This window comes from Pseudomonas sp. NFACC16-2, from assembly GCF_900119205.1.
In the GTDB taxonomy this organism is placed as follows: Bacteria; Pseudomonadota; Gammaproteobacteria; order Pseudomonadales; family Pseudomonadaceae; genus Aquipseudomonas; species Aquipseudomonas fluorescens_Q.
Genome location: NZ_FPIX01000044.1, coordinates 1 through 46,676 on the forward strand (window position 1 = coordinate 1; position 46,676 = coordinate 46,676).

Annotated in this window: 30 protein-coding genes and 3 pseudogenes; 13 read left to right on the forward strand and 20 right to left on the reverse strand. The window is 59.0% G+C overall.

The genetic code is table 11. The annotated features are described in order from the left end of the window. A pseudogene (locus BT116_RS31260) lies at positions 1–218 on the reverse strand (IS4 family transposase); the annotation flags it as partial. A gap of 528 nt (positions 219–746) precedes the next feature. Between BT116_RS31260 and BT116_RS25225 the strand changes: the two are divergent. Together BT116_RS25225 and BT116_RS25230 are read left to right on the forward strand one after the other, a co-directional pair. Continuing rightward, positions 747–1,106 (forward strand): DUF6124 family protein, encoded by a 360-nt coding sequence (locus tag BT116_RS25225; RefSeq protein WP_072348041.1) that lies wholly within the window; start codon positions 747–749, stop codon positions 1,104–1,106. 517 nt (positions 1,107–1,623) lie between these two features. Next, positions 1,624–1,970: pseudogene (locus tag BT116_RS25230) on the forward strand (DUF6124 family protein). Positions 1,971–2,339: 369 nt separating this feature from the next. Here the strand turns inward: BT116_RS25230 and BT116_RS25235 are convergent. From BT116_RS25235 to tssA, 17 genes and pseudogenes are all read right to left on the reverse strand, one after another. Continuing rightward, positions 2,340–2,792, reverse strand: coding sequence for a PBECR2 nuclease fold domain-containing protein (locus BT116_RS25235; protein WP_072348043.1), 453 nt, complete (start codon positions 2,790–2,792; stop codon positions 2,340–2,342). Between the two features lie 469 nt (positions 2,793–3,261). Next, positions 3,262–4,194 carry a serine/threonine-protein kinase gene (locus tag BT116_RS25240; protein WP_072348045.1) on the reverse strand — a complete coding sequence of 311 codons (933 nt, stop codon included), beginning with the start codon at positions 4,192–4,194 and terminating at the stop codon, positions 3,262–3,264. Beyond that, positions 4,191–4,916 (reverse strand): PP2C family protein-serine/threonine phosphatase, encoded by a 726-nt coding sequence (locus tag BT116_RS25245; RefSeq protein ID WP_072348047.1) that lies wholly within the window; start codon positions 4,914–4,916, stop codon positions 4,191–4,193. The genes BT116_RS25240 and BT116_RS25245 overlap by 4 nt, the downstream gene beginning before the upstream one ends. After that, a complete protein-coding gene (tssM, locus tag BT116_RS25250) occupies positions 4,913–8,356 on the reverse strand; it encodes a type VI secretion system membrane subunit TssM (protein ID WP_072348049.1) in 3,444 nt (1,147 codons plus the stop codon). The genes BT116_RS25245 and tssM overlap by 4 nt, the downstream gene beginning before the upstream one ends. A 13-nt stretch (positions 8,357–8,369) precedes the next feature. After that, positions 8,370–9,233 carry a type IVB secretion system protein IcmH/DotU gene (icmH, locus tag BT116_RS25255; protein WP_072348051.1) on the reverse strand — a complete coding sequence of 288 codons (864 nt, stop codon included), beginning with the start codon at positions 9,231–9,233 and terminating at the stop codon, positions 8,370–8,372. A gap of 5 nt (positions 9,234–9,238) precedes the next feature. Next, positions 9,239–10,570, reverse strand: a complete 1,332-nt coding sequence (gene tssK / locus BT116_RS25260) for a type VI secretion system baseplate subunit TssK (protein ID WP_072348053.1) — start codon at positions 10,568–10,570, stop codon at positions 9,239–9,241. Then, on the reverse strand, positions 10,567–11,070 hold the full coding sequence (gene tssJ, locus BT116_RS25265) for a type VI secretion system lipoprotein TssJ (protein ID WP_072348055.1): 504 nt from the start codon (positions 11,068–11,070) through the stop codon (positions 10,567–10,569). The genes tssK and tssJ overlap by 4 nt, the downstream gene beginning before the upstream one ends. Before the next feature lie 59 nt (positions 11,071–11,129). Beyond that, a pseudogene (gene tagH, locus BT116_RS25270) lies at positions 11,130–11,921 on the reverse strand (type VI secretion system-associated FHA domain protein TagH); the annotation flags it as partial. A 19-nt stretch (positions 11,922–11,940) separates the two neighbouring features. Further along, complete coding sequence (locus tag BT116_RS25275) at positions 11,941–12,081, reverse strand: type VI secretion protein (RefSeq protein ID WP_072348059.1); 141 nt, start codon at positions 12,079–12,081, stop codon at positions 11,941–11,943. A 57-nt stretch (positions 12,082–12,138) separates the two neighbouring features. After that, positions 12,139–13,656, reverse strand: a complete 1,518-nt coding sequence (locus BT116_RS25280) for a sigma-54 interaction domain-containing protein (RefSeq protein WP_072348061.1) — start codon at positions 13,654–13,656, stop codon at positions 12,139–12,141. Positions 13,657–13,666: 10 nt separating this feature from the next. Beyond that, positions 13,667–16,252 carry a type VI secretion system ATPase TssH gene (gene tssH / locus BT116_RS25285; RefSeq protein ID WP_072348101.1) on the reverse strand — a complete coding sequence of 862 codons (2,586 nt, stop codon included), beginning with the start codon at positions 16,250–16,252 and terminating at the stop codon, positions 13,667–13,669. Between the two features lie 11 nt (positions 16,253–16,263). After that, positions 16,264–17,268, reverse strand: coding sequence for a type VI secretion system baseplate subunit TssG (tssG, locus tag BT116_RS25290; RefSeq protein WP_072348063.1), 1,005 nt, complete (start codon positions 17,266–17,268; stop codon positions 16,264–16,266). Further along, positions 17,232–19,019, reverse strand: a complete 1,788-nt coding sequence (gene tssF / locus BT116_RS25295) for a type VI secretion system baseplate subunit TssF (RefSeq protein WP_072348065.1) — start codon at positions 19,017–19,019, stop codon at positions 17,232–17,234. Before tssF ends, tssG begins: the two co-directional genes overlap by 37 nt. 6 nt (positions 19,020–19,025) lie before the next feature. Then, complete coding sequence (tssE, locus tag BT116_RS25300) at positions 19,026–19,436, reverse strand: type VI secretion system baseplate subunit TssE (protein WP_072348067.1); 411 nt, start codon at positions 19,434–19,436, stop codon at positions 19,026–19,028. A gap of 8 nt (positions 19,437–19,444) precedes the next feature. Continuing rightward, positions 19,445–20,920: a type VI secretion system contractile sheath large subunit gene (gene tssC / locus BT116_RS25305; RefSeq protein ID WP_072348069.1), complete on the reverse strand. Its 1,476-nt coding sequence runs from the start codon at positions 20,918–20,920 to the stop codon at positions 19,445–19,447. A gap of 25 nt (positions 20,921–20,945) precedes the next feature. Then, positions 20,946–21,449 carry a type VI secretion system contractile sheath small subunit gene (gene tssB / locus BT116_RS25310; RefSeq protein ID WP_072348072.1) on the reverse strand — a complete coding sequence of 168 codons (504 nt, stop codon included), beginning with the start codon at positions 21,447–21,449 and terminating at the stop codon, positions 20,946–20,948. A gap of 32 nt (positions 21,450–21,481) precedes the next feature. Then, entirely contained in the window at positions 21,482–23,038 is a 1,557-nt protein-coding gene (gene tssA / locus BT116_RS25315) for a type VI secretion system protein TssA (RefSeq protein WP_072348074.1), read from the reverse strand. Between the two features lie 429 nt (positions 23,039–23,467). On the opposite strand from tssA, the gene BT116_RS25320 reads away from it, so the two are divergent. From BT116_RS25320 to BT116_RS25355, 8 genes are all read left to right on the forward strand, one after another. Continuing rightward, the gene (locus tag BT116_RS25320) at positions 23,468–25,531 is read left to right on the forward strand and encodes a type VI secretion system Vgr family protein (protein ID WP_072348076.1); all 2,064 of its coding nucleotides are present in this window, start codon (positions 23,468–23,470) and stop codon (positions 25,529–25,531) included. Then, on the forward strand, positions 25,528–26,382 hold the full coding sequence (locus BT116_RS25325; protein ID WP_072348078.1) for a DUF4123 domain-containing protein: 855 nt from the start codon (positions 25,528–25,530) through the stop codon (positions 26,380–26,382). Before BT116_RS25320 ends, BT116_RS25325 begins: the two co-directional genes overlap by 4 nt. Continuing rightward, a complete protein-coding gene (locus BT116_RS25330) occupies positions 26,379–27,149 on the forward strand; it encodes a hypothetical protein (protein ID WP_072348080.1) in 771 nt (256 codons plus the stop codon). Before BT116_RS25325 ends, BT116_RS25330 begins: the two co-directional genes overlap by 4 nt. Before the next feature lie 12 nt (positions 27,150–27,161). Next, entirely contained in the window at positions 27,162–29,342 is a 2,181-nt protein-coding gene (locus tag BT116_RS25335) for a lipase family protein (RefSeq protein WP_072348082.1), read from the forward strand. Between the two features lie 351 nt (positions 29,343–29,693). After that, the gene (locus BT116_RS25340; protein WP_072348084.1) at positions 29,694–30,260 is read left to right on the forward strand and encodes a hypothetical protein; all 567 of its coding nucleotides are present in this window, start codon (positions 29,694–29,696) and stop codon (positions 30,258–30,260) included. 280 nt (positions 30,261–30,540) lie between these two features. Then, positions 30,541–31,572, forward strand: coding sequence for a histone deacetylase family protein (locus tag BT116_RS25345; RefSeq protein ID WP_072348086.1), 1,032 nt, complete (start codon positions 30,541–30,543; stop codon positions 31,570–31,572). An 11-nt stretch (positions 31,573–31,583) separates the two neighbouring features. Then, a complete protein-coding gene (locus tag BT116_RS25350) occupies positions 31,584–32,684 on the forward strand; it encodes a polyamine ABC transporter substrate-binding protein (protein WP_072348088.1) in 1,101 nt (366 codons plus the stop codon). A gap of 171 nt (positions 32,685–32,855) precedes the next feature. Beyond that, complete coding sequence (locus BT116_RS25355; RefSeq protein WP_072348090.1) at positions 32,856–37,457, forward strand: dermonecrotic toxin domain-containing protein; 4,602 nt, start codon at positions 32,856–32,858, stop codon at positions 37,455–37,457. 34 nt (positions 37,458–37,491) lie between these two features. Here BT116_RS25355 and BT116_RS25360 read toward each other — a convergent pair whose 3' ends face one another. Further along, complete coding sequence (locus tag BT116_RS25360; RefSeq protein WP_072348092.1) at positions 37,492–39,039, reverse strand: MocR-like pyridoxine biosynthesis transcription factor PdxR; 1,548 nt, start codon at positions 39,037–39,039, stop codon at positions 37,492–37,494. Positions 39,040–39,139: 100 nt separating this feature from the next. On the opposite strand from BT116_RS25360, the gene BT116_RS25365 reads away from it, so the two are divergent. From BT116_RS25365 to BT116_RS25375, 3 genes are read left to right on the forward strand one after another with little or no spacing between them, the layout of a single operon-like run. Next, positions 39,140–39,781 (forward strand): FMN-binding negative transcriptional regulator, encoded by a 642-nt coding sequence (locus BT116_RS25365; RefSeq protein WP_072348095.1) that lies wholly within the window; start codon positions 39,140–39,142, stop codon positions 39,779–39,781. 2 nt (positions 39,782–39,783) lie between these two features. Then, positions 39,784–40,230, forward strand: coding sequence for a GNAT family N-acetyltransferase (locus tag BT116_RS25370; RefSeq protein ID WP_072348097.1), 447 nt, complete (start codon positions 39,784–39,786; stop codon positions 40,228–40,230). Between the two features lie 10 nt (positions 40,231–40,240). Beyond that, on the forward strand, positions 40,241–40,927 hold the full coding sequence (locus BT116_RS25375) for a GNAT family N-acetyltransferase (protein ID WP_063323726.1): 687 nt from the start codon (positions 40,241–40,243) through the stop codon (positions 40,925–40,927). A 79-nt stretch (positions 40,928–41,006) separates the two neighbouring features. On the opposite strand, the gene BT116_RS25380 is transcribed toward BT116_RS25375, so the two are convergent. Continuing rightward, complete coding sequence (locus BT116_RS25380) at positions 41,007–46,373, reverse strand: OTU domain-containing protein (protein ID WP_072348099.1); 5,367 nt, start codon at positions 46,371–46,373, stop codon at positions 41,007–41,009. Between the last annotated feature and the right edge of the window lie 303 nt (positions 46,374–46,676).

Sequence of the window (46,676 nt, forward strand, 5' to 3'; positions counted from 1 at the left end):
TTGAGCAAGCCAACATCCGACAATTCTACGTCGGCTCGCGCCGCCGTTTCGCGCATCGAACAATCGCTGCTCAGATACAGCAATAGGGTGCGTAATAAAGTCTCTGGGGTGAAACGGCCCCCGAACTTCAACGCCCCCAATTCCCTGGCCTTGGCTTCCCATCCCGCAGGCAATAGCGCTAACAGCTTTGGCCAATCTTCATCTAGTCCTGGTGTCACACTTGCTTTCCTTGCAACTCATCTCAATTGCGGATCAGTTTACTATTTTTGGAGTTTGGTTAGCGCCTATGGGATTTATCCCCGCTGGGCTGCGCAGCAGCCCAAACGGCGGGCGCATTCCTACAGAAAAACCGCTGCGCCGCCGAGCGAGAGCAGGCTTCCTCGCCCCAAATCCTGGGCATTACGAAAGCTTGTTTATTCTCCCTCCGCAACGCCTCCACCAAGCTACGAATCCTTGCGCCATTGCCTACAACTACGCCAGAATCCGCCCGCTTGTGCGCCTTGCCCATGGGTTCTATCGTTTCCCTGCCACTGCCCATCAGTGGTCGGGTTTAGTAGCCCGGTAATGACAACGGTGCATGAGTCTCATCAGTCAGGCATAGCCTGCACTCGATGGCGGCTGTGCGCATGGCGCCTTCGGGCGCGCCGGGTTTCCGTTGTCCTTTACCGGTCTACTAACTTGCGCACAGCTGCCACCCCTTCGTTTAGTAGCGAGATGGTCGCGGCCTACTAACAAAGGACGTAAGAATGTTCAAGATAACTCCGAACCCTCCAGAAACTGACTCAACGTCTACCCATTCCGGTCGCAAAAACAAAAAGCACGACGAAACCACCAAACGCGTCTTGGATCACTACCTGTTACCCAAACCGGAAAACCCCGAAGATGCATCCAAACCGGGCCAGCTATTCACCGTGGCAAAAAAAGCCGATAACGAATGCCTGCTCGCCAACCTCAGCGAAAACCTCGCGTCAGCCGACGCGATGATCAGCAACCTAGCTTTCGACCTGGAAGGCCCCCGCTGCCACATCGCCCTTGGCATCCAGCAACTGATTGAACTGAGTTCGTTGCTGGCAAACCGAGTGCTCGATAACGTCGACCCACGCTAGCCGCTCCAGCATCAATCCCGTGGCGAGGGAGCTTGCTCCCGCTGGGTGGCGAAGCCGCCCCAAAACAGGCCTGCGCATTCCTACAGAAAAACCGCATCAGCCGATTTACGACGGCTGCGCCGCCGAGCGGGAGCAAGCTCCCTCGCCACGGATCCTGGGCATTACGAAAGCTTGTTTATTCTCCCTCCGCAACACTTCCACCAAGCTACGAATCCTTGCGCCATTGCCTACAACTACGCCAGAATCCGTCCGCTTGTGCGCCTTGCCTATGGGTTCTATCGTTTCCCTGCCACTGCCCAGGTCGGGCTTGGCGGCCCGGTACACGAAAGGCGCAACAGCCCCTCAATATGACTGCGATGCCTCTGGCATTGGCACTCCTATGTTATGGCGGGTTGCGCAAGGATCCCTTCGGGGATGCCGGGTTCCTTTCGTTCCGGTCCGCCAACCTTGTGTAATCCGTCACCCCATCTGCTTGGCGGCAGACGGTGATGGTTCCTCTTACGAAAGGAGCTCCACAATGTTCAAAATTACACCAAATCCCCCCGAAACAGATCGCAGCTCTGCGTCCACCAAATCCAAGACGAAGCAGAAAGGCGCACCTTGGATTTTTACCTGCTACCGAAACCGGAAAAGTCCGAAGATGCATCCAAACCGGGCCAGCTATTCACCGTGGTAAAAAACACCGACAGCGAATGCCTGCTCGCCAACCTCAGCGAAAACCTGGCATCCGCCGACGCGATGATCAGCAACTTGGCCTTCGACCTGGAAGGCCCCCGCCGCCACATCGCCCTCGGCGTCCAACAACTGATTGAACTGAGTTCATCGCTGGCGAACCGGGTACTGGACAACGTCGATCCACGCTAGTAACCAAGGCAAAGATCAATTCAATCGATATGCCTTTCTCTGTTCCTATCTCCTCTCCACCAAGGCCGTTCGCAATAGCTCGGTTTGAGCGTTTTAAAGGGGGCTCGCGAGTTAAGAAAAAATCCGCATAGCCCAGAAAAACACGGCCATTCATCAAGTTTGATTGACGGTACGCTCAAAGGCGAATAGCCTTATCCCTGAGCGCGAAACCAGTTGCCTCCCAGCGGCTATAACTGGCGTAGGAACCCCGTCGATGGTTGGGACATCAGCGTAGGGTGAGACCTCCACACCCCTGCTTGAGGGTGTGTATATGAATATCAAGCTTAAAATTCGAGGGCTACTGTCACCAGTAGCCCTTTTCTTTGCCTGTCACAAAAGCGTGTAGCGCTTGTACAGCAACTCGCCATGGCGGTGCTTGTTGAGCGACTTCGCGTCAGTGTGCATGAAGTTCCACAGCATCTGCCCCTCGAAGAGCACAACGCTTACTAACATCTGCCGCTTTGACTCATATGCGCCGATGAACGCCAGACGATCAGTGTCGTCAGTAAAGGCCACTTTCCATACTTCCAATGGCCCTGTGAGCGTATCCAGAGCAAGCCTCACGTAGCGCTCACGGGCATCCGACCGCTTTTCGACGATGTGATAAATGCTGCTGCGCAGAATGGTCACGTAGCCCACGGGCGTCTCGACGGTTAGGGACAAGATCGCTGGGTCAATAAATCCCAGGTACTGAGCCGTCACCTCGATGGCGTCCTCATGGCTGGTCGCCGCAATCACTTCCTCAAGGGCATGTGTACGCAACTCACGCGCCAGGGTACGCAAGTCGGGGAGATTGCTATCAACCCAAGTGGCCTTTTACTTCAGAAATTTTAGGTAGAAGAGTGTCCGTGCTCAAACGTCATCGCTCAATCTTGGCGGTGGTTAGGTCATCGTTGTGCCATGCCCAGAGAAAGGTGTTCGCAACAGTCCCGCGCCACCGATAAGGACCAGATGGGCCGGGTAGGTGATACGCGGCCACGCCGAGAGGAAACGCAAAACTGTCGCAACCTACACAGTTCATCGTCACATCGCCATGCGGGGCTGCGCCCGTAGGAGCTGTCGAGTGCAACGAGGCGGCGATCTTCTCCAGACACTTAAGTCGCAAGCGAAAGATCAAAAAATCGCAGGCTTCGCCAGTTCCTACAGAGCCGAGCGGGAGCAAGCTCCCTCGCCACGGACCGCGTACATCTTGGGGCCAGGCATGTAATATGCTGCTGCCTTCGCGAGCAAGCTCGCTCCCACAGAGAAAATGTCACCACCAGGACGACACCCCCCCCAAGGCATCACGCAACCGAGTCGCCCCCATACTCCGCTGCCCCGGATCAAACGCCAGCGCCATTCGCAGCGCCGGCCAGCAACGCCGGGGCAGGTTGTGCGGCGCCTTGAGCGCGTGCTCCAACCGGGCATCGCGAGCCTGGGTGGACGGTAACCGCTGGAATGGGTGTTTGCCGCTTGCCAGCTCATACAACACGCAAGCCGCAGCGTAGACATCGGCACCCGCTGAAAGGGGCTCACCTTCAAGCAGTTCAGGCGCCGCGTAACCAGGGGTCCAGGCGTTAAGGCGTTCACGGTTCAGGTTTGGCAGATGCCGAGAAGGCCCTTCTTCAGCCAGGCCCAAACCGAAATCGAACAGGCGCAGGCCTTCTTCGCTCAACATGATGTTGCTTGGCTTCACATCGCCATGCAGTACGCCACGGCCGTGGGCGTACGCCAGGGCATCCAGCAGCGGCACGGCGATAGCCTTGAGTTCGGGCCAAGGCAGCCCGAGGGGCCGTTCGCAAAGCAATTTGTCCAAGGTCAGGCCACGCATCAGCTCCATGGTGATAAAGGCCCGTCGTTGGGCTGTATCCACTTCGAAGGTGTAGGGGCGCAAGATATTCGGGTGGTGCAATCGCCGCGTCAGGGCGAACTCGCTGTAAAGCAGCGCACTCGCATCGGGTGCCACGTCGAATGCCTCGCTGAGCATCTTCACGGCAAGGTACGGATCGGGATCAGCGAATTGTTCGTGCAGCAGATCCCGCGCGCGGTAAACAACCGCCATGCCGCCCGCCCCAAGCAAGCGTTCAAGGCGATAGCGTCCTGCGAGTATGCCCGGTGTTTCGCTGACGCAAAGCTGGCTGGATGTCACAGTCGGCACAGCGTTGGCGAAGGTGGAATACGTCGGTTGGTTACCCTCTTCATTCACGGGCGGACCACCACGGCCGTCAGGTTATCCCGTGCCGGGCCACGCAGAACGTCGTCGAAAAGATGCTCCAACACCACACGTGGCGAAGCCAGGTCCAAAGCACTGCCAAGGGCTTGCGCGCCAAGGCCTTGGTACAAGCCGTCACTGCATAGCAAAAACGTATCGCCCGGGTGAACATCCAGCTCCAACACCTCCAGGGTCAACTCTGGGGCGGCACCGACCGCGCGTGTCAGTGCCTTGGCCGCAGGATGGGCACAGGCCTCATCGCGGCTGATGTGTTGCGTGTCGATCAGTTGCTGTTGCAGTGAGTGGTCCTTGGTCAGTTGGTACAGTCGTCGACCGCGCCACAGATAACAACGGCTGTCGCCCGCCCAGATGCAGACCCCGCGATTTCCTTCCAACAACAGCGCCACCACAGTGCTGCCGATAATGCCGGGATGATCTTCGGTGACGGTCAGCTCCTGGCTCAGTCGTCGGTTGGTCCAGCGCAGGCATTGGCGCACCGCTTTCGAACGTTCAGCCAGGTCCCGGTAAAGCGGCAGTTCCGTCAGGTTGGCAACGATCAGTTGGCTGGCAATGTCACCCCCCGAGTGGCCCCCCATGCCGTCGGCCACCGCCCACACCCCCTGTTGTGGGCAGTCGAGAAAGGCATCCTCATTACGTGATCGGGTCTTGCCTGGGTCCGTGCGTGCGGCGCTGTACCAGGGACCGGCCTCCATCAAAGCTGCACCGGCAGGCGAAATGTGCGCAGCACGCTCATGTCGAAAGGGTTCGGCGTGCGTTGGCTCGTCAGCAAATAGTTGGCGCGCAGGCCACCCAGGTCCGCCTTCAATACCCGGACATCGCGCCCGGTAAGGTATTCGCTCTGCATCAAGTCGAACAACCGAAACAACGACCACGGCCCGGTATTTTTCTCGATGCCCACGCCTCGCCCAACCATTTTGTCCAGCACCAGGGCGGTTCGACCATTCTGCGCGTCGCTTGGCCAGGTAAAAGCTACCGGCAGGATCGGACCGTGGCGGTATTCAAGCATCTGGTCACCGAAACGGAATTCAGCACGGCTTACCGCCGGGTCCAGAGTGTACGGCTCAAGCTTGAACTGTACTTGCGGCTCGGTCGGGTTTTCGGCGAAAAAGCTCCGGCGAATGGTGTGCGCTGTTGCCATTTGATCGAGATAGACCCGGGACATCGGCAAGCTCTGACCGTCGATGCTGCGCAGACGGTAGTGTCCCGCGGAGCCGCTGATGAAGGGCTGCAGGTAATTGTCGAAGAATCGATCGACTATGCCCTGGTCCTTGAAAAACTCCCGGAAGTCATTGAGCGCGACGTCGCTGGCACTGTGGGCACTGAACGGGTATCGCTTGTTGATCGCCTTGCCGTAAAAGCTGTACAGCTCGCTCTGATAACGTTGGTTCAGGTAACGATAAGAATCATTGAGTACCAAGCGCCAGCTGTCCTCAGCCATCACGTTGAACCAAGCACTGAGCGGCCGCGGCAGGCGGGCAGACGCACCGCGCAGGTGACTCAACGCATCGCGCTGGCCGCCCATGCGGTGCCTGGCCAGCTCGAACGCCGCTTGTTCCGGGGCACTGGCACGAGCCAGGTTCGCCAGTTGCAATTGCACCTCATCAATGGCTCGCAAGGCCTGGACCAGATCAGCCGTCGGAGCATTGTCCGGGTCCAGCAGGCGATGCAGCGGCTCGAAACGTCGTCGCAAGGATTTTTGCGCGGTGTCCGGCAGGTTTTCGGCCAAGGACGCAGAGGCTTTCCCAGCTACGGCGGCGAGTTTTGTAACGGCATGTCCACCGTTCCCTGCCGCTTGCGTCAGGTCGTCGATTTGCTCGGCAACAGCCTGGATTCGAGTGTGGTCGCGCACTTGCACCAGCATCCGCAGAATCGGCGAGTGAGCCGAGGTCAGCCCCGCCATTTGCTCGGCGCCCTCAGCTGCATTACTGATGGTTTGCAGAGCGACCTGGCCGACCGCTTCGCTCCAGTGGTCGGCATAATCACGAAAATACAGCTGTTCGAGTTCGACCATCAGGCGACGCATGTCCATGCGGCTGAGGCCCTCGCCTTCACCCAGGACCCAGTTGTCCCGCAGCAATTCGGTGACCAGGGCCGCGCCTTGAACCGAAAAGTAGTGTTCGTAGCCCTGACGGGTATAGAAACCGGGAATCACACGGTCCGTGCCGACCAACAACGCACCTTGCGAGCCCAGGTGTTGGCTGAGTCGATATTGCGGCAGATGGCTGGCCTGTTCGTGCAGCATTCTGTACACGACGGCTGCCAGGGACTCACGGCGCAAGGCTTCCCGGGCCTGGGCCACCAGGGGTTCGTTGAGAGCATGGATAAAAGGCAGCTCCAACAGGCGCTCGAGGTGGGCATTCAGGCCCTCCTGTAGCGCCGTGTTGCCGGGGTAACGAAGCGACCCATCGTTGGCCAGCCAATCCTTGAGCCAGGCAACATCGCGACGCTCTTGCAGGCCCAGCATCAAGTACGCGCGCAGGCTGTTGAGCAGTTGCTCACGGTCATTCCAGTTGTTACGAACATGCGCCTCCAGCCTCTGCGCAACCTTCGGCAACAGTCGCTCCTGTAAATCACGCTCATAGGCGTTAGTCACCGCAGGATTGCTCGCCTCGCCCTGGTATAGGCCGACACGTTCATGCAACGGCACCACCCTGTAGGGTGGGAAAACCTGGGTGGCCTCGAAACGGATATCCAGTGATTCGAGCATCGAGGTCCAGTCATCAGCATTCGCCTGGGCCGATTGCTGCTGGTTCCAGCGTTGCGCCAGCGTACGCAAACTGTCCAATCGCTCGTGGTTGGCCGAAAAACCGTGCGCCCACAATAGCCCACACAGGCCAATGACCGTCAGCGCCCCGAAGTACATAGCTCGCTGGCCCCAATGGAGACGACGGCGCTCGCGCTGAACGAGGTCGGTCAGATCGGCTTCTGGAAAAATCACCCGGCTGATCAAATGCTTAATGAACCGTGAGCGCCCACCAGGCGCGGTATTGGTTCGATCCGACGACGATGCGCTAGTCAGATAGAAACCCCGCAACGTACCGACGCTACCGGTAAACGCTTGCTCGACCAGCAGACACAGGCCCGCGCCGAGTTGTCCAAGTTGGTGAGGGAAATCAAGCATGCAGCTACGGCGTAGCGGGTCGCGCTCCTGATGCATGCGCATGATCACCTGGCTGTTGAGGCGATGCAGCAGCGCCTCGAACTCGGCACGTAACACGGCCACATCACTGCCACGCTGGTCCCGACTGAAACTTGCACCCAATACCTGGTCGTTTTCCTCGCGAGTCAGTGAGTCAAAGAACTCGTTGAAACCGGGCACGTTGTCCGCTTTGCTCAGGACCAGATAAACCGGGACATCGACGTGCAGTCGCTGTTGCAGTTCCTGCAGGCGGGCACGAATCTGGCGGGCCAGCGTAGTCACTTCGTCCTCGCTGCCGAGCAACAGGACCTCGGTCGGTACCGTCACCAGTACACCGTTCAACGGACGACTGCGGCGACGCTTGCGCAGCAGTTCGAGCAATACGGCCCAGACGCTGCTGTCGACATCACTGTCCGTTTGGGTCAGGTAGCGCCCGGCAGTGTCGACCAACACGGCGTGCTCGGCAAAATACCAATCGCAATAACGGGTCCCCGATGTGTCGCCGATTGGCTTGCGCTCAAGCTTGTTGAGGGGAAACTCCAGGCCCGAGCGGTCCAGCAGACGGGTCTTTCCGCTGGCAGGCGGGCCGATCATCAGATACCACGGCAGATCGTTGCGCCAGCGTTCGCTGCGGCCGGGATAAAGGCTCGATGACCTTAGCGTGGATAATGCCTGCTTGAAGCGCGAGCGCACTTCGCGCTGCTCATCCTCAATCCTGGCCAGATGCAGGGCTCGAGCCTGCTCGGGGGCGTTTTGCTGGAGATTCGGGCTTGAACCGCCGCGCCCACTGACGAAAACCATGGCCAGGCCCCAGCCCAGCAGAAGCACGCTGACAGTCAGCAACCGCGCCGTCGGGCTTGCCCAGAACTTGTAGTCATTGACGGCCAGGAGTGGCCCGGCGAACCACACCAGCAACGCGATACAAAGCACCGCCAGCAGCGTCCAAATCCACGTCTGGCGCGCCCAGGCAGCGGCTTTCCTGAAAAGCAATTTCATGACACGTCCCTGTTTACGGCAGCGGCTGAGCGGCGACCGACTCTGACAGTTGATAAGGTTGCAGTACGCTTCGGCGTTGTTCGCCCAATACCCAGGCGAAACTCGAGTACATCACCCCCAGGCAGACCAGCGTAAAAACCGCCACCGTCCAGGCCGGGACAATGCGCACTGGGTTGCGTCGCGCGCCATCGTAGCCTTCCCAGCGAGGCGACAGTTCACGAGGGATGTCGCCGCGTGCCTGGCAGATCAGCCGATACAGGGCATCGCGCCGACTTTCGAGTTCGAGCATCCCACGGGTCTGCACCCGATACTTGCCCTCGAAGCCCAGGGACAGGCACAGATACAACAACTCGAGCATCGACAGGTGCTTGATGGGGTTTTTCGACAAGCGCTCAAGCAATTGAAAAACCTTCTCGCCGCCGAAGGTTTCGTTGTGGAAGGTGCTGAGCAGGCTTATCTGTGACCAACCACCTCCACGGCCCCACGGCGTGGTGACGATCGCCTCGTCGATCGCTGAGCAGAGCACGTACCGCGCTGCGATCAACTGACTGTTTTCAACACCGTCCTGCAAGGCACAGGCTTCGAACTGCTCCAGGCCTCGCCTCAATTCCCCTTTAAGAGCTTGCAGATCCTCGCGTTCGCGGCCGTGCTTGAGTTGCACCATTTGCGACAACAATCCGGAAGCCGCCGCGACCAGCGGATTGAGGCTGACATTGAAGGCCTGGGACCGCGGCAGGTGCGCGGCGTAGATCATTCGCTCTTGTAACTGTTCGAAACGCGGCGGCGCAGCAGCGTTGGTCAAGGGGCCGGAAGCAGGACGTTGTCCATGGTGGTCGAGCAGGACGGTTGTTTCGTCCTGGGGATTTTCCTTATCCATTTCGTTCAATTCCTGATGGCCCAAAAATTCAGTTCAAGCTCGGCGAAATCACCGCACACATGGAACGCGAAACCTGCCGAGCGCTTAAGTTGCGCCAGGTCTTCGGAGCTGGGCTCCAGGATGAAATAGGTTTTGTTGGCATGGAATGCGATCTGCCGCGGAGCCACAGGCAGAGGCCTGATCTTGATACCGGGCAGATGCAGGTTGACCAACTGGCGGATGCGCTCCACCGAGCCAACCTTGAGGTTCGACGGCAGTCGATGGCGCAACTCTTCGCTGTCACAGTTGGCGCTAGCCGCCAGTACGAATGAAGCCGTATCCAGCAGGGTGAGGTCCTGCATCGGCGAGACGGTGATTCCATATTGGCGCGGCTGCAATTGCAGTTCGATAGCGTGCTGCTCGAGCACCATCGATAGCACCTGGCGGATCGCTTGCATCAGGCTGCGAAAACATGCGCCCTGGTCGCTATGCTGGTAGCGGTTGGTGCGTGGTGGGCGCTTGCTGTCACTGGAGAACGTCGCCAGTTCACCCAACAGGGCCAGTAGCATTCGGTAGAGCGTTTCGGGATGTACTTGCTCCAGGTCCAGATAATGACGCAGCAACAGTTCGCTACGGTTGATAAGCTGCAGCATCATGAAATCGCCGACTTGCGCACCACCGGCCTTGCCATTGAAACGGATCCGCTCGGCAAGGCTGTCACCCCGATGGGCAAGCATGCCGATGATCTCCTTGAGACACGACAACAAATAATGGGATGAACGAGCCTGGATGAAGGTCGGCACAAAGTCCGGGTCGAGCCTGATCACCCCATCGGCCGTGGTATCGAGCACCTCACAGAGCTTGAGCTTCACAAATGCATGGTCGCTCTGTTGCTCGCCCAACAGCAGGCGCAGGTTTGGCCGGCCACAACTGATCTGGCTCCCGCCGGAATCGCCGGCATTGGAGTCGGTCACCTGCGCGTCGTAGATGGTGTAGCGCGCCAGCACGTCAGATTGCTCCGGACGACGGGACTCGATGTGATTGCCGGTCACCAATGGCAGCGCGAGGTAGATCGGTGCATTGCTGGTATTGGACGGTACCTCCAGGACCAACGGCTCGGTGTTGCTACCGAGCTCGAACAGACTGCCGTCCGGCAGGACCCCACTGGCCTGGCTGACCACCAGTTGGCCCATGTTGAGAAATTGCAGGTCGATTTCCAGCGCCAGGAATCCCCAGGCGTAACTGGCCAGCAACCGGGTACGAACCTTCAACTGGTGATCGAAATAACGATCGTTGTGTTGCAGATGTTGTGGACGCAACAACATGCCTTCTTGCCAGATGACTTTATCGTGATTCATCGGTCATCCACCTTGGCCTGTCTTTCAAGCATGTTGGCGATCCCATCCTGGTCGAGAGCCAGGTTCGCTTCGGTCAACTGCGTCGCAGCCACTGGCAGTGTGTAGCGCCAGCGGGCGTGTGACAGGTCTCGGTACGCCGCGAGTATGCCGACGTAACGGCCATCCCCAGTGATACCGAGCCTGAGCTCGACGGTTTCACCTGGGCGCAATTCCAGCTCTTCGCTGGAAATCAGGTCGGGGGCCAATGTTTCCCTCCCGCGTTCATAGAGGCTGAAGAAATCCGAATTTTCAAAGGCTACCGGATGCCTGAGTGCGAACAACCGCACCACCACTGGCGATGGCCGTCCATTGAGGTCGGGGTTGAGCTGATCACTGGCCGTCAGGGTGAGGTTGAGCTTGGTCATCGTCGAAAAGGGCGACAACGTGATGCACCCCCCCAGCAGCAGGGTCATGGCCAGCGCCGTCAAAGTCTTGAAAAAATGCATCGTGCAGTGCGACATGGACGTCATCCGTGGTGATCGATTTGCAGGCTGGCAATCAGACGAACCTGTTCTTCATAGGTCTGGGCCAGGCACAGTTCGCCTTTCAACTCCGAGCGAGTGCGCAAGCTCTGCTGCAAACCATGGATGCTCTGCTTGAGCAGCAGCGCGGCGTTGATCGCCAGGGTTTCGCGGGCCTCCCTATCAAGGCTGTCGTGATCCACGCCCAGGGCAATAGCGAAGCGCTCCCAAAAATCTTCGCGCGGGTGATCAACAGCGTTGGCGGGCGGGATGGGCGCAGGCCTTGGTTCAACGAGCTCTTCGACCAACTCCGGCACCAGCAGGCTTTCCGTGTCGATACGTGCATAATCTGGGCGCCCAAGGGTGTCTGGTGGTACGGCAGTGGGATTGATCAACTCATCGATGTCCAGCAGGACCCGCTCCTGTTGGTCCAGTGTTTTCAGCGGGTCGAGTTCCAGAAAGGCATCGTCCGGAATGAGACTGTCGACCGGCGTTGAGCAACCGGCTTCGGCAACGCTGTTCGACGGCCCGACGACCAGCCGCGCCAGGACCTCGAATTCGCCCATGATGTAGGCGTCTCCGTCCTGTATCCGTACCGGTTCGCCCTTGGGCAGGCGTACGCCGCTTTCGCGGTGGGTCGTACCGTTGCCACTGGTATCGGTCAGGAAAAACGCACCCTCACGGAAGCTGACCTGCGCGTGACACTTGGACAGCAGGCGGTCGCGGTCAGGGATCATCCAATGGCAACCCTCGCCCCGACCGATCACTCCGCCGGCCGCTCCGAAGGTCTTGTGAAACAGCCGTACAGGGACGAACTGGTTGGCGTTCAGCATTTCGAAAACAAGATCCATCTATTAAAGGCTCCTTGGATCACTTACCGCGATTGACCGCCTGTGGATCACCCAGGGGGCGATAATCACTGTCGTTGAATTTGTAGTTGCCACTACAACCGCCGAGGGCAAATGACACGAAGAGCGTCAGCAGGACGGCTCGCCAGGGGAAAACAGGCATCCAAATTTCTCCAGAAATGAAAGGACCGGGCTGGAATGGCTACGAACAAGGCAAGGATCAATCATTGAAATCACTACGCTGAACGTTCAGGCGCGTAAGGCGATAGATCAGCGTGCGTAGCGGCAAGCCAAGTTCACGGGCAGCACGTGCCTTGTTGCCTGAACTCTCACGCAGGCCATCGATCAGCAGGCCACGTTCGATCTGCTCCATCCTTTCACGTAGGCTCACGCGGCCCCGTTCGGCTGGGGTCTGGATGTGTAGCGCAAAATGCTCGACAAACAGTTCGCCGCCCTCGCACAAGAGCACGGCCCTTTCTACGATGCTCTTGAGTTCACGGACGTTTCCTGGGAAGTCGTAGGCGGCCAGGTGATCGAGCGCAGCGTCTGACCAGCGCACCGGATCGCGCTGCAGGAGTGTGCAAGCCTTGTCGGCAAAATGCCGCGCCAGCTCAATGATGTCGCCGTCGCGCTGGCGCAACGCCGGTAGCGGAATTGGAAACTGCGCCAGACGGTAATACAGGTCTTCGCGGAACTTGCCCTCCTCCATCAGTTGCTTCAGGTCGCGGTGGGTGGCGGCAATGATGCGCACGTCGACATGGTGAGTGACGTTGGACCCCAACGGCCGGATTTCGCCTTCCTGCAACACTCGCAACAACTTGGCCTGCAGGGATAACGGCATATCGCCGATTTCATCGAGCAGCAGCGTGCCGCCGTTGGCCGCATCGAACAGCCCGGCTCGGTCCCGGTCGGCACCGGTGAACGCCCCCTTGCGATAGCCGAAAAGCTCACTCTCCAGCAAGTTCTCGGGGACCGCTGCACAGTTCTGCACGATAAATGCCTTGGATCGACGCGGGCCGTAATCGTGGAGGACCCGGGCCACCACCTCCTTGCCGGTACCGGTTTCACCCCGCAACAGGACGGTGTAGGGGCTGTGCAGTACTTTGCTGAGCAATGAGCAGGTCTTGCGCATGGCCATGCTCTTACCAATCAGGCCGTAACTGATGGCGCTCGGCAGGCTTGTGGTATCAGGTACCGACTCGTCGACAGGACCGCGCAGGCGCTGTAACAGATGCATCTGGCCAAGCGCGAAGGTTCCAAGATGTCCCAGGGACTCAGCGATCCCTTGCAGGTCGAGGTGCTGATTGCTGGCGCATAGCAACAAGCCTCCGACCCCATCCTGCGGATTGCCCAGGGGAACGCAAAGCAGCGACTGCCAGGGTGTGGCCCGCGGCGGCAGGAAACCGGTTTCGTGCACGCTGTCGCTTAACGCATCGAGGCACACCACACGGTTCTGGCACAAGGAAAACTGCAACAATTGCTCAGCGTGGTAGTCGGAAGGCAGGTTTTGCGGGTCACGAAATTGCAACTGGCCATCCAGGCTCTCGGTGTTCATTTCCAGGCGGGTGCGAGTGACATCGAGCAGGTACAACTGCACCAGTTCACAGCCACTGAGCCGCGCTACGCCCTGGATGAACTTCCCCACCAGCTCAGCACCGTCCGCCAAGCGCGAAAGGTCGGAAAACTGCGCCAGAAGCGCTTCGGCATAGTCCAACGGTTGCGAAAGTTTCTTGAACATGGCGCCCACCTCAGGAGAACTCACACGCGACGCAGGCATCGCCGTTGAGCACGGCGTGTACGTGCCGTAGCTGTTCACCACCGGCCATGGCGGCGAGCAACCGGTCGACAACCAGCGGCATCAGGTGCAGGTCAAGCAATTGGTCAATCAGTCGTGCGCCACGATCATTACGACTGCAACGCTCAACCAGGTGATTCACAAGGTGCCCGCAATAACTGAAACCCAATTGACGACGGTGCAGCCGCTCGCCCAAGCGGTCGAGTTTGACTTCCACCAGTTCACGTAACACCGGCCCGTTGACCGGGTAGTACGGCACCACACACATGCGCGCCAACAGCGCGGGCTTGAAATGTTGACTGAGTATTGGGCGAATGGATTCTTCAAGGCATTCGGCACTTGGTTTTGCGCCGTTTTCGCACAGCTCGTTGATGCGTTCGCTGCCCAAGTTCGACGTCATCAGGATCAGCGTGTTGCGAAAATCAATCTCCCGCCCTTCTCCGTCGTTGGCCAAGCCCTTGTCGAAGATCTGGTAGAAAAGATTCAACACATCCGGGTCGGCTTTTTCGACCTCATCGAGCAACACCACTGAATAGGGCTTTTGCCGCACGGCTTCGGTGAGCATGCCGCCTTCGCCAAAACCGACGTAGCCCGGCGGCGCGCCAATCAGCCGGGAAACCGTATGCTTTTCCTGGAATTCGGCCATGTTGAGCGTGGTGATAAAGCGATCACCGCCATAGAGCAGGTCGGCCAGGCCATGCGCCGTTTCAGTCTTGCCGACGCCACTGGGTCCCACCAACAGGAATACCCCCACCGGGGCGTCGGGTTTGCTCAGGCCCGCAGCGGCAGCACGCATCGCACGATCAAGCGCCCGCACAGCCGGCTCCTGACCACGAATACGAGCACGCAGTTCCGTCGCGAAACTGGCGACTTTCAAATTGTGCTCTCGCGCCAGTTGTGCCAGCGGCACACCGGTCCAGGCACTGATGACCTCGGCTACCAGTCGCGGGCAAACTTCGAAGCTAACCAGGCGTTCATGGACTTGCGCAGCCACCAACGTGCCGTATGTTTCATGCAGCGCCGCTTCCAGGGCTTCGACGCTGAGGGGGTGATCCACCGAGGCTTCCCGTGCCTTGGCCAATTGCTGACGAAGCGACAGTAGGCGTTCCGCAAGAATGCGTTGCTCGGTCCATTGGATTTCCAGCGTTCGGCGCTCGTCTTCGATGGCCTCCAGACGTACCTCCAGCGCTTCCAGCGCCTGAAGATCAATCGATAGGCCGGCCTGCGCATCACGACGCAGCGCTCGGCGCTGGCGCTCGCCTTCGGCCAACTCGCCGCGCAATCGCTCCAGGCTTTGCGGCGCAGCGGCCAGGCTGATGCGCACGCGGGCGCAGGCAGTGTCCAGCACATCCACAGCCTTGTCTGGCAACTGACGACCAGTCAGGTATCGGGCCGACAATTGCGCCGCCGCGACCACCGCATCATCACGCAGGTAAATGCCGTGACTGTTCTCGTAGACCCGCGCCAGGCCACGCAGGATGGTCACTGCCTCACTGACGGTCGGTTCGTGCAATTGCACCGGTTGGAAGCGACGGGCCAGGGCCGGGTCCTTTTCAAAATATTTTTTGTACTCCGCCCAGGTGGTGGCCGCGATAGTACGCAGCTCGCCCCGGGCCAAGGCCGGCTTGAGCAGGTTGGCCGCATCGGCGCCCCCGATGTTGCCACCCGCGCCAATCAAGGTGTGAGCCTCATCAATGAACAGGATGATGGATTTTGGCGAAGCCTTGACCTCGTCGATCACCCCTTTGAGACGACGTTCGAATTCACCTTTTATGCTGGCGCCGGCCTGCAGGAGCCCCATATCCAATGAAAGCAGCTCGACGCCTTCGAGCGCTGAAGGTACTTCTGCGGCGGCGATGCGCAACGCCAGTCCCTCGACGATGGCGGTCTTGCCCACCCCAGCTTCACCGACCACAATTGGATTGTTTTTGCGGCGACGAACGAGAATATCGATCATCTGCCTGATTTCACCGTCGCGACAAAGCACCGGGTCGAGTTGACCCTCACGAGCCTGCCGGGTCAGGTCATGGGTAAAGCGCGCCAGTAGGGAATCGCCCGGCTTGGCGGAGTGATCGACGACCGATTGAGTCTGTTGCGACAAGGCGAAATCTCTCAACCGATCGACACTCAGTCGGGTGAGCAGCGCCTGGTAAGCACTCCCTGCATAGCGAAGAGGGTTGCGCAGCAACGCCAGGATCAACGCGGCTTGTCCGACCTGGCTGCAGCCCAGCTCGAGATTGGCCACCAGCAGTGCATCCTGCAACCATTGCACCAGCTCTGGGGCGAATATCGGATTGCGCGAAGCACTGTGTCCCATCCGTGGTTGCAGCGCAGCGCTCAATTCATCTGCGCTTACCTGGGCATCCTGCAATGCTCGCGCTAGCAGCCCCTGCGGACGCTCCAGCAAGCCCAGCATCAAGTCTTCCACCAGGACTTTGTCTGCGCCACGGGCGACGCATCGCTCGGCCGAGCGCTCCAGATCGCTTCTGGTTTCGGCGTCCAGAGCCTGAATCAGTTGCTGAAGGTCTACGTTGATCATGTCATTCATTCCTAATGAATTTTGCTGCCGAGGGTCACCACGCCATCGGCGCGCTCGTGCCCCAACCAACTGGTCCATCCCAGGCGGCAGATGTTCTGTTCTCCAATGCACAGCTCACGAATGTCCTGCCGGCGCAGGACCAGGCGAATGTCATATTCGAGGGGATCACGCAGGGTGAAACGCACCAGCGAGCACAACGGCTGGTAACCGATGCCGATGGGCAGGAATTCGTGAAAACGCTGCCAGTCCAGTTCGCTGATATGGATCCGGAACTTGCCGCTGCGATCGCGCACCTGTTCACCCAACACCAGGTCTTGGCTCAGCAGGCTATTGGCACTCCCGAGGCGATTGCGCTGTTCGCCAAGGACGTCCACACGCCGCTCGATGCACTGCTCAAGGTTCAATTCGGCGTGCTTGAAGTAATAACGCAGCACGGCCTCAATCAGAGCTGCCGAATGAGCACGAAGACTGAGCAGCCCCAGATACGGCAGCAGACGCTTCCAGTTCAATTGACTGGCCTTGCGAATGTCTTCGCCGCCCAGGCCGATCAGCGCAAACAACTGCTCGGAAAACGGGTCTCTAGCTCCGCTCTGAAAACGTGCGTAGTAACGATACTTGCGCCAGATCGGCAGCATCAGCCGTTGAAGACGGTGATGGAAGACGTCGAGGAAGTCGCGCGTCGGATTGCCGTCCTCCTCCCCCAGGGCCTGCTCACCATAGAACGCCGGTAGCGGCGACCCTGCCCCTACCAGGCTGATCAGGTTCATGCTCAGGCGCGCTCGCACCTGGCCGTGCTCTTCAAAAAACTCCACACGATCGATGTCGCTGGTGGGGAACCCCAGGCTTGGGTTGGCCTGGAACTCCAGCCGGTCATACAGCGCCTCATCATCCAGGTCTGGGTGAGCCTCGCGCAGTCGATCAACGACCAACAACACGGCCTGAAATAGCGAGTACTCGCGTATCCCTTGCGTCAGCACGCTTATAGAAGCGGCTGCTGGCCCATGCGGGGTGTCCATTGATAGACCTCTCCTTGTGTGCTGTTCACCCGCAGTTCGTGGTACGAATTGAGGCTGGCATAAAGCGCGAAGAATTCGTTGAGAACCGAAGCGAAGACGAACAGGTCGCCCTCGCCGATGTAGCCCTGGGGGTCGATGGTCAGTTCGGTGCGCAAGCCACGAACTGGCAAGCCTCGATGCAGGCGGTCGACATGCTGGTGCCTGATCGACTTGAGCCCGTCCAGCAAACGCTTGCTGACCTTCTCTGTCTGCTCGTCGTAGTAGCGCGGAAAATCATAGGTTTCGAGAATCACCTTGAGCGCATTGACGTCCGCCAGCGACAGGTAGTTGAGTGACATGTTGCTGATCAGCTTCCAGAGGAAATCGCGATTGAGCGGGGGAGCGAAGCTCGAAGTGACCGGCCCGATGTTGCGGAAACTCAGCGACTCAGGGCTTTTTTCACCAGGCTGGTCGATGTCACCCGACTTGAGCTGGCGCGGCAGGTTCTGGTTGGTGCACATCAACTCGATCGACAGGGTTTCATGAGGGTGAGTGTGCCGGACACCGAAGCCCAGGCAGGTGTCCAGGCCACCGTGCCGCAATGAAGGGCGCTGACGAACGCTGTAGTAGGGGCGGCTGTGGGGCACATCGAAGCTTGAATCGTGCTCGAAGGATTCGAACGGCACATAGGCCTGATAACCCAAGCCGCCGGGGTTCCAGCCGGTGACACTTTCGACCGAGAACACGCCGCAATGCTCCTGGGCATAATCGGCCGGCAGCAACAGGTATTCGTCCTGTTTGCTGTCCAGGCGGATTGGCTGGGCGTCATGCTTGAACAGATTGACGATCGGCGTGCAGTGAAGCTTTATGTTGTCCAGAGTCGGGCGCATCCGCTGGATACCGCTTTTGCCAATATCGAAGCGCAGTTCCAGGCCCCGCATCTGTTCGACGCTGCCACGCGGAGCAGCGTTGATCACGTCCAGGCCATTGACGTCGACGAACAGGAACTTGTCCTGGAAGGCGAAGTATTCCTGCAGGTAGCGATAGCCGCGAAAGGTATTCAGCGGATACGGGATCAGCGCTTCCTCTTCAGCAAACCCTACCGGCTGGACACGATCGGAGGGCATCCTGAACATCATAGGGCTGCCATCTGCAGCCCGCAGGGCATCGCCGGAGCCGTCCAGTGGGATCAGCTCGATACCTTCAAGGTTACGCAAGAGGCTGAGGTAGAGCATCTGGCTGATGTAACGCTCGCCGGTCAAGTGCAGACGCAATTGGCTCAGTTGCAGTTCGCCCAAATGACCGTCGCAACACATCTCCAGGCGCAGGCTCAACAGCGACCCATCCCCTTTCACTGAATAACTCAACCTGGTCAGATCAAGCGCCAGCACTTCGGTTGAGTAACACGTCAGGAAACGGCAACGCACCTGCTGTACAGGCTTGCTTTCGACCGGTGTATCACGTTCCACCCGCAGTGCGGGGCCGGACCGCTGTAGTGGATCGAACTGCAAGATGCTGAAGGCCGGCAATGGCCGCATGTAGTTCGGCCACAACAGCTGCATCAGCGAATGGCTCAGCTCCGGCAATTGGTCATCGAGCTTCTGGCGCAGCCGCCCGGTCAGGAATGCGAACCCCTCCAGCAGGCGCTCCACATCCGGGTCCCGTCCGGCCTGCCCCAGAAAGGGGGCCAACGCCGGGTTACGCTCGGCGAAATGTCGACCCAGCTGCCGGAGTGCCGTCAGCTCGCTCTGGTAGTAATGATTGAACGACATGTATGGCTATCCTTGTCTGACCTTGACCTGACCGCTGCCGTCCAGGCACGCGGAAAAACTGACCTGTCGCCTGACCCCCTCCACATCCAGCAAAGCGTCGATGCTGAAGGACAGGCGAAGCGGATCGGCATGACTTGGTAATGCAACGACACAGACGTTCCTGAGGCGTGGCTCGTAGGCCTTGATGAACGCCTCGATCGCCTTGCGGGCCTGGCTTCCTGCGTCGTGCAGGCTCAAGCGCATGTCATTGAGATCCGGCAGCCCATAATCGGATAGCGTCTGCACGCTACCCGCCCGGGTACTGAGCATCTTGGCCAGATGCGCAGCCACCGATGTCACGACGCACATCTCACGACTCAAACCCGTGCGCTTATCCAAATCACCGGCCAGGCGCTCGAAAAGGCTGCCATACATCATGAGCGCGCCTATGCCTTGTCCAGCTTGCCCACCAACGACAGCGTGAAATCGGCCCCCATGTACTTGAAGTGAGGCCGTACGTTCAGGCCTACGCGATACCAACCTGGTTCACCTTCAACGTCGCTGACAATGATCTTCGCTGCACGCAGCGGACGGCGACCACGAACTTCGGCGCTGGGGTTCTCCTGGTCGGCCACGTATTGGCGGATCCAGTTGTTGAGTTCACGCTCCAGGTCCGTGCGCTCCTTCCATGACCCCAGTTGCTCGCGCTGCAGAACCTTCAAGTAGTGAGCCAGTCGATTGACGATCATCATGTAGGGCAACTGGGTGCCAAGCTTGTAATTCAGCTCGGCATGCTTGTCCTCGGCGCCGTTACCAAAGAACTTCGGCTTCTGCACGGAACTGGCGGAGAAAAACGCGGCATTGTCACTACCTTTGCGCATGGTCAGGGAGATGAAGCCTTCCTCGGCCAATTCGTATTCGCGTCGGTCGGACACCAGCACTTCGGTCGGGATCTTGGTTTCGATCTCACCCATGCTTTGGAAGTGGTGCAACGGCAGGTCTTCAACCGCGCCACCGCTTTGGGGGCCAACGATATTCGGGCACCAGCGGAATTTGGCAAAGCTGTCGGTCAGCCTTGTACCGAACGCGTATGCCGTATTACCCCACAAGTAGTGCTCGTGGCTATTGGCAACGGTTTCCTTGTAGACGAATGACTTGACCGGATTCTCTTGCGGATCATAGGGGGTGCGCAACAAGAAGCGCGGTACGGTCAGACCAAAATAGCGAGCATCTTCCGATTGACGGAAGCTCTGCCACTTGGCGAACTGCGGACCTTCGAAGTGGTCCTTCAAGTCCTTGAGGTCCGGCAGGCCAGTAAAGCTTTCCAGACCAAAGAATGTCGGACCGGCCGCGGCGATGAACGGCGCATGGGACATGCAGGCGACACTGGACACGTACTGCATCAACTTCACGTCCGGCGAGCTTGGCGACATGAAGTAGTTAGCGATGACCGCACCCACCGGCTGCCCACCAAACTGACCGTATTCAGCGGTGTAGATATGCTTGTAAAGGCCTGACTGCATGACTTCTGGCGAATCCTCGAAGTCGTCCAGCAAATCGTCCTTGGAGACGTTGAGCATTTCTATCTTGATGTTTTCGCGGAAGTTGGTGCGGTCCACCAGCAACTGCAAACCGCGCCATGCCGACTCCAAGGCCTGGAACTGTGGGTGGTGGAGGATTTCGTCCATCTGGCGACTGAGCTTGGCGTCGATCTCGGCGATCATGCGATCAACCATGGCCTTCTTGACCGGCTCGCCGCTGTTTTGCGGCTTGAGCAACTCTTCGATGAACGCAGACACGCCTCGCCTGGCAATGTCGTAGGCGTCATCGTCCGGGGTCAGGCGAGTCTGGGCGATGATGTTCTCAAGAATGCTGTAATCAGCGTTGTCCGGGCTTTGCTGCTGTAGGGCATGAGTACTCATGTCTCGGCTTCCTTGGCTGAAATAATCAAGCGTTCTTCGCTGCGGAGTTCAGACCCAGCTCATCCAGTACGCGGCGGCGGGAATCGTCATTGCCGAGTACGCCTTCGATGGCCTTGCGGAACGCTGGCGCGTTACCCAGTGGCCCTTTGAGCGCCACCAGGGCGTCACGCAACTCCATCAGTTTGCTGAGCTCCGGCACTTGCTCGACCAGGCTCGCCGGGTTGAAATCCTTCATCGAGTTCACACGCAGCTGTACTGCCAGCTCTTCAGTTTCGCTTTCTTCCTGGAGACGATTCGGTACGCTGAGGGTCAGGTTCAGCTCCTGCTTGGCCAACACTTCGTCGAAGGTCATCTTGTCGATGCCAATCGGCTTGCGATCCTCGATCTTGCGTTCATCCCTGCGGTGGGTGTAATCACCGATCGCCAACAGTTTCAACGGCAGTTCAATTTCTTCCTGGGCACCGCCGGTGGCAGGTTTGAAGGTGACGTTGATGCGTTCCTTGGGGGCGATCGAGCCTTCTTTGGCCATGACTTTCTCCTGACAATTTTGGACCCGAAGGCCTATTCAATGACCCGTTCCAGGTCGAGGTGACACAACCTGCGATAGGTCTCTTCCTTGCACTCGCGTATGACGTGGTTCTGAGGCAATAACTCGCAGCAGCTGTGCAACAAATGCAGCACCTGTAACTCCAGAGTGGGCTCCCAGGTATTCAGGCCGGCGTGTTGCAATGTCTGGTCGAGGACCTCGAGCTGGACTTTCGCGAGTTCGTATTTCCTCGCCGAGAAGCACAAGCGAGCCATCGCGAACCGCCAGAGGAAACACTCGCGTGCCCCACGAGCGTTTTGCATGCCTTGCTTGAGTAACTGGACGGCGGGTTTGAGGCCATCCGTGGACAGGATCGACTGGGCCTCTTCCAGCGTCAGTTCCCAAGGCGCATCGTTGTGGGTGGTATCGATTTCGGGCGCCGTGCCAGGTTTTTGCAGGTGAGGCATGACCTGGGACGCTATCCACGCCCGCGTGGCGGGATCGGCGAACGGCGTACCGTCATGCCAGCGCAATTCGATAACCCCCGGCAGGCGCTGGATGAATAGCGCGAAATGAACCTCCACTTCACCCATGGCCAACTCGGCGTTCAACCCTTGTAAGCACTCCCAGGCAAGCCGCTGACCGTCGAGCCAGAACGGAGCCTTCGCCAGGCTGGCCTCGATCTCCACCAACAGGTTCGCGTAATCGCCTTGGTGGAGACTGTCCTGATAAGTCTTGAGTTTGTCCGCCGGCACCCCACGCAGCTGCGTGATCTGCTCGGCGTTGCGCTCGGGCATGACGTCAATGGTCAGCCAGGTCAACGTACGATTCAGGCGCAGGGCCCGAACGTCGGTAGCTTTTTGTTTGAGCCACCAGTTGCATAACGACCCCGCGTTCTCCTGCTGGGCACGCAGGGCCTTGTGGGCTTCTTTTTCGTTTTCAATCGGAGCACCAGGCATGAGCAGTTGGCTAGCAACTTGCTTCACCTGAGCCACTACCGTCCCAATGGCACCCGCCTGCGGCAGGTTGTCAGTGGCACGCTGGATCATCGTGTTGAGGCGCCGACACAACGGGAGCAGCAGAGGCGCGTCATCACCCAAGTGGGCGGTGCAAACGGTATCGAGCCCTTCAAGTTGCTCTGTCAGATGGCGGAAGAGCGGCAGTTGCTCCTTGATCGCAATGTCATCACCCAACGCCTGCTCCAGGCGAGGCACCAACCAATTGATGCTGGCGGCACGGGTTCGATTTTTGATCGGATGAATGTCAGGCCAATGGTTTTTACACAAGTGGTGCAAAAGACAGAGACCTGCCAGCAGCCCTTGGAAAGACTCGCGCTGATACAGCGCCCAAACCAACCAGGCCGCCACCCGCAAGTCCTTCGACTGGCTACGCAGTAGCGCTTCACTTCCTTCACGGATCTTCAGCCAGTCGACCTGGCCGCTTTCGTGCATCGACTGGGCTTTGCCCAGCTCGCTTTCCAACGCCTCGTATTCATTCGAAAAACGCACGTCCGCACCCGCAAAACCCTCTTTGGAGATGGGCGTTTTGGCGAGAGCCAGATAATGGGCGGACAGCTTTCCGGAATACGACATTCACGACCCTGTTAAGAAAATTCAGTTTTTGACATGGGCAGTTTTGGCAACATGGTTACTCAAGGTAAATATTCGATTTCGCTTGTAGGAAGTTTCACCAAATGCAATCCGGCACAACTCAAAACTCACACCCCCAACCAGCGGAACGCAGCGAAGAATGCCAAAGCTTTAAAAATAAAAAAGTAGGATCTTTCCTTTTTTTTCAAAAAAATTAGCCATACTGAAACCCCCAATGCAAATTTTTTTCTGTCAAGTTCCAAACTCCATCGACCCAACTAAAATCACTTCAAATCATTTCATTCTCAAGTCCCTACTTGCTGCAAAGAGAACTCCTACATCCTTTTCTTTTTTTACGAGTCTCTGCACGTTTCCCCATCAAGACTGCTTCAATGTGATCAGGAGTCAAAGCCAACGCCCAAGGACCTGCGAATGTTCCACACTTCTGATTTGCGAAACTTTCATCTCACAATTCCTGAACTCGAACATGACCTCCAAGTGTTAGCCTTCGAAGGCTGCGAAGCCATTAGCACACCTTATTCGTTTGATATCGAACTCGTCAGCGAGCAAAGCGATATAGACTTGGAATGCTTGTTAAACCAGCAGGCATTTCTTGCATTCAACAAACGGGGAAGCGGTGTTCACGGGCTGATCTATCGTGTTGTACAAGGAGATACCGTAAAACGCTTGACGCATTACAAGATAAGACTGGTTCCACGATTGGCTTACTTGGAACACCGCACCAACCAGCGCATTTTTCAACACGTCAGTGTGCCGCAGATCATCACATCGATCCTCAAGGAGCACGGTATTCTCACCGACGCCCATCGCTTCCAGTTAAGTGCAGGTTATTCGCCTCGTGACTACTGCGTGCAGTATCGAGAATCCGACTTGCACTTCATTGAGCGCCTGTGTCACGAAGAAGGCCTGCATTATCATTTCCAGCACAGTGAATCGGGCCATCATCTGGTATTTGGTGATGACCAGACCGTATTTCCCCGACTCGAGCACCGCACCGTTTATAAACACGGCAGCGGCATGGTTGACGACGAGCCGGTTATCCATCGATTTGGCCTGCGACTGGAGACCCGGACCAGCCGCGTCACGCGCCGTGATTACGATTTCAAGAAGTCGACATTCCTGCTGGAGAGCAGCTGTCAGCCCGGCATCGAAAAAATCCGACCAGACTTGGAGGCCTATGATTATCCGGGCGACTTTACCCAGGAAAAACGCGGCAGGTTATTGAGCCGGCGAGCCCTGGAACGCCATCGCATCGACTACCGCCAGGCCGAAGGAAAGAGTGATCAGCCGGCACTGACGACGGGGCACTTCCTGACATTGAGCGGGCACCCTCGTCAGGAATGGAATGATCTATGGCTCCTGACCGAAGTGCATCACGAAGGCAAACAGCCGCAGGTGCTGGAGGAAATCACCCCCAGCGACACTGGCAGGACTGCAGATCACTTCAATCAGGGCTATCGCAATCACTTCGTTGCCACGCCTTGGGATGCGACTTTTCGTTCACAACGGGTTTACCAAAAGCCACGTGTATGGGGCAGCCAGACGGCAATCGTCACGGGGCCCAAGGGTGAAGAGATTCACTGCGACCTGTATGGCCGGGTCAAAGTCAGGTTTTTCTGGGATCGGACGGGGGACTTCAACGACGGCAGCAGCTGTTGGTTACGAGTCGCCTCCAATTGGGCGGGCAACCGCTACGGAGGCGTCACGATTCCGCGGGTGGGCATGGAGGTGCTGGTAACCTTCATTGAAGGTGATCCCGACAAGCCCTTGATCAGTGGATGCCTGACCAACAGCGCCAACGCTACGCCCTACCCGTTGCCTGCGCACAAGACCCGCACCGTATTTCGTTCTTGCAGCTCGCCGGGCAATAAAGGCTTCAACGAGCTGCACCTGGAAGACCGCGCTGGCCAGGAGCTGATCTATCTGCGGGCCCAGCGCGACATGGAACAGAAGATCGAAAACGACAGCCGACTGGAGATTGGCAATGAGCGGCGGGAAACCGTCAGGGGCAACAGCATCACCGTCCTGCACGCCGAGGAACATCGGACCACCGCCGCCGACCGTATGGTCCAGGTCGAAGGCAATGACTACCTGCGCGTCGCCAACCGCCATACCTGTGTCGATCAGACACTGGCCGTCGAAGCCGGGCAGCAAATCCATATCAAGGCTGGCGCTCATGTAGTCGTTGAAGCAGGTGCATCCCTCAGTTTGAAAGCCGGGGGCCAGCACATCCTGATCAACCACAGCGGTATCTACAGCAGCAGTGAAATCCAGCTCGGTGGCGCCCCCATGGCCAGCGCTACCGCTTCATCATTCACGCCTGGCTTGACGGATCCCTTGGCGGCTCCAGCCCCAATACTCGCCCCCACTCAACGCGCTCTGATAACGGCCAGCAAAGCAGCGGGATTGGACTTTTGTCCGATCTGCGAGGCCTGCCGCGAGGGCCTCTGCCCAATGGAAATCGCCGCCGCATGACTCGCTCACTCCCCCATCAATGGTTGATCGAACAACAACGCCTCGGCCACACCCTGTGTGTCGTCCTGGACTCAGAAAATGAGCACCACACGCGACAGGCATTGCTCAAGAACAGTCGCCCCGACCAGTACCTGAGCGTGTACAGCCAAACGCTGGTCTCCGACCTCGCTGACGCCGGCCCCTTTGTCTTCATCTTCGATCGGCCCGGCGACGAACACATCAATGAATTGATCGACCGGCCGGACAGCCGCTGGGGATGGCTCGCCAGCCTTCCCAAAGAGGGCCTGCCAACGTTGGTGGAACACTGGCGTGAACGGCTGATCATCGGAGAGCGCCCCCATCAGGCGCTGTACCGCTTCCATGACAACCGGGTCTTGGCCCGGGCGCTCAAGCACCTGCCCGTTGAAGCCTATCCGGCCTATCTCGGGCCAGCGATCAGTGTCTGCTATTGGCGGGGCACTTGCTGGGCAAGCACCTATAACCCGGCTCCGGGGGCATATCCGCTACCCGATTCGCCGCTTTGGCTGCAGGTGCCTGTTACTCCGCAGCAAGCGATGCAGACGCGCCTCCTCAATGCCCGCCGCTTCCTGTTGGCCGAGCATGTCGAGGCCTTCGCCTCCCTTGCCGAGCACCAGGACCCGGTGGCGTGGTTGCGTGCCACGCTTGATCAGGCCGAGGCCTGGCACTGGCAGGCGCCCGAGCAGTTGGAGTTTTTACTGACCCAGCGCCTGCAAACACCCGCCCAGGCGCTAGCGCCGTACTGGCAAGTACGTTCAGCTGAAAGCCCCGACGAGCATTTTGAACGGGTGCGCCTGACGGCAGCGTTTTGGCAGGGAGATACGCCGCCATGAAACAGGCTTTGTGCATTGCAAGTTTGAGCGGCCTGGCGATGACGGCAGGTTGTGCCAACACACAGCCGAACACGTTTACTTTTACGGCAGATTTGCCGCCTGACTTTGCCTACCAGGCGGCGGTGTACTACGTGCCCGCCCCAGGCGAAACCTGCACCGTCGAGACCCGGTATAACAAAGCGCCGGTGTTCAATAGGGAGTGGCGCAAGGCATACAAAGCTGATTCCGAAATCATTATTCGCCGAACCCGTATGGGTTGCCCACTGGTGATCAATCGCATCGAGCTCGAAATCAACTCCGCCTATGGCAAGGACTGGGGGGATATCAGTCAAGATTCAGCCAACGTCGTGATTCGCGATGAGCTGGAAGCGCAATACAAAGGCACGTTCAGCGAAGCGGGTGAAAGTACTTTCTATGGCCAATGCCAGTGGTTGTTCCGTACTGCTGGGCCCAAACGACGCATCGTAAAAATCCTCGACTGCAAAAAAACCAACCCACAGGGCGAGCTTGGACATGGGCGTCCTTTCTCGGCGTACACCCTTGATCAACTACCGGGTAAGGCCGTGAGGATGAAGATCAAATTGGCGGACGAGGAAAGACCCGCCATTGGAGACACTTGGGTGAAGGTGCCTAACGGTTGGAAACGCTGCATGGGCAAACACTTTGAGGACCCATACGCATTTTGTTATGGCAATTACCAGGACTTCAGCGATTTTCAAATGCCCGACGGACAGAAATGCACTATTTACCCCGATTGTACGGAATAAGGAGATTCGCGTATGACGTCATTGCAAAAAGAATTGGAGTCACGGCTGAGCCATCGCAACCTGACCTGCCCTATGGGGGGTAGGTGGAGCAGTTTTCAGCTCGTCGATGAGTTTGGCTCTGGCGAGCCTTATGCAGGGCTGGCTTATGTCGCTACCGATTCAGAAGGACAAGGATACCCTGGCAATCTGGATATCATGGGTGTTGGCAAGGTTACCAACCACCATGCGGGACCGATTGTCCTGCTTTTTGCTCAGAAGTATCAGGGGTTTGAAGATATCTACTCATTTCTACAAACAAGACCCCACTACCCCCTCCAAATCACCGAACTACAAGTCCGCGCCGAGCAAACCCGCTACCTGAACCCAAACGCCACACGCACCCGGGAAAATCCCGCACAAGCCTGTGCAGACGATTTTTTCCAAGTGGAAGTACGGCACCTGGTCAAGCATGTCGCGCATTTGCCGCCCGAGGTGTACCGCCATTACCCACTTCCTGCAGGACCGGCACGGCTGATGGGCGAACATGGCAAGCTCGGCTTAGCGTTGATGCCACAAAAACACACGGTGCTGGAAGTTCGCCCATTACGCGCCTTGCGTCCCATGCTGTCCACCTCCCCCGAATTCTGTGCGCTGAACTTGTATCAATTGGCGCTCATGTCGACCCTGACCTATTGCCCCTTCGGCCAGACACCTGACAAGGCTCCGATAAAAACGCCGGTGAGCTTCACCGAGCAACCAAGCGTGGGCAACTGGTTCGCGGACGCATTGGCCAAGTTCGAAGAACTCGGGGAGTTCTATCCGGAGCAGACAAAACCCTATTACCCTCTGTATGAGGACGTGCCCTACTCCAAACGCTTGGAGATCGTACCGTTCGATCCGGCCCTCTACGCGGTCAACGATCCGGAATTGGGTGTACATCAGGAACATCCGGCCAAAGTCCATTTTCTCGACGATACCGATAAGGAAGAAGGCACTGATACCCAGGCCTACATCACCCACAATGACGAATTGGTCCTGATCGCAGTACGTGGCACCCAGCAGTCCGCCGACTTCCTGCGGGATGCGGACGCGCTTCAGGTGCCGTTTGAAGAAGGTGTCGGCCGGGTGCATCGAGGGTTCTATGGCGCCGCCAAAAAAACCGCAGCCTTCGTGACGAGCTATCTGGACAGGTTTCATGCGGGGCAAAAATTGCTGATTTGCGGGCACAGCCTGGGAGGAGCCGTGGCGCTGTTGCTCTCGGAGATACTGCGACGCAGAGCGGGCTTCGACTACACCCTCCAGCTCTACACCTACGGCGCACCCCGCGCCGCCGACGCCACCTTCACAAAAAACGCCGAAGCCCTGGTGCACTACCGAATGGTCAACCACAACGACCCGATACCCAGCGTCCCCGGCAGTTGGATGAATACCAAGAGCGGTGTTTATGGCACAGGGTTGGCCCTTACGTTCGCCAATGTACCGGTCGGCCTTTCCGTGTTCGTGGCGGGCATCACCAACCTGACGGGCGAGCCCTACGAACACCACGGCATCTTGCGGCACTTCCTGCCGGTGGAGTTCGATCGCAAGGAGCGGTCTTCGATTCTCTGGATGCCCCATTGCGACACCATCACCCAACACGCCGCCTGCGAAGTGGCCCTCGAGCATAAACATGGCTTGCCGGACCGCCCGGCCTTACTGACCCAACTCATCCAGACCGGTGATCACTTCATGGTCCCCAGCTACATTCCCGCTTGCTGGGCGACCTTGCGCCGTTGGCAGGAAGCGCAGATAAGCGGAAGCACATTGGCGACAAAACGCGAATATGAGTGGATCGATCATGCGCTGACACGGATTACCCAACAGTTGCGCGATGAAGAGCGCTACCTGGCAGGACGGCGCGCGCCTAATGGGCGTAGCGAAAGCGCCATCAACATTGCGCTCATCCGTGAGGTCGACAAGCTGCACAACACCCGCGCGCGCCTGGCGACGCTGCGCACCGCGTCGGTCAGCGAAAAAGACGTTTACGGAAGCCTGGTGGAACAACCCGAGCAACTGGCACACAACCTGGCCCGCTGGCAGGCACACCCGGAGAACAGAGTGGCAGAGCAACTGGCGATGGCACCAACCCTGGATGACGACGGTGAATTGATCCGCGGAGCCCATGGGTATGCGATCGGTAAACCCTATACGCTGGATCTCGATTCCATCATCTGATCGACAATTGCTCCGCCGAGTGGGAGCAAGCTTCCTGGTAATGGACTGCGTACGCCTTCAGGCCGGGGAGGTACGTGATGCCGCCATCGCGAGCAAGCTCGCACCCACAGGAGGTTGGCGGCGGGTGTCCGTTCTGCGCACACCTCGGGATGGTTAGCGACTTGGTCTTTTGCGCTGTGTGGCTTCATGCAGCGCTGCGTGCCGGGGGATAATGTCCCAAACTCGCGAGATTCGACAACCCACAAAAAGAACCATTTAAAATAATTTTAACCATAGTTGACCAAATGGTTTTTTTAGGCGAGCATGGTTTCACCTCCTCGACTTCCGAGGAGGGTTACCGGAATCATTCCCATGACTGATGCTGAAAAGGCCGAAACGGTCTCCTACACGCTGCGCAATCTAAGCAGCAGCTTGGACAAGACCATCGCCGCCGTTGCCAATACCCTTGGCAAATCGAAAAACGCCCTGATCCTTGAGACCTTGGAGCGGGAGTTTTACAACTACATCTCCACCTATGCCCGGTCGAATTTGCTGGTTTCGGCGATGGATGCCGAGCTGGCAAAAAAATTCGGAATCGAGATTCTTTCGGAGTGGTATGAAAGCGAGCACACCATCCAGTACGACCGCTACCTCAGCACCAAACTGAAGCTGGATAGCATCGATAAAATGGATGCCGTGTTTAAAGGGAACCTCCCATTGCTTGAACTGCGCGCCCAGCAGCTTGTAAATAAGGGTTACATGCGACTGCCACGGGGCATCTCCTTGACGTTTGCCCTGTTCATCGAGATCGCCAAGCAAAAAGACGAGGCGCTGATTCACGAGATTCGCAAAGGGCTGTTCGGAATCACCAAGGACTTCTACGAGTCCTTGAACGAAATTCGTGCCGCCCTCTCGCTTCCCGCCATCAAGCCCCAATGATTGAAAAGATGCACTGAATGGCCGGTCTCTCCGGAGGGGCCGGTCATTCATTTACTCTTCTCCTTTCCCCTAAGCACGCTTGTTCGCTGCAACTTTTCCAAACCTCTCAAGCCAACTGCCCCAATGCCCCAACCCCGAGCACGCCCGCGCCAACAAGGGGCGATTTACGGTCAAACCTTTTGGCCATTTCGATCCCCTTTTGGCCTCTCCTGCCGTTCTCTGAAACGCCGCGCGCCGCAAGACTGTGTTCAAACCGACTAGCCTTGCGGAGAACAAAAAAATGCTGACGATCTACTCAGACGATCACCACCTGCACCACGGGCGCTGCGAGTTGATGGATGGGCAATTGATGCCCTGCTTCGAGATGCCGTCCCGGGCCGATCATGTGTTGGAGCGGGTCAAGGCGCGGGGGTTGGGGCCGGTGGAGGCGCCGCAGGATTTTGGCCTGGGGCCGATCCAGCGCATCCACAGTGCGGCGTACCTGGAATTCTTCAAAGGCGCCTGGGACCGCTGGGCCAAGTACAACCGCGAAGGTGATTTGTTGCCCTTCACCTGGCCGGCGCGAACGCTGCGTTCGGTCATTCCCACGAGCCTGCACGGCCAGTTGGGTTATTACAGCTTCGATGGCGGTGCGCCGATTACCGCCGGTACTTGGCAGGCGGCCTACAGCGCCGCGCAAGTGGCCCTCACCGCTCAGGCGGACATCCAGCGCGGCGCGCGCAGTGCCTTTGCGTTGTGCCGCCCACCGGGGCACCACGCCGCCGGCGATTTGATGGGTGGTTATTGCTACTTGAACAACGCCGCCATCGCCGCCCAGGCCTTTCTCGACCAGGGCCATCAGAAGGTCGCGATCCTGGATGTGGATTACCACCACGGCAACGGCACCCAATCGATTTTCTATGAGCGCAGCGACGTGTTGTTCGCCTCGATCCACGGTCACCCCGAGGCGGAGTTTCCGTTCTTCCTCGGGTATGCCGACGAGCAGGGCGAGGGAGACGGCGAAGGCTTCAATTTCAACTACCCTTTGCCGGCCGGCTCGGGTTGGGACACCTGGAGCGCGGCGCTGGAGCAGGCCTGCGGGCAAATCCGGGGTTACGACGCCGATGTCATCGTCGTGTCCCTGGGTGTCGACACGTTCAAGGACGACCCCATCTCGCAATTCAAGCTCGACAGCCCGGATTACCTGGCGATGGGCAAGCGCATCGCGGCGCTCGGCAAGCCGACGCTGTTCGTGATGGAAGGCGGCTACGCGGTGGCAGAAATCGGCATCAATGCCGTGAACGTTCTTGAAGGTTTCCAAAGCGCCCCATGAGGAACAACAGCATGAATAGACTCAAGCGTTTTATGGCTCCAGCCGTGTGCGCCGCGCTGCTTTGCGGCGCTGTCCAGGCCGAGGAGCGCACCCTGCGCGTCTACAACTGGTTCGACTACATCACGCCCAAGGCCCTGGACGATTTCAAGGCCCAGAACAGCCAGGTCAAGCTGGTCTACGACATCTTCGACACCAACGAGGCCCTGGAGGCCAAGCTACTGACGGGTAATTCCGGCTATGACGTGGTGGTGCCGTCCAACGTGTTCCTGGCCAAGCAGATCGAGGCCGGGGTGTTCCAGCCCCTGGACCGCAGCAAGCTGCCGAACTGGAACCACCTCGATCCCAAGCTGATGAAGCTGATCGAAGCCAACGATCCGGGCAACAAGTTCGCCGTGCCCTACATGTACGGCACCATCCTGATCGGCTTCAACCCGGACAAGGTCAAGGCCGCCCTGGGCGACAACGCGCCGGTGGACAGTTGGGACCTGATCTTCAAGGAAGAGAACATCAGCAAGCTCAAGCAGTGCGGCGTGGCGCTGCTCGACTCACCGTCGGAGATCCTGCCCCTGGCCTTGCAGCACCTGGGCCTGGACCCCAACAGCAAGAAGCCGGCGGACTACGCCAAGGCCGAAGCGCTGATGATGAAGATTCGCCCGCACATCACCTATTTCCACTCCTCCAAGTACATGGCCGACATCGCCAACGGCGACATCTGCGTGGCGGTGGGTTATTCCGGCAGCTTCTCCCAGGCGGCCAACCGCGCCAAGGAGGCCAAGAACGGCGTGACGGTGGACATGCGCCTGCCCAAGGAAGGCGCGCCGATCTGGTTCGACATGCTCGCCATTCCCAAGGGCGCCGCCAACCCAGGGGACGCCTACGCCTTCATCAACTATTTGCTGCAACCGCAGGTGATCGCGCCGGTCAGTGATTTTGTCGGCTATCCGAACCCGAACAAAGACGCGACGGACATGGTCGACCCGGCGATCCGCAACAACCCCAACCTGTACCCGACCGAGGCGGCGATGACCACGCTCTATACCTTGCAGCCGTTGCCAAGGGACGCCGAGCGGGCGCGGACACGGGCCTGGACGCGGATCAAGTCCGGCCAGTAGCTCTGCCTGTAGCGAGGTTTGTCTGGCCCGGGGATAGGGTGGCCTCTCACCCGGGCTGACACCGCGCCCTATACATAGTTACCACCCTCCCTGTTTTGCCGCGCCCTAGCATGGCGTTCCCGAAGCGTTCGGCTTTGGGCATGCCATGTATCGCGAGACAGGGAGACTCAGATGACCCAACCCGTAACCCCTACACCCGCCGCACCCGACGCCAGCGTTGGCGATGCGGTGCTCAACCAGTTGCTCGCCGGCCCGACCTCGCCGGAGGTAGCCGCCGCCCTTCTGCGCAGTGCGCTCAAGAAGCTCTATCCCCATTTGCATCTGGACCCGAACAATACTGTGATCGGTGAACCGGACTGGGAAATCGTCGACGGCCAGATCGTTGAGCGGCCCACGCGTTACCAGACACTCAGCAACATGCTGGCGGCACGGATGAATGAGGACTATGCGACGCTGCTGATAGAGGGCTTTCACTTTCTGACCCACCTGCCACTGACAACCCCCGAGGTGCACCTGCCGGTGCGCATCGCTCAGATCGGCAGCCTGATCAATGAACTCGCGCCCGTGATGGTGTCCGCCTGCCAGGAACAGCAACTGGCGTACTGGAACGCCACGATCGGCACCGCGCCGCCGCGCTGGCATGAGCTCTCCAGCCTGCTGCACAGACTCTGGGACGTTAAGCAGGTCAAGGGCTGGACGGACTCCGACTGTGCCATGGCCAGGCAACTGTTCCTGTACCCCGACCTGCAGGACCGCAAGGCCAACGACCCTTATGACACCCATGCGTACCTGATCGACTTCGATGAGGTGGATGGCGACAAGTTGACACGCATGATCGACAACTCCCTGGTGGTGCTGATCGGAACCGTCGACAAAAAACAGACCATCCTCGCCTACTCGCTGCGTCGCAGCTACGAGAAGTTCGACTCGCTGCAAGCATTCGAGCAGACCCTGCCTGATCATCTGGGCAACGTGGAGGGCAAGAAGATCCAGTGGCGCTTCTTTGAGCCCGAAGGCAACATTTTCGATCACAAGGCCTGCGGCTTGATTGCCACCCAGATACAGATCCTGGGCTCTCCCGAGATCCTGAAAGGGTTCATGGCCGACGACAACGAGCAGCCCGCGCTCAGAGGCACACGGACCGACACCGGTCCTGATGCGGTCTGGTACGAGAAGCAGATGCCTGACTGGCTCCAGCAAGCATCGACGTCCGACCAGATCCTGTTCGCCCAACACATGAAGAACCTGTCCGCGCTGAGCAGCTCCCATGCCGGCAAGACCTACCTGGACGATATTCCCCCCATCAAACACTATGCGCTGAACGCGTTGAAACAGCAGATGCAATCGGAGCATGCCGACGCCGCTACGCTCGACCCACAACGGATCGAACTGCAAATCCGCAGCCCCGTCGTCTGGGGCACCTTCGTTGTTCCCGGCAAAATCGAGATCACGCGGCTCAACCTCGTCGACCTGGCGCTACAGAACCTGATTGCGCTGCCCCTTGGCGACAAAGTGGTCAGGTCTCTCGACGGCGACAAGCTGCCCGGATGGATGACGGTCGATTACGTCGAAAATCTGGTGACCAAGGTCGACATCGGTCGCGTTTATCCCGAACTGGTCAAGAGCAAGCTACTGGGCGATACCGTCGAATCGACCCGCCGGGAAAATCTCTACACGGCTCAGCTACGCATCCAGTTACCCATGCTGGCGCTGGAGAGCAAGATTCGCGGCGATTGCAACATCGACGAGCGCGGCTACCGTTACATCGCCGCCGTGATGGAGACCGACGAAGCCGAGCGCAAGGTCGACGGACAGACGATCGTCATGCGCGAGCTGGCTTTCGTCTCCGGCCAGTCCCATGGCACTGCGGGGGACGTCGTGACCAACATGTTCGTGATCGGTCCGCAGGATTTCGATGCAGGCCCCTGCGTGCTCTATCGCCCGCTGCTGGAACCGCAGCTGTGCCAGTATCCGACGCCGAGCAATCTGATCTACGCCATCCGGCAGACACCCTCCTTGCGTCAATCGGTGCTGGCCTGGCTGCCCGACGGAGTACGCGAGAACTACAGCCGATACCTCTTTTCCGGGCCGATCCCCTCGCCCTGGATGATCGTCGAATTCGCCACCGACCCCTTCTCTTCGTGGACCAACAGCGCCCCCGTCAGCTTGAGCAACCAGACTCTGGGGGCGGATTTTCTGCCGCGGTTGTTCAGGTCCAATGCCGAGGCCCTGACCGCCCTCGCTGACCGTCAGTCTGTGTCCAATAGCGAGAACCGCTGGGCAACCTTCAAACAGGCCAGTTGGTTGATTTTCAACCTGGCCCTGCCCTACCTCGGGGCTGCGGCAGGCACCGCCATCTGGCTTTGGCAAATCCTCGACGACGTTGAAACGATGACACAAGGCGACGAAGAAACCGACAGCCAGGCCACATGGGAAGCGTTTGTCGACCTGTTGCTGAACATGGCCATGGCGATTACCGCACACGCCATCGAGCGCGCCCGGGAGAATACTGGCAGCCGCCTGACAGAAGCCCCCCAGGTCGTGCCCGAGCTGGAAAAACTGGCCAAGCCTGCGCCCATCATCGAACAATTCATACCGCCCAAGGACACCAGGCTGCCCGCCGAGCACTACGACACCATTCATTCCAGTGGCGCCTTGGCGGGCAAGTCCGGCGAGCATGCCAAGCTGCTCAGGCCCTTGAGCGTCAACAAGCCCGAGCACGCCGAACAGCTCAAAAGCGAAGGCCCGCTCAAGGGCCTCTACCAACAGGGCGATGACTGGTTCGCCAAAATGGCCGACAAGTGGTTCAAGGTAAAGGTGGAAGGGGACCATGTGTCCATCGTCGACGAAAAAGACCCCTCCCACCCAGGGCCGGCGCTGATGCGCCATGCCCACGGCGAATGGCATGTCGACACGCGCCTGCGTCTGCGCGGTAGCGGATCGAAAGGTGCCCGGCAGGAGGTTATCGCCGATGCCAGGCGCCGTGGCACTCAGCTGCTGGCCCAGTTGACTCGCTTCGAAGAAAAGAAAATCGAAGGCCAGAAGTTGCTGACCATGGATGCCAAGGAGCTGGGTAAGGCGTCCGGCTCTGCCAAGGAGCTCAAACGCATCATCTATTTGAGTACGTTGAAGACGCAACGGGAAAGCTACGAAGAAGCGTTGAAGATCCTGACCGAATGGCCGGTCTTTCAATCAAGGCCCGACGCGCCTCAAGTCCGACTCGGCTACTTGAACGCGCAGATCAATTTCACGTTCGAGGAAATAGACGCGCTGAAGGCTCGCTTCACCCCCGCCCTGAGAGAAGCCCTGGACATGGCCACTTCGACGATCGAGGAAGTCGAGCAGCAACACGTCGATGCTGCCGATGCCATGATCCGGGTCGGTGACGACATGATCGAGCGCCTGGATTACATGGAAACCCGCTTCTACCGACTCAAGAAGCAGGGGCGCGAAGGCTTTGAATTCCTGCGCCAGCACCGCGGGAAAATGCCGGCCTACAAAAGCGATGCGATCCGCCTGATCCAGTTGGACATGTATCGCCACCTCTGCCTGTCGCTCGACAGCATCCACACCGTGCCTGAGGGGTGGGCAGATCTCAACCAAGTGGTCGATAACATTACGGTTGCGTTCCAAAGCCTGCACGACGCCATCGAGGAGCGAAGTGTGATCAGGCTGGACGAACAGATCGATGCATTCGGCAGCCTGACGGAACAGTTCACCGCCATCGAAGAACATCTCGAATACCTGGGCGATGAATATAAGGCCAGTGTGCGCCCGGCAGAACTCAATCGACTGATAAAGCAGATTGGCCAGACCAAGAAACGCGCAGTCCGTCACCTGGCCTGGGCCCTCGATGAGCGAAGCAACCGGCGCAGCCTCGGCAACCCGTACGAGCAGCGCCCCCGGCCTCGGAAAAAGTTCATCAGGGCGCGTTTCTGGGGTCTGGTCAGTGGCGAACCCCGGCTCTCGAAAACCAAGGAAGAGACGGGCTGGGTCGATGTGAAAAACCCGCTTTCAGAAAAAATCATTGCCACGTTTCATCGCAAGGAAACTGGTGAGTGGGTACCTCACGTCATCGCCGAAGCGCCGGCGCCCGTTCCTGCGTTGGCAACCAGCATCACCAAGGGCAAGACCCTGATTGACGGGCTGGCAGCGTTCAAGACGCAAATCCAGGAATACGCCAACAAACCCAGTCGATCACCCACCGGCATCGGGATGATTCTGAACGCACACGCAGGCCGCATGGAGAAAGTCGCCGTGGCGATCACCAAGGCGCTGGACAATGCCTCTAACGAAACGGTGGGTGTGTCGGCCCAGGACCGGCAGTTGGCCGAGTCCACCCGCAAAGCACTCAAGCAGGCGTCCAAGACCCTTTATGAGGAAGGGTTCGAAGGCATCCTCAAGATCATCAAACAACGGCCACCGACCATGAGTGGCTTGATATGGCTTAAAAGCCGGAACCAGATTTCCATCATTCGGCAAAAGAACCGGCAACGCCTCAGAGGTCCTGTTTATGGCTATCTGGACCGGTACGAGATCACGGACCTGAAAGAGAACAAAACGCTGTGGTTCGCCGACTTCCGTTATTCCACTGACTGGGCGCCTGCCCATGCTTATCTGTCGGCGCGTTTGAAAACACCGGAACAAGTCAGCCTGGGCCGGGCCGCGGACTCGACCAAGGAATTGACCCAGCGGCAACTGATCGATCTTTACCGCAGCGAAATCGCCGTGGACCAGGCCAAGGAGGTGTTCTTTCCAAAACGACTGTCGTGACGGACAAAGCCAGGCGTCTGTCGATGCCCGGCACTCATGTCTGCCAGGCCTTCGCCAGACGCGCCAGCGCGGCATCGATCGTCGCTGGCGGGACCGCCGCAAACCCCAGCACCAGCCCCGCCCGTACCTGCGTTGGGGTAGTGGCAGGCAACCAGTAGCTGCTCAAGCCATTGACCTCGACGCCGACTTCGGTGGCCCGGGCGATCAGCTCGCGCTCGCGCTCGATGTTGTCCACCGGCACCGTGACGTGCAATCCGGCGACGACCGTGGGCATGGCGCCGACGCCGTTCAACGATTTCGGCCAACCGGCCAACAGCGCGTCACGCCGGACCAGCGCAGCGCGGCGCATGCGCCGGATGTGCCGCTGGAAATGTCCGGCGGCCATGAACTCGGCCATCACCGCTTGGGTGCTGACTTCCGAATGGCGCACATCCACCGCGCGGCGGCGGGCGAAAGCATTGACCAAGCCAGGTGGCAATACCAGATAGCCCAGGCGCAGGGCCGGGAACGCCACTTTGCCGAACGTGCCGACGTAGAGCACTCGGCCCTGGCGATCCAGTGCCGCCAAGGGTGCCAGCGGCGCACCGCTGTAGCGATATTCACCGTCATAGTCGTCCTCGACTATCCAGCCGTTATTGCGCTCGGCCCAGTCCAGCAGTTCCAGTCGCCTCGGCAGGCTCATGACCACCCCGGTCGGGTATTGATGCGAAGGGGTGACATAGGCCAGCCGACAGTCATTCAACGAGCCGAGCACCGTGCAGTCCAGACCGTCACCGTCTACCGGTACGCCTCTGACGTCGGCACCGGCGACGGCAAACGCATGCCCGGCGGCGCGATAACCCGGGTTTTCCACAGCCACGACGTCGCCGGGGTCCACCAACAGCTGTGCACAAAGGCTGATGCCCTGTTGCGCGCCGCTGGTGATCACAATTTGTTCAGCGGCGCAGTGCAGGCCACGGGAGCTGCGCAGGTAGGCCGCGATCAGGCCGCGCAAGCGCGCGTCACCTTGCGCGTCGCCGTAACACAGTTGCTGCAGATCCGGCTTGCGCCAGAAAGCCGCATTCAGCTTGGCCCAGACGTCGAATGGGAACAAATCGAACGCCGGAACCCCGACTCGAAACGCCTTGGGCGGGCCACTGGGCGGCTGGGGCAAATGGTGTTTTTCGACACGGTTCAAGGCACCGCTGTGGATAACTTTACTGGATGGGCCTACAGGTAAATCGAGCCAATCTGTGGATAAGTCTGTGGGTAAGCCTGTTGAAAACCCTGTGGATACTTTTGTGGATATGTTTTTCAGCTGCAGTGTCGTCGAAGACAGTTTCGCCACATAAGTCCCATCGCCCACGCGCCCTTCGATGAAGCCCTCGGCATAGAGCTGGTCGTAAGCCCGCACCACGCTGTTGCGGGAAATCGCCAAGGCCGCTGCCAGGTCACGGCTGGCGGGCAGACGCGTGCCACTGGCCAGGCGCCCGTCCAATACTCGCGCGCGTAACGCCTGATACAGCTGACGACTGAGCCCCTGACGGCGGTCCAGTTCGATTCCGGCAGGGTTGAACGACAGGGGTGGCACGGCGGTGTTCATGATGATCCTCGCAAATGGACCTATCGAATTGGTCATAAGTGGCTCTTACAACAGACCAATAGCCTGCCTAGGATGCTCCCATTCGCCAAGGAAAATCGTCATGTACAACCCGAAAGCCTTTGCCGTCGAAGACCTGCCCCAACTGCATGGCATGATGAATGATTGCCGTCTGGCCGTATTGATCACTCAGGGTGAACACGGCTTGCTGGCCAGCCACTTGCCGCTGTTGCTGGACACCCAGCAAGGCCCCAATGGCAGCCTTTACGGGCACATGGCCCGGGCCAATCCACAATGGCGCGACCTGCAAGCCGGCGCCGAAGCCTTGGTGATCTTCGCCGGAGCCGATGCCTACGTGAGCCCGGGTTTCTACCCCAGCAAGGCCGAACACGGCAAAGTCGTGCCGACCTGGAACTACGTGGCGGTGCACGCCTACGGCACGGCCGAGGTGTTCAGCGACCCTCATCGTCTGCGCAACCTGGTCGGCGCCCTCACCGATCGCCACGAAAGCGGTCGCGCCCAGCCGTGGACAATCGACGATGCGCCAGCCGAGTACATCGACAGCATGCTCAAGGCTATTGTCGGTTTCGCCCTGCCGATCCAGCGCCTGGAAGGCAAGTGCAAGCTCAGCCAGAACCGCAGCCCGGCGGATGTCGCTGGCGTGCGCAACGGCCTCGCCGCCAGCCTCGACCCACAGGACCAGATGCTCGCGCGGCTGGTGCCTGATCCATCGTCCAAGGAGTGAATATGAGCCAGATTGAAATCCGCCTCGTCAGCGCAGACGATCACGCCGCGTGGCTGCCGTTGTGGCAAGCCTACCTGCGGTTCTACAACACCGAACTGCCGGACGCGGTCAGCCAAAGCACCTGGCAGCGTTTACTCGACGACCGCGAGCCAACCCACGGCGCCCTGGCATGGAATGGCGACACGGCGGTGGGCCTGGTGCATTTCATCTACCATCGCTCGAACTGGAGCATCGAAAACTCCTGCTACCTGCAAGATTTGCTGGTGACGGAGCAGAGCCGTGGCACCGGTGTCGGTCGCCAGCTCATCGAGTTCGTCTACCGCACGGCCAAGGCCGATGGTTGCTGCAAGGTGCACTGGTTGACCCACGAAACCAACGCCACCGCGATCCAGCTCTACGAGCGCATCGCCGAGCGTCCAGGCTACATCCAATTTCGCAAAGCCCTGTAAGGAGCGCAGCATGTCGACTTCACTCGCCGATTGGAAAGGTGTCCCGGCGCCGTCTACGCAGTTGATTGAAGGGCGTTTCATCCGCCTGGAAAAACTCGACCCGGCACGCCATGCCGACGGCCTGTGGCAAGCCCTTGAAGGCCCCGGGGCCGACCCGAAGCTCTGGGATTACTTGCCTTACGGCCCATTCAAGGACCGCGGCGCTTTCGATGCCTGGCTGGACAATCATGCGGCCAATACCGACCCGTACTTCTTCAGCGTGATCGACCGCGCCAGTGGCGACGTGCAGGGCATTCTCAGCCTGATGTCCATCGTCCCGGCCCAGGGTCGCATCGAGATCGGCCACGTGACCTTCGGCGCGCCGATGCAGCGTTCGCCGAAGAGCACCGAGGCGGTGTACTTGTTGGCCAAGGAGTCTTTCGCCTTGGGTTATCGCCGCCTGGAATGGAAGTGCAACAACGGCAACGCCCGCTCCAAATACGCCGCCGAACGGTTAGGGTTCACCTTTGAAGGTGTGTTCCGCCAGCATATGGTGGTCAAGGGGCAGAACCGCGACACCGCGTGGTACTCGATGCTCGACTCGGAATGGCCGGCGATTGGGGCGGGATTCGAACGCTGGCTGAGCGAGGAGAACCAGCGCGAGGGTGGGCAGGTGCTGGGGTTGGTGGAGTGTCGGTCATCTGTTGTGGGGGACTGAGGGTCCGCTATCGCGAGCTTGCTCGCGATAGCGGCGGCACAATCAACACCACCGCCCGACCATCACGAGCACGTCACCGTCACTCCGGTTTAGGCTTCACCTCACCAATACTCTTGAGTGAATCCGGGGTTACGCCTCGTCTTGCGTACTGCCAGGCCCAGTCTGGAATGGCCAGGTGACTTTCCACATACACGGCAAAATCCAGGCGGCTATGGCCCAGGCGATCGGTCGGGAAATCGAAGTTATACAGATACTGCTGGGCCCGCCGTTGGCCGATGGACAGCAGCCGCTGGATAATCTGGTTTGCGCGGAATTCTTCCGGCGCAAGGCTGCCTCTCAAGGCCAGGGCAAGATGCAACTCGGAATTCAGCGCCCTGGGTTCGGCCAGTGCCTTTCGGATGGTGGCGTCGCTGAAGTGCGGCCCGATCAGGTCGGCCCAGATCTGGCTGGCGTAATCCTTTCGGAGTTTCTGCAGAGAGCTCCACAGATTCGGGGTCTCGAATAACAGGGCAACCCTGGCGTTGGACGGCGGCTGCCCCGCAAAGCTGAACAGTTTTGCGACCGCGGGGATGTCGTTGTCCATGATGTTGCCCCACGCGCCCCCCAGGAACACCAGGAAATCCGCCAGCTCCTCTTGATGCGTGACGATGTTGTGCAGGTTCCGGTCGTCAAACAACTGCATCCAGTCGACATCGATGCTTTCGGTGCGCTGCAATTCGCTGTAGCGGGTGCTCGCATACTCCGCAAGAAGCTGGAAACGCCTATCGGACAAGGTCGGGTTACGCAGCCACCGGGCCACTTCGCCGACCCGCAACAAACCGCCCAGGTTATGCGCGATGATCGGCGACCTGAACAGAAAATTCGCCCGTCTCAGCAAGACGGGAAAACGCCCGAGAGCGGTCTTGAACAAGTTGACAGTCCTATCGGCCCTGTCCGTGTAAATGAAATGATCGAACAGCTCCGAAGTATCATCAACGTACTTGCCGGCATCTGCTACCAATAGACTCTTGGCATCATCCAGATCGTCGCTATTGACCAGGTAGGCCCCATCGAGCAGGGCTTCAAGCTGGTCTTCGTCCAGATGACCGTGCAGCGCTTCGTCATACAGGATATAAGCCGAACTGTTATTGGGATGGTGATTGACCAGTTGCCTTGCGGTCACGCCGTACTCCAGCAGGATATGGGCCACGTCAGGAGTCATCAGCAGGAACTGGTCATCAAGCAGCTTCTGGATCAGTTCAGGCTCAACGGGCCCCACCAAGAGATCCTCGAACAGTTGCTGCATGGTTTGTCGCTCTTCCCCGGAATACGGCGCATAAACGCTGGCCACCAATTTCGCCGGCGGCCGCCGCGACAATAGGCGTCCGACTTGTTGAAGGATTTCGGTTGGCAACCTGGAGGCCGGATTGGCCGTGATTGCCATACGCACCGAACTGTTCGCATGCAACTCCAGGTAGCGCAAGGTGGGTTGGAACAGGCGATGCGGGTTGGGCGCGCCATAGACGATCCGGGTGAGATCGAGCACCGCGGCCGAACCCAACAGGTTGTCCAGCGAAGACGCATTCTCGAAGAGCGCCTCTTGTGTCCCAGTGGGTGGCGGTGCCACGTATTGTTCGATCTGTGGATGCTGATCGATGTAGTCGGCCACTTCATTTCGCAAGCCTTGCATGGAGAACGTTTCCTGGGCCTGTCCTTCATTCAGCCCGCGGGTGACGGCATTGAAGAAACAATCGCCGTCGGCAGGAATCTTCACGACCTTTCCATTCAATTCCAGGCTGTAATGGTCCTGGGTCATGCGCGTCAGGACGATATCCGTCTCTGCTCTATCCGGGTGGATTTCCATCGGATAGATGGTTTCTTCCTGTCCGGGAGTGAAGCGCACCGACCAGACCTGTTCAGGGACCTGTCGGTTGATGATCAGCAGACTGCGGTTTGGCGGCCAATTGGCCAGGCGCGTCATGATCGACGGAATCAGGTCCATCAGTTGATTGTTCCAGGTGCCTGGCGTGCGAATTTGCGCGGAAAGAACGGAAGAAGAAAAGGCCGCTTTCTTAGGTTTCGAAGGGCCTGGCTGGGGGTTCAAATCCCCTGGCCGTTTTCCACCGCCCCGGCCAAATCCTACGGCACGCCATTCGCCATCGGACGTCCGCGCCACGGTACTTCTCATCACCCCACTGGAGCGCAGGCTCAATCCCGTTATCGGGTCGACCAGAGTGGCATCGGTCGCGTTCAGCTTCGTCGCGTCATGTACACGGAACACCGTGCCGTCGGGCTGGCGCACATACACGGGACGCGCCGTTACGCGCCCCGTCGCGAGGTCGCTGACCGTCGCACGATAGAAGCCCCGGGCGTCCGCTGCCAGGCCTTGTATCACCGAGGTATCCGCCACGGCATAACGGCCGTAGATCGCGCTATCCAACGGCAATCCGGTCAGCGCCTCCTCCGGACTCTGGCGTGCCGTCACCGCGCGGAAAAACGACTGGCTTCGCGTGGGCACCGCCACGCCTGCGGACAGGCGCCATCCACCGTGGTTCGCTATGGTGTGCACCAGCGCCAGGGTTCTCAAGTTCAGCGGAATGGCCCCGGTCCTGAATATCAGCAAACCGGTCTTGATGGCGCTCTTGAGCATCTGGATACCGGGCGCCAGGAACAGGCCGGCCAGTTCCAGGACAATCTCGATCACCACCTGCCCGAACCGGCCATAGGTTTGATGGCGGACATCCCGGTTGCTGTTGGAACGGTGATCGGCATGGGCGCTGTGAAAGTACACGTGCGCTCGATGCAGGTCCTCAAGCAGATCGCCAGTGATCAACGCGCCGCGAATCAACGGACGACCACCCTGCTGCCCCAGTGTCCGTTTGATTTCTGCCGGGTTGCTGGTGGAAATACGCGCCCGGAAATATTCTTGCCAGTCCTCACGGGGCAACAGCTGCGCAATGCCATCGCTCAGATCGGCAAACTCATGGAAGTCTTCCCCCTCGGGCGCATCCGGGAAATAAACGCCAACGGTGCCCTTGATATCCGGCCCCGCCTGATCGGAAAAGATCAGCGCGCCATCGATGCTGGTCGCATTGCTCTGCCTGGCCTGCTGCCCGCCCGCCGCCATGCTGCCACCCAGCAAAAGACCGTAGACGTGCACCGTGCGCCCCATGACCGGTGCGCGACGCGCGGCTGATGGCGAGCGCAGGACGGCGTCGAGCCAAAGGGCGAGCTTCTTTGCCGGTTTCGGAGGATTGAAAGCCTTATCGATCAGGCTGGCCTTGAATACGTCGTCGCCCTTGAGCGAGGCCTCGAAGACTTTGAATTTCAGATTGGCGAGGTACGCGCTTTGCCAGGCCTTTTTGTATTCCGGCTTGTGCATCGCCTCCTTGAGCATGGCTTGATAGCTGCCACCGGCATCGATGCTCGTCACCATCCGCGCGAGTTCGCGCCCGGTCAACGTGATGAAATAGCCGTTGGCCGGATTCCGGATGCGTTGGCCGTCCCCATCGACCAGGTAAGCGCTCAACACTTCGCGCATGCCGTTCGGGTATTGAGCCGGGCGCAGGTTGTCGAGCAACAGTTGGGTCAGGCTGGTGCTGCGCGACTGCCTTGGATTGGCGCGTTGGCCATAGAAAAACGTGACCAGGCTCTGGTCAGGGTCGGGATCGATGCCGGGGTGCACGGTTTTTTGCAGGTACTCCTTGACCTTCTGGCGGGTGAACTGCAACAAGGTCTGGATATCGCTACTGCCCAACTGATAGGCCGCCTCCAAGACCTGGGTTTCCAGGCTGCGATAGGTCGATTTCTCCGTACGCGTGGCGGTCTTGTAGAAATCGCCACGGCTGTTTTCAACCAGGATTTCCTGACGGACCGCCAGCGGCCCGGCCAGCGACAACATGGGCAAGTCCAGCGCATCCTCAACGTTCAGGGCAAAAGCGGTCAAAGCGACCGTCTCGTTTCCCGGAGCATTCAAATACCTTTCCAGGGCGGTGCTTTGAATCTGCAACAGGTCATCTGCCGCCACTTCAAACACAGACCCGGACAATTCAGAGGCAATATCCCGGATCGCACGCTTCCGCCCTTCGTAGATCGGGCTCACTTTATTGATCAGGTCTTGGGCAGAATTGAATCGCCGTATTCCGCCTTCCAGGGAGTACAGGAACAGATAGGGTTGATCGGTCCGCTTGATCACCATCGCCGCCGGCCATTTCTTCGGCGCTGCGGTGCCCATATCGAGCATGACGGCGTACACATGGGGAATGGGGGCCCGCAGCAAGCGGTTTCTGTCGGCCATGGAAGGATGGGTGGTGATGAGGTCCAACAGGCGATCTTCCTCTGCCTGCCGGGTTCGTGTGTCTGGGCTCGATTGGGTGCCTGGGTCGCGATCGATTTTGTACAGGTCGAAGAGATGCAAAAAACGTCGTGAAAGCAGATGAGCGAGCGTCGCCCGCGTTGTGGACGGCGCCGGCGTGTCGAGGACGTCCGTGGCGTTGTTCTGATTGCGAAAATGGAGGAAGTCATCGCGAAATTGGCGCTTCAAATCCTCATTGATGGTGGGCTGGGCGATATAGAACACAGCCTCCAGGGTCGCTGCCGTTTTCGTGTCCAATGGGCTGGCGAAGACGCTGTCGGCCTCTTCCACCGAGTCTGGGCGACTGAAGAACCCGACGCTGCCGACCGCGTAAGTGGGCGGTGTATCCGTCACCAGGCAGTCCAGCATCACGTCGGAAAAACGCTGCGACGAGGTCAATGAGCGGCTGCCCGTCGCGTCAACGGTAAAGTGATTCACATGCCAGTGATCCGGGTCGATGTCTTGAAGCAGCGATCCACGGAATTTTTTCTGCGGGATCTTCGCCTTGATCCGGCTGGCCAGCAGATTCTTGAGCACCGAGTCGAACGTTGGAAGAGCGGCAAACAAGCGCGCCAGTTTCACCTGATTGGTGTCCAGCAACGCCAATTGCCTGACCTGTTCTTTTTCACGGGCACCGAGCAGATTGCCCTGGGCATCCACCTCAGTCATGACGGGCTGGCCGATGCCCTGGTAGCCGGGCGCAATGCCGGCGCGCAATTGCTGCAGGACGTCTGGCGCAAGGGCCTTGCCGTTGACCCGCAGCGCCGTGAAGTCCAGGGACATGTGACTGATGTGGGGATAAATCCAGCCCTCGCGGGGGGAGTGGCCAGAGGAAGATCCGCGGCTTTGATGGGCGATCAGAAAGCCTTGGGTCACGGCGTCACGCAAAGGCACCGAGGTGCTCTGGGTGGCGGCGGCCGAGTCGATGGTCTCGACTTCTTGATACGTGACGTTGACCTGCGCATCGCCGGTCAGGCCCCATTGACCTAGCCATTGATCGGCGAATACATGCGGTTGAAATCGAGCGCCGTTGGCCAACAGGCTGATGGGTTTCAAGCGCGCGGCAGGAAGAGGCGACGGCGCGCCAGGTTCATGTTCGGAGAAGACAGGCATTGAAGTGTCCCGGTTGTGATGAGGACTGGGACCCTATCGCGCCGTTCGACCGTCAATGACATACATATGTATAGGGGTGGCTGGCGGGCTAGGAGAAAAGCGTAAGCCGGGATGTCTTCCAAATCGTGGCGAGGAAGCAAGCTCTCATGGAACAAAGTCATGAGCCGGCTAGCGCCGATTGATCGTTCCCACGCTCCCGCGTGGGGATCCCGCCAGGGACGCTCCGCGTTCCGCTTCTGCAAGGTGACGCAGAGCGTCACGGGATGCATTACCACGCAGAGCGTGGGAACGATCGGGTCGCGG

Coding starts and splice junctions, on each gene's coding strand:
- BT116_RS25225 (WP_072348041.1), top strand. CDS start 747: ATGTTCAAGATAACTCCGAACCCTCCAGAAACTGACTCAACGTCTACC.
- tssM (WP_072348049.1), bottom strand. CDS start 8,356: ATGAAATTGCTTTTCAGGAAAGCCGCTGCCTGGGCGCGCCAGACGTGG.
- icmH (WP_072348051.1), bottom strand. CDS start 9,233: ATGGATAAGGAAAATCCCCAGGACGAAACAACCGTCCTGCTCGACCAC.
- tssK (WP_072348053.1), bottom strand. CDS start 10,570: ATGAATCACGATAAAGTCATCTGGCAAGAAGGCATGTTGTTGCGTCCA.
- tssJ (WP_072348055.1), bottom strand. CDS start 11,070: ATGTCGCACTGCACGATGCATTTTTTCAAGACTTTGACGGCGCTGGCC.
- BT116_RS25275 (WP_072348059.1), bottom strand. CDS start 12,081: ATGCCTGTTTTCCCCTGGCGAGCCGTCCTGCTGACGCTCTTCGTGTCA.
- BT116_RS25280 (WP_072348061.1), bottom strand. CDS start 13,656: ATGTTCAAGAAACTTTCGCAACCGTTGGACTATGCCGAAGCGCTTCTG.
- tssH (WP_072348101.1), bottom strand. CDS start 16,252: ATGATCAACGTAGACCTTCAGCAACTGATTCAGGCTCTGGACGCCGAA.
- tssG (WP_072348063.1), bottom strand. CDS start 17,268: ATGGACACCCCGCATGGGCCAGCAGCCGCTTCTATAAGCGTGCTGACG.
- tssF (WP_072348065.1), bottom strand. CDS start 19,019: ATGTCGTTCAATCATTACTACCAGAGCGAGCTGACGGCACTCCGGCAG.
- tssE (WP_072348067.1), bottom strand. CDS start 19,436: ATGATGTATGGCAGCCTTTTCGAGCGCCTGGCCGGTGATTTGGATAAG.
- tssC (WP_072348069.1), bottom strand. CDS start 20,920: ATGAGTACTCATGCCCTACAGCAGCAAAGCCCGGACAACGCTGATTAC.
- tssB (WP_072348072.1), bottom strand. CDS start 21,449: ATGGCCAAAGAAGGCTCGATCGCCCCCAAGGAACGCATCAACGTCACC.
- tssA (WP_072348074.1), bottom strand. CDS start 23,038: ATGTCGTATTCCGGAAAGCTGTCCGCCCATTATCTGGCTCTCGCCAAA.
- BT116_RS25320 (WP_072348076.1), top strand. CDS start 23,468: ATGTTCCACACTTCTGATTTGCGAAACTTTCATCTCACAATTCCTGAA.
- BT116_RS25325 (WP_072348078.1), top strand. CDS start 25,528: ATGACTCGCTCACTCCCCCATCAATGGTTGATCGAACAACAACGCCTC.
- BT116_RS25330 (WP_072348080.1), top strand. CDS start 26,379: ATGAAACAGGCTTTGTGCATTGCAAGTTTGAGCGGCCTGGCGATGACG.
- BT116_RS25335 (WP_072348082.1), top strand. CDS start 27,162: ATGACGTCATTGCAAAAAGAATTGGAGTCACGGCTGAGCCATCGCAAC.
- BT116_RS25340 (WP_072348084.1), top strand. CDS start 29,694: ATGACTGATGCTGAAAAGGCCGAAACGGTCTCCTACACGCTGCGCAAT.
- BT116_RS25345 (WP_072348086.1), top strand. CDS start 30,541: ATGCTGACGATCTACTCAGACGATCACCACCTGCACCACGGGCGCTGC.
- BT116_RS25350 (WP_072348088.1), top strand. CDS start 31,584: ATGAATAGACTCAAGCGTTTTATGGCTCCAGCCGTGTGCGCCGCGCTG.
- BT116_RS25355 (WP_072348090.1), top strand. CDS start 32,856: ATGACCCAACCCGTAACCCCTACACCCGCCGCACCCGACGCCAGCGTT.
- BT116_RS25360 (WP_072348092.1), bottom strand. CDS start 39,039: ATGAACACCGCCGTGCCACCCCTGTCGTTCAACCCTGCCGGAATCGAA.
- BT116_RS25365 (WP_072348095.1), top strand. CDS start 39,140: ATGTACAACCCGAAAGCCTTTGCCGTCGAAGACCTGCCCCAACTGCAT.
- BT116_RS25370 (WP_072348097.1), top strand. CDS start 39,784: ATGAGCCAGATTGAAATCCGCCTCGTCAGCGCAGACGATCACGCCGCG.
- BT116_RS25375 (WP_063323726.1), top strand. CDS start 40,241: ATGTCGACTTCACTCGCCGATTGGAAAGGTGTCCCGGCGCCGTCTACG.
- BT116_RS25380 (WP_072348099.1), bottom strand. CDS start 46,373: ATGCCTGTCTTCTCCGAACATGAACCTGGCGCGCCGTCGCCTCTTCCT.